53 protein-coding genes and 1 pseudogene (1 of these 54 cut by a window edge) are annotated in these 57671 nt (G+C 54.4%); 45 read left to right on the forward strand and 9 right to left on the reverse strand.

Annotated elements, in window-relative coordinates; translation table 11 throughout:
* The 3 genes from HMPREF1292_RS06810 to HMPREF1292_RS06820 all read left to right on the forward strand — a co-directional run.
* On the forward strand, positions 1 to 1081 hold a 1081-nt coding region (locus HMPREF1292_RS06810), incomplete at its 5' end, for a hypothetical protein (protein WP_023019286.1).
* Positions 1082 to 1364: 283 nt separating this feature from the next.
* Positions 1365 to 2699 carry a GA module-containing protein gene (locus tag HMPREF1292_RS06815; RefSeq protein WP_023019287.1) on the forward strand — a complete coding sequence of 445 codons (1335 nt, stop codon included), beginning with the start codon at positions 1365 to 1367 and terminating at the stop codon, positions 2697 to 2699.
* Positions 2700 to 2926: 227 nt separating this feature from the next.
* The gene (locus HMPREF1292_RS06820; protein WP_021353236.1) at positions 2927 to 3325 is read left to right on the forward strand and encodes a hypothetical protein; all 399 of its coding nucleotides are present in this window, start codon (positions 2927 to 2929) and stop codon (positions 3323 to 3325) included.
* 25 nt (positions 3326 to 3350) lie between these two features.
* Here HMPREF1292_RS06820 and HMPREF1292_RS06825 read toward each other — a convergent pair whose 3' ends face one another.
* On the reverse strand, positions 3351 to 4451 hold the full coding sequence (locus HMPREF1292_RS06825) for a glycerate kinase (protein ID WP_023019288.1): 1101 nt from the start codon (positions 4449 to 4451) through the stop codon (positions 3351 to 3353).
* Between the two features lie 266 nt (positions 4452 to 4717).
* On the opposite strand from HMPREF1292_RS06825, the gene gdhA reads away from it, so the two are divergent.
* From gdhA to ffh, 17 genes are all read left to right on the forward strand, one after another.
* A complete protein-coding gene (gene gdhA, locus HMPREF1292_RS06830; protein WP_034645188.1) occupies positions 4718 to 6061 on the forward strand; it encodes an NADP-specific glutamate dehydrogenase in 1344 nt (447 codons plus the stop codon).
* A gap of 93 nt (positions 6062 to 6154) precedes the next feature.
* Positions 6155 to 6877 carry a DivIVA domain-containing protein gene (locus HMPREF1292_RS06835; RefSeq protein ID WP_023019290.1) on the forward strand — a complete coding sequence of 241 codons (723 nt, stop codon included), beginning with the start codon at positions 6155 to 6157 and terminating at the stop codon, positions 6875 to 6877.
* A 31-nt stretch (positions 6878 to 6908) separates the two neighbouring features.
* The gene (locus HMPREF1292_RS06840; protein ID WP_021353232.1) at positions 6909 to 7451 is read left to right on the forward strand and encodes a DUF177 domain-containing protein; all 543 of its coding nucleotides are present in this window, start codon (positions 6909 to 6911) and stop codon (positions 7449 to 7451) included.
* Entirely contained in the window at positions 7444 to 8205 is a 762-nt protein-coding gene (gene rnc / locus HMPREF1292_RS06845; protein WP_023019291.1) for a ribonuclease III, read from the forward strand. The genes HMPREF1292_RS06840 and rnc overlap by 8 nt, the downstream gene beginning before the upstream one ends.
* Positions 8206 to 8210: 5 nt before the next feature.
* Positions 8211 to 9119, forward strand: a complete 909-nt coding sequence (gene mutM / locus HMPREF1292_RS06850; protein WP_023019292.1) for a bifunctional DNA-formamidopyrimidine glycosylase/DNA-(apurinic or apyrimidinic site) lyase — start codon at positions 8211 to 8213, stop codon at positions 9117 to 9119.
* 19 nt (positions 9120 to 9138) lie between these two features.
* A complete protein-coding gene (locus HMPREF1292_RS06855; RefSeq protein ID WP_021353229.1) occupies positions 9139 to 10620 on the forward strand; it encodes a sodium:alanine symporter family protein in 1482 nt (493 codons plus the stop codon).
* A 39-nt stretch (positions 10621 to 10659) separates the two neighbouring features.
* Positions 10660 to 14127: a chromosome segregation protein SMC gene (gene smc, locus HMPREF1292_RS06860; RefSeq protein ID WP_023019293.1), complete on the forward strand. Its 3468-nt coding sequence runs from the start codon at positions 10660 to 10662 to the stop codon at positions 14125 to 14127.
* Between the two features lie 123 nt (positions 14128 to 14250).
* Positions 14251 to 15129, forward strand: coding sequence for a glycine betaine ABC transporter substrate-binding protein (locus HMPREF1292_RS06865; protein WP_027017842.1), 879 nt, complete (start codon positions 14251 to 14253; stop codon positions 15127 to 15129).
* A gap of 87 nt (positions 15130 to 15216) precedes the next feature.
* Complete coding sequence (ftsY, locus tag HMPREF1292_RS06870) at positions 15217 to 16812, forward strand: signal recognition particle-docking protein FtsY (protein ID WP_023019295.1); 1596 nt, start codon at positions 15217 to 15219, stop codon at positions 16810 to 16812.
* A 24-nt stretch (positions 16813 to 16836) separates the two neighbouring features.
* Positions 16837 to 19653 (forward strand): DUF4040 family protein, encoded by a 2817-nt coding sequence (locus tag HMPREF1292_RS06875; RefSeq protein ID WP_023019296.1) that lies wholly within the window; start codon positions 16837 to 16839, stop codon positions 19651 to 19653.
* 3 nt (positions 19654 to 19656) lie between these two features.
* Positions 19657 to 20004 (forward strand): sodium:proton antiporter, encoded by a 348-nt coding sequence (locus HMPREF1292_RS06880; RefSeq protein ID WP_021352711.1) that lies wholly within the window; start codon positions 19657 to 19659, stop codon positions 20002 to 20004.
* Entirely contained in the window at positions 20004 to 21395 is a 1392-nt protein-coding gene (locus HMPREF1292_RS06885) for a monovalent cation/H+ antiporter subunit D family protein (RefSeq protein WP_023019297.1), read from the forward strand. The genes HMPREF1292_RS06880 and HMPREF1292_RS06885 overlap by 1 nt, the downstream gene beginning before the upstream one ends.
* A gap of 13 nt (positions 21396 to 21408) precedes the next feature.
* Positions 21409 to 21597: a hypothetical protein gene (locus HMPREF1292_RS11595; protein ID WP_034645191.1), complete on the forward strand. Its 189-nt coding sequence runs from the start codon at positions 21409 to 21411 to the stop codon at positions 21595 to 21597.
* Positions 21597 to 21968 carry a Na+/H+ antiporter subunit E gene (locus HMPREF1292_RS06895; protein ID WP_023019299.1) on the forward strand — a complete coding sequence of 124 codons (372 nt, stop codon included), beginning with the start codon at positions 21597 to 21599 and terminating at the stop codon, positions 21966 to 21968. Before HMPREF1292_RS11595 ends, HMPREF1292_RS06895 begins: the two co-directional genes overlap by 1 nt.
* Positions 21968 to 22228, forward strand: a complete 261-nt coding sequence (locus tag HMPREF1292_RS06900) for a monovalent cation/H+ antiporter complex subunit F (RefSeq protein ID WP_021352708.1) — start codon at positions 21968 to 21970, stop codon at positions 22226 to 22228. Before HMPREF1292_RS06895 ends, HMPREF1292_RS06900 begins: the two co-directional genes overlap by 1 nt.
* Positions 22228 to 22620, forward strand: coding sequence for a monovalent cation/H(+) antiporter subunit G (locus HMPREF1292_RS06905; RefSeq protein ID WP_021352707.1), 393 nt, complete (start codon positions 22228 to 22230; stop codon positions 22618 to 22620). The genes HMPREF1292_RS06900 and HMPREF1292_RS06905 overlap by 1 nt, the downstream gene beginning before the upstream one ends.
* Positions 22621 to 22926: 306 nt before the next feature.
* Positions 22927 to 24501: a signal recognition particle protein gene (gene ffh, locus HMPREF1292_RS06910; RefSeq protein ID WP_023019300.1), complete on the forward strand. Its 1575-nt coding sequence runs from the start codon at positions 22927 to 22929 to the stop codon at positions 24499 to 24501.
* Between the two features lies 1 nt (position 24502).
* On the opposite strand, the gene HMPREF1292_RS06915 is transcribed toward ffh, so the two are convergent.
* The gene (locus HMPREF1292_RS06915; protein WP_023019301.1) at positions 24503 to 26593 is read right to left on the reverse strand and encodes an acyltransferase family protein; all 2091 of its coding nucleotides are present in this window, start codon (positions 26591 to 26593) and stop codon (positions 24503 to 24505) included.
* A gap of 411 nt (positions 26594 to 27004) precedes the next feature.
* On the opposite strand from HMPREF1292_RS06915, the gene rpsP reads away from it, so the two are divergent.
* The 5 genes from rpsP to HMPREF1292_RS11125 all read left to right on the forward strand — a co-directional run bounded on the left by rpsP (position 27005) and on the right by HMPREF1292_RS11125 (position 31733).
* Positions 27005 to 27487, forward strand: a complete 483-nt coding sequence (rpsP, locus tag HMPREF1292_RS06920; protein ID WP_021352703.1) for a 30S ribosomal protein S16 — start codon at positions 27005 to 27007, stop codon at positions 27485 to 27487.
* A gap of 109 nt (positions 27488 to 27596) precedes the next feature.
* Positions 27597 to 28097 (forward strand): ribosome maturation factor RimM, encoded by a 501-nt coding sequence (rimM, locus tag HMPREF1292_RS06925; RefSeq protein ID WP_024272731.1) that lies wholly within the window; start codon positions 27597 to 27599, stop codon positions 28095 to 28097.
* Complete coding sequence (trmD, locus tag HMPREF1292_RS06930; protein ID WP_023019303.1) at positions 28094 to 28978, forward strand: tRNA (guanosine(37)-N1)-methyltransferase TrmD; 885 nt, start codon at positions 28094 to 28096, stop codon at positions 28976 to 28978. The genes rimM and trmD overlap by 4 nt, the downstream gene beginning before the upstream one ends.
* Positions 28979 to 29068: 90 nt before the next feature.
* A complete protein-coding gene (locus HMPREF1292_RS06935) occupies positions 29069 to 31414 on the forward strand; it encodes a Tex family protein (protein WP_023019304.1) in 2346 nt (781 codons plus the stop codon).
* 151 nt (positions 31415 to 31565) lie between these two features.
* Complete coding sequence (locus HMPREF1292_RS11125; protein WP_021352699.1) at positions 31566 to 31733, forward strand: hypothetical protein; 168 nt, start codon at positions 31566 to 31568, stop codon at positions 31731 to 31733.
* Between the two features lie 74 nt (positions 31734 to 31807).
* Here the strand turns inward: HMPREF1292_RS11125 and HMPREF1292_RS06940 are convergent, their stop codons facing one another.
* The 5 genes and pseudogenes from HMPREF1292_RS06940 to HMPREF1292_RS11400 form a co-directional block, all read right to left on the reverse strand.
* Entirely contained in the window at positions 31808 to 33040 is a 1233-nt protein-coding gene (locus tag HMPREF1292_RS06940) for a ThiF family adenylyltransferase (RefSeq protein ID WP_023019305.1), read from the reverse strand.
* Positions 33041 to 33049: 9 nt separating this feature from the next.
* Entirely contained in the window at positions 33050 to 33832 is a 783-nt protein-coding gene (locus tag HMPREF1292_RS06945) for a thiazole synthase (protein ID WP_023019306.1), read from the reverse strand.
* Positions 33833 to 33839: 7 nt separating this feature from the next.
* Entirely contained in the window at positions 33840 to 34073 is a 234-nt protein-coding gene (gene thiS, locus HMPREF1292_RS06950) for a sulfur carrier protein ThiS (protein ID WP_023019307.1), read from the reverse strand.
* A gap of 83 nt (positions 34074 to 34156) precedes the next feature.
* The gene (gene thiO, locus HMPREF1292_RS06955; RefSeq protein ID WP_034646004.1) at positions 34157 to 35281 is read right to left on the reverse strand and encodes a glycine oxidase ThiO; all 1125 of its coding nucleotides are present in this window, start codon (positions 35279 to 35281) and stop codon (positions 34157 to 34159) included.
* Between the two features lie 57 nt (positions 35282 to 35338).
* Positions 35339 to 36004: pseudogene (locus HMPREF1292_RS11400) on the reverse strand (thiamine phosphate synthase); the annotation flags it as partial.
* 177 nt (positions 36005 to 36181) lie between these two features.
* Between HMPREF1292_RS11400 and rplS the strand changes: the two are divergent.
* The 9 genes from rplS (at position 36182) to HMPREF1292_RS07000 (ending at position 43782) form a co-directional block, all read left to right on the forward strand.
* Positions 36182 to 36526, forward strand: coding sequence for a 50S ribosomal protein L19 (rplS, locus tag HMPREF1292_RS06960; RefSeq protein WP_021352694.1), 345 nt, complete (start codon positions 36182 to 36184; stop codon positions 36524 to 36526).
* A gap of 318 nt (positions 36527 to 36844) precedes the next feature.
* Positions 36845 to 37537 (forward strand): signal peptidase I, encoded by a 693-nt coding sequence (gene lepB / locus HMPREF1292_RS06965; protein ID WP_051137458.1) that lies wholly within the window; start codon positions 36845 to 36847, stop codon positions 37535 to 37537.
* Complete coding sequence (gene lepB, locus HMPREF1292_RS06970; RefSeq protein WP_034645194.1) at positions 37515 to 38255, forward strand: signal peptidase I; 741 nt, start codon at positions 37515 to 37517, stop codon at positions 38253 to 38255. Before lepB (HMPREF1292_RS06965) ends, lepB (HMPREF1292_RS06970) begins: the two co-directional genes overlap by 23 nt.
* A gap of 79 nt (positions 38256 to 38334) precedes the next feature.
* Entirely contained in the window at positions 38335 to 38952 is a 618-nt protein-coding gene (locus HMPREF1292_RS06975; RefSeq protein ID WP_034646006.1) for a ribonuclease HII, read from the forward strand.
* Positions 38953 to 39075: 123 nt separating this feature from the next.
* Positions 39076 to 39384, forward strand: coding sequence for a DUF2469 domain-containing protein (locus HMPREF1292_RS06980; RefSeq protein ID WP_021352690.1), 309 nt, complete (start codon positions 39076 to 39078; stop codon positions 39382 to 39384).
* Positions 39385 to 39603: 219 nt separating this feature from the next.
* Positions 39604 to 40005 (forward strand): YraN family protein, encoded by a 402-nt coding sequence (locus HMPREF1292_RS06985; RefSeq protein WP_023019312.1) that lies wholly within the window; start codon positions 39604 to 39606, stop codon positions 40003 to 40005.
* On the forward strand, positions 39992 to 41542 hold the full coding sequence (locus HMPREF1292_RS06990) for a YifB family Mg chelatase-like AAA ATPase (protein ID WP_023019313.1): 1551 nt from the start codon (positions 39992 to 39994) through the stop codon (positions 41540 to 41542). The genes HMPREF1292_RS06985 and HMPREF1292_RS06990 overlap by 14 nt, the downstream gene beginning before the upstream one ends.
* Positions 41539 to 42750 carry a DNA-processing protein DprA gene (dprA, locus tag HMPREF1292_RS06995; protein ID WP_023019314.1) on the forward strand — a complete coding sequence of 404 codons (1212 nt, stop codon included), beginning with the start codon at positions 41539 to 41541 and terminating at the stop codon, positions 42748 to 42750. Before HMPREF1292_RS06990 ends, dprA begins: the two co-directional genes overlap by 4 nt.
* A 78-nt stretch (positions 42751 to 42828) precedes the next feature.
* Positions 42829 to 43782, forward strand: a complete 954-nt coding sequence (locus HMPREF1292_RS07000) for a tyrosine recombinase XerC (RefSeq protein WP_023019315.1) — start codon at positions 42829 to 42831, stop codon at positions 43780 to 43782.
* A gap of 29 nt (positions 43783 to 43811) precedes the next feature.
* On the opposite strand, the gene HMPREF1292_RS07005 is transcribed toward HMPREF1292_RS07000, so the two are convergent.
* Positions 43812 to 44321, reverse strand: a complete 510-nt coding sequence (locus HMPREF1292_RS07005) for a M23 family metallopeptidase (protein ID WP_051137459.1) — start codon at positions 44319 to 44321, stop codon at positions 43812 to 43814.
* 522 nt (positions 44322 to 44843) lie between these two features.
* Between HMPREF1292_RS07005 and rpsB the strand changes: the two genes are divergently transcribed.
* The 6 genes from rpsB (at position 44844) to rlmN (ending at position 50371) form a co-directional block, all read left to right on the forward strand.
* Positions 44844 to 45662: a 30S ribosomal protein S2 gene (rpsB, locus tag HMPREF1292_RS07010; protein ID WP_021352684.1), complete on the forward strand. Its 819-nt coding sequence runs from the start codon at positions 44844 to 44846 to the stop codon at positions 45660 to 45662.
* Between the two features lie 75 nt (positions 45663 to 45737).
* Positions 45738 to 46565 (forward strand): translation elongation factor Ts, encoded by an 828-nt coding sequence (gene tsf / locus HMPREF1292_RS07015; RefSeq protein WP_023019317.1) that lies wholly within the window; start codon positions 45738 to 45740, stop codon positions 46563 to 46565.
* A 243-nt stretch (positions 46566 to 46808) separates the two neighbouring features.
* Complete coding sequence (pyrH, locus tag HMPREF1292_RS07020; RefSeq protein WP_051137460.1) at positions 46809 to 47504, forward strand: UMP kinase; 696 nt, start codon at positions 46809 to 46811, stop codon at positions 47502 to 47504.
* 71 nt (positions 47505 to 47575) lie between these two features.
* Positions 47576 to 48133, forward strand: a complete 558-nt coding sequence (gene frr, locus HMPREF1292_RS07025) for a ribosome recycling factor (RefSeq protein ID WP_021352681.1) — start codon at positions 47576 to 47578, stop codon at positions 48131 to 48133.
* 176 nt (positions 48134 to 48309) lie between these two features.
* On the forward strand, positions 48310 to 49203 hold the full coding sequence (locus HMPREF1292_RS07030) for a phosphatidate cytidylyltransferase (RefSeq protein WP_021352680.1): 894 nt from the start codon (positions 48310 to 48312) through the stop codon (positions 49201 to 49203).
* A 40-nt stretch (positions 49204 to 49243) separates the two neighbouring features.
* Positions 49244 to 50371, forward strand: a complete 1128-nt coding sequence (gene rlmN / locus HMPREF1292_RS07035; protein WP_024272727.1) for a 23S rRNA (adenine(2503)-C(2))-methyltransferase RlmN — start codon at positions 49244 to 49246, stop codon at positions 50369 to 50371.
* A 161-nt stretch (positions 50372 to 50532) separates the two neighbouring features.
* On the opposite strand, the gene HMPREF1292_RS07040 is transcribed toward rlmN, so the two are convergent.
* Positions 50533 to 50970: a DUF2631 domain-containing protein gene (locus tag HMPREF1292_RS07040; RefSeq protein ID WP_021352678.1), complete on the reverse strand. Its 438-nt coding sequence runs from the start codon at positions 50968 to 50970 to the stop codon at positions 50533 to 50535.
* A gap of 174 nt (positions 50971 to 51144) precedes the next feature.
* On the opposite strand from HMPREF1292_RS07040, the gene dxr reads away from it, so the two are divergent.
* From dxr to map, 5 genes are all read left to right on the forward strand, one after another.
* Positions 51145 to 52353: a 1-deoxy-D-xylulose-5-phosphate reductoisomerase gene (dxr, locus tag HMPREF1292_RS07045; RefSeq protein WP_051137461.1), complete on the forward strand. Its 1209-nt coding sequence runs from the start codon at positions 51145 to 51147 to the stop codon at positions 52351 to 52353.
* Between the two features lie 68 nt (positions 52354 to 52421).
* Complete coding sequence (locus HMPREF1292_RS07050; protein WP_023019319.1) at positions 52422 to 53642, forward strand: RIP metalloprotease; 1221 nt, start codon at positions 52422 to 52424, stop codon at positions 53640 to 53642.
* 67 nt (positions 53643 to 53709) lie between these two features.
* The gene (ispG, locus tag HMPREF1292_RS07055) at positions 53710 to 54873 is read left to right on the forward strand and encodes a flavodoxin-dependent (E)-4-hydroxy-3-methylbut-2-enyl-diphosphate synthase (protein ID WP_021352674.1); all 1164 of its coding nucleotides are present in this window, start codon (positions 53710 to 53712) and stop codon (positions 54871 to 54873) included.
* Between the two features lie 32 nt (positions 54874 to 54905).
* Positions 54906 to 56759, forward strand: a complete 1854-nt coding sequence (locus HMPREF1292_RS07060) for a penicillin-binding transpeptidase domain-containing protein (RefSeq protein ID WP_023019320.1) — start codon at positions 54906 to 54908, stop codon at positions 56757 to 56759.
* Positions 56760 to 57005: 246 nt separating this feature from the next.
* A protein-coding gene (gene map, locus HMPREF1292_RS07065) for a type I methionyl aminopeptidase (RefSeq protein WP_021352672.1) crosses the window boundary here: on the forward strand, positions 57006 to 57671 show its 5' portion. The gene runs 201 nt beyond the window's last position; the window shows 666 of its 867 coding nt (coding positions 1-666); its start codon is at positions 57006 to 57008; its stop codon lies beyond the right edge, outside the window.

Here is a 57671-nt window from a genome sequence, read left to right on the forward strand (position 1 = left end):
CGAGGATCTGGAGCAGAAGGCTCAGGATCAGGATGCGCGTGACTCCGAGTTGGATGCTAAGGCTGCCGAGCTGAAGAAGCAGCAAGCTGAGTTTGCTGAGGAATTGAAGAAACTTCAGCCCGAGATCGAAAAGCTGGACAAGCTCAACAATGACTTGGAGCAGAAGGCTAAAGATCAGGATGCGCGCCAAGCTGAGCTTGATAAGAAAGAAGCAGACCTCAACGACAAAGCATCTACGTTGGATGAGCGCGAAGCTTCTGTAAAACAACAGCGTGAACAATTGGATGCTGCTGCGAAGGGGCTCCTCCCTCGGATTGAAGAGCTGGACAAGCTCAACAATGACTTGCAGAAGCAGGCTGAAGAACAAGCGGCACGCCAAGCTGAGCTTGAACAAAAAGAGTCTGGACTCGCAGGCCGCGATGCAGAGCTGGATGCTAAGGCTGCCGAGCTGAAGAAGCAGCAAGCTGAGTTTGTTGAGGAAATGAAGCAGCTTCAGCCGGAGATTGAAAAGCTGAACAAGCTGAACAATGAGCTGGAGCAGAAGGCTCAGGATCAGAATGCTAAAGAGTCTGAGCTGAAAGCGCTGGCTGAAAAGCTGCAAAAACAAGAAGAAGCACTGGTTACGAAATCGAAGGAACTGCAGCCACAACTTGACAAGTTGCAGAAGGCGAACAACGAGTTGGAGCAGAAGGCACAGGCCCAGAGTGCTAAAGAGTCTGAACTCAATGCTCAGGAAGCTAAGCTGAAACAACAGCGTGACGAGCTGACTGCCAAGGCCGGAAAATTAGCATCCGATCTGCAGCGACTTGAGCAGCTGAAGAAAGAACTGGATAAGACCAACCAGGACAACGCCGATAACAAGGAACAACCTAAGCCAGGTCTGCTCGATGGATCGTCTAACTGGTGGAATCCAAGCGGTGCATCGGATTCTGCTAAAGGAATTTTCGGTGTTGCTGCCGGCGTAGGTGCATTGGGACTGCTCTTCGGCGGACTATTGCAAATCGTCAACTATTTCACCGGAGCTGGCAACGTCCAAGCTCAGGTTCGCGATGCTCTAGCTAAGATTGGCATTCGTTTCTAAAGAAAACGGATCGCTAGTTTCAGTTTGATCCTCGATCGCTGAAAGCCGCTGCTTCCACTGAAGCAGCGGCTTTTTCGTGCCCATTGTTTCCATGATCACTACACGCAGAGATATGAATTACAGCTGGTCAGATGCCATTTTTCTGCCAGCCTACTTTTATCCTTTCGCTAACGAACTCATAGTTATTTTTGTTCAGCTACACATAAAACAGATTTAAGTTAATGCGTAGAAAAGCATCAGCGACCGCTGATGCCCCTGAGTACGTATTTGAAAGGGGACAATCGTGTCCAACCTTAAGCTTGTTGCCGGAACCGTGAAGCGTCGCGGAATTGCTATTGCGGCGGCTGTGGCTGTCGCCGGAGGCAGCCTCGCTACTGCTAACTATGCAATGGCGGTAGAGGTAAATGAACCAACCTGGGAAGAACTTCACGCCGAATTCTCTGGAACTGAAGCCGCTGAGGTCGCCGTTGAGACCGCTAAGGAGGCCGCGGCAGCGCTCAAAGGTGGAGCTTCGGAAACTGATGTACAGCAAATTTTGAAGACTGGTTTGAAGAATGCGGCTGGCAAGGGTGGCGCAGACTTTACGCAGCAAGAACTTCAAAACTTTGAAGAATCCCAGTTGAACGGTGAGCTGCAAGGCGTCGTAGATTCCGCAAAGCAGACTTTGGCAAAGAAGAGTGCATCGGAGGGCGAGCAGCCAACTGCTCCTGCAGTTCCAGCTCCACAAGCCCCAGCCCAAAACCCGGCCGACTGGGCAACTCCAGCACCAGCGGGTAAGTACTCTCCACAGCGCCTGGAAGCTGAGTTTGGTGGAACCTGGAAAGGCCAAATAGCAGATGTTGCGGCAAAGAATGTTGCGAAAGCAATCCGCGAAGGTAAAAGCGATGCTGAGATAAAAGAAATCCTCAGGAACGGGTTCAAGGCGGCTGGGTTTACGGACGAAGAGATTTCTACGCTTACAGACGACCAGTTGAATGACACCTTTCAACAGGCAAAGAAGAAGCTTCAGCAGCCAAATCTAGAATTGAATGAAGAGCGTCAAGAGTCGCTGGTTAAACTTCAGGAGCTTGAAAAACTGAACCCATTGCAGCGCAGCATCTTCAAAAAGCAGATCGAAGATGCAACCTCAGTAAAAGAGGTAAAAACTGTGTTGCAAGCAGCCGAAGCTGAGGACAAGAACCCAGTCGCTCCTTTTGCTCCGGTACCAGGCCAGGAAACCCCATCTGAGGTCCCAGACACCGACGTCGAAAAGGCTTTGGACTACACCAAAGCCGAAGCTCTGGAGAAACTGCGTGGCCTATCTAACCTGACCCCGCAGCAGAAGGCTTTCTTCGAGAAGATGGTCAACGACGCTGAGCACGTTTACGAGGTTGAAGATGCTTACGAAGCTGGTGTCGCCAAGAACCAAGTTAACGAAGAAGCGAAGAAAGCTTCTGGTTTCCTGGCTAAGGCGATTGCTCGCACCAAGCACCTGGCACTGGAAAAGCTGGACGGCTTCGAGCACTTGACCCACGAGCAGAAGAAGGAAGCCCGCAACAAGATCCTCGCCGCCAAGCAGGTATTCGAAGTCGAAGCTGCTTTCCACACTGCAGAGAAGCTGAACAAGGCTGCGAAGTAAGCACTGCTCCGTAGTAGCGTGCAGCTGTAACTGCGTGTAACGCTAAATCGTTCCCTCCTAGACTGCCGCCATTCCGCTCGGGGTGGCGGTTTTCATCATGTGTACACGGTGCCGGGAACGTCGGGTGGAGAACGTGCATCGGCAGCGTCGCATCGGCAAGAAAACCGTGAATAACGGCACACGAACGCCCCTAGGCAACAGAGAATAATGAGGGTAGGCTTATCGCTATGCCAACTATTCAGTTTGACGTTCTCATCCCCGTAGAACCCGCACAACGCCTGCGCGAAAACTACGAGCTTGCCTGCGATAAACTCGTGAAATCCGAGATGCTGAAATCGGCGAAGCTGTCCTTCGACGACAAGCCTAAAGTAGCCGAAGACGTCGTAGAGCAACTGCACCGTATCTACGAGGACGAACACAACGACGCGGAACTCGAAGACGGTGTCATGCACCGCTACCGCTTCGAAGTCGACGGGGTAAAAGGCTCGGTCAACCAGCTGACCATGGCACTGTCGCGGTTTTTAACACCGGAAGCGCCACTGCCGAATGACCGCGTGCTGCTGGAAAACGAGAAAGCCTATGAGCAACCCGCAACCTACCCATGGACGGTAAACATCTTTCGCTAGATATTGCGAGCAATAGGCCTAGCGACTATAAGTGGGTTTGCTGAAATTTTCGGGCGATTTCCGCCCCTGCCGCGCGTAGTTGATCTGCCACATCTTTACCCGGCGCCAGCTGCACACTTAGCGCATCGTTTACAGGCTCCGTAGTGAATTCGGCAGCAGCAATCGCTAATACAGGGGGAGTGCTTTCGGCTTGCTGCACCAATTCCGCGATCTGGCTGATTACCTTTCCGCGGCTGGATTGCTCGTCAAAACGGCCCTCACCGGTAATCACTAGATCGGCTTGCGCGATAGCCGCGGGAAGCCCTAATTCCCGGGCCACAACGGTGGCACCAGGCAACAGGTGTACGTGATCATCGGTGCCATAGATTAAACGCGACAACCAGATTAGTCCCACTGGAGTGGCACCGGCTGCGCCCATGAATTCTGCGTCTGGATCTACTCCAGCTACCTCACACAAATTGCGCAAGGCAGCATCTAAATGGGCGACTTGCTCATCATCGGCCCCTTTTTGTCGCGAGAAAACCTCTGCGCTGCCATTCAGGCCACAGGCGGGGGCAGTCGTATCGGCCAACAACACGAACTCCATACCCGCAGCGGCGACATTTAAGTTCGCAGTGTCAATGTGTTCTAGGCGATCCAACGGCCCGCCACCTTTCGGCAAAGGATAACCACGTTTATCGTCTGGTGCCGCCCCCAAAGCCACCAGAATTCCCATACCGCCATCAGTGGTGGCCGAGCCACCCAAACCCAGCACGACTCGTTGCGCTCCGCGTGTCTGTGCATCCGCGATGAGCACGCCGGTGCCGTAAGTGTCAGCACTTAACGCGTCGAGGTTGTCGGTCACCGCAGGTAGCCCAGAAGCAGCTGCGATATCGATATAAGCAGTCTTCGTGGCACGGTCGTAGCGGTAGCTCGCCTCGGTTAGGCGCCCGGCGGCGTCAGTCGTTGGCAGGGTGATGGTCTCACCGGAAAACCGCTCCGCTGTGCCTTCGCCTCCATCGGCCATACCGGCGGTGGTGATAGTGGCATTCGGAAAAACCTCGGCGACTCCGTCGGCAAGCCAGGCTGCAGCTTGCTCGGAAGTAGCGAAACCTTTGTAAGAATCCGGAGCGATAACGATATTCATAGCCGTCAGGGTAGTCGAGTCGGCCAATCGGCTGTTGATTAGTTCTTGGATACCTGTCGAATGGCCGTTGAAAAACGACAGGCTAACGCGGTGACGCACTGTCGAATAATGATGCAGTGCACACTTATGGGGGTAGGTTCCGATAGGATGACCGGTATGTTCCTGAAGTTGGAGTGTTTTTGTTTGCGAAATCCACGCGATGCGAGAAAACTTAAAAATTATTGGTGCAAGCCACTTTGGTGCAATCCACTAGAAAGGCCATAGACGTGAACGTCGAAAAGCAAGTCAACAGCTACTACGACCGCCTGCTCGAGCGCAATGCCGGAGAGCCTGAATTCCACCAGGCTTTGGCAGAAGTAATGGACTCCCTCAAGATTGTTCTGGAAAAAGATCCGGAATACGCCAACTACGGTCTCATTGAACGTCTTTGCGAGCCGGAACGCCAGCTCATGTTCCGTGTGCCGTGGACCGACGACAATGGTGAGGTGCAGGTTAACCGTGGCTTCCGTGTGCAGTTCAACTCTGCTCTGGGCCCATACAAGGGCGGTCTGCGTTTCCACCCTTCGGTGAACCTCTCGATCATTAAGTTTCTGGGGTTTGAACAGATCTTCAAAAACTCTCTGACCGGCCTGCCTATCGGTGGTGGCAAGGGTGGTTCCGACTTCGACCCAAAGGGGCGTTCCGACGTTGAAATTATGCGTTTTTGCCAGTCATTCATGACTGAGCTGCACCGCCACATCGGTGAATACCGTGATGTTCCAGCTGGTGATATCGGGGTTGGCGGGCGCGAGATCGGCTACCTGTTCGGCCAATACCGTCGTCTGGCTAATCAGCACGAATCCGGCACCCTGACCGGCAAGGGGCTGACCTGGGGCGGCTCGCTGGTGCGTACTGAAGCCACCGGTTATGGCGTCGCCTACATCACCAAAGAAGCTATGAATCACTTCGGTGACAGCTTCGAAGGTTTCAAGGTTATTATCTCCGGCTCCGGAAACGTCGCCATCTATGCCGCCCAAAAAGCCCAGGAGCTTGGCGGCACTGTCATCGCTATGTCCGATTCTTCCGGCTACATCTCCACCCCAGAAGGTGTGGATGTAGAGAAACTCCGCGACGTTAAGGAAAACCGTCGCGAGCGCATTAACGTTTACGCTGAAGAGGTCGACGGTGTTACCTTCCATGAAGGTGGCAATATTTGGGAAGAATCCGGCGATATTGCACTGCCATGTGCCACCCAGAACGAGCTGGATGAGGACGATGCGAAGCGCCTCGTGGAAAATGGCGTGAGGTATGTTGCCGAAGGCGCGAATATGCCGTGTACCCCGGAGGCTGCGCATTACTTCCAGTCCAAGGATGTTGCTTTCATCCCAGGCAAAGCCGCCAATGCCGGTGGCGTCGCTACCTCCGCACTGGAAATGCAGCAAAACGCCACCCGTGATTCCTGGTCTTTCGACTACACCGATGAACGGCTGCAGCAGATCATGGCGAACATCTTCCAGTCGATTTCGAAGACGGCAAAGACCTACGGCCGCGAGGGTGACTATGTCGCCGGTGCTAACATTGCCGGTTTCAAGAAGGTTGCCGACGCCATGCTGGCACAGGGTGTCATCTAAAACTGCTTAGTAATCTGCCAAGTTGCGGGTCTGTCATGTCTGCACCGACGTGGCAGACCCGTTTTTGTATCCCGCTAGTTTAGGATGTCGGTTATGTATCGTGTCTTTGAAGCGCTTGATGAACTAGTCCAACATGTCGAGCAAGGCTACGGCGTGCCAATGACCTCCAACTGCATGGTCCCGCGTAATGACATGCTGGCCTTGTTGGATGATCTTCGTAACGCCCTGCCTACGGAGATTGATGATGCGCAAGACGTGTTAGATAACCGCAATGAGATTCTTACTGGTGCAGAAGAGCGCGCTCGCCAGATTGTGGATGACGCCCAGGCAGATGCTGAAGACATTCTTGCCGACGCCCAGACTCGTGCTACCGACATGGTTGACCGTGCAGAGGCAGATGCTGAAGCCGTGACTACACGTGCTCGGGAAGAAGCCGAAACCACCGTAACTCGTGCTCGCGATGAAGCAGAGCGCCTGGTCGCAGACGGTAACGCCTCCTATCAGCGCAGCGTTGACGAAGGCATGGCGGAGCAACAGCGTTTAGTCTCCGAGGCGGAAGTTGTGCGCCGTTCAGAGGAAGAAGCCCAGCGCATCGTGTCTACAGCACATGCCGACTCGCAGCAGCTACGCACCGAGTGCGATGACTATATCGATGCCCGTCTCGGTGAATTCGAAGAAAACCTCAATGGCGTCTTGCGCACGGTGACCCGCGATCGCGCTGCCCTGCGTCGTGGGGCTGGCGCAGGTGGGGCAGTCAGTGCGAACGGGCGCGGTGCCCGCCGCTGGGATGAACGCGATGAAGGTTACGACTACTAGTTCGGGCTAGCCCGGTATGCTAGGACGAGTTATGACATCACCATTTGTTTTCGACGTCAAAGCGCTGCTGACACAGCAGCAAGGCCCAGAGCAGATCACGCATACCGGACCAGCGCCACGACGCATCGGCGCAGAAATGCTCGCGATTGAAGAGGGAGCGGAAGTCACCGTCGATGCCGTGCTGCACTCGCTCGGTTCCGGCGTCATGGCAGATGCCGACGTCAGCGCAGTGCTGCGGGGAGAATGTTCTCGCTGTTTAAGCCCGCTCGAGCGTCCGACCGAGTTCCGGATTAGTCAAGTTTTTGCTGCCGACGATGAGTTTATTAGCGGCGACGCGGAAGACGACGAAGACGCTGGCTCCGGCGATGAGATTCCACAAGTCAGCCACGAGGACACGATTGACTTGTTGCAAACCGTCACTGATGAGCTAGTAGTCGCGTTGCCGTTTAACCCGGTCTGTGAAGACGGCTGCCCAGACGATGCGCCCACTCCAGCACCTGACGGGGTATCGGGCGAAGAAACTGAAGAACGCGTAGATCCGCGTTGGGCAGGGCTGGAGAAGTTCCGTGACTAGGTCGAATAAGAAAACCCGGCTGACTGGCGAACAAGCCTTAAAGCAGGCTTTTGAATCGACTGATCACACCCCGCTGCTCGACAGATTGGGGGTGGATTTATCTGATGAGTATCTTTGCCTGGCATTAACGCACCGTTCTTTTGCTAATGAAAACGGCGCGCTGCCGAACAATGAGCGCTTGGAGTTTCTCGGCGATGCGGTTCTTGGTTTGTCCATTGCCGCGAAACTGTACGAGCTCCACCCGGACCGCCCTGAATCAGATATTTCGAAGATGCGTGCATCCATCGTTTCTCGCTACGGCCTGGCCGACGTAGCCCGAGAGATCAACCTTGGTCCGCACATTCTGTTGGGGAAAGGCGAAAAACTCACTGATGGTGGAGATAAAGATTCCATCCTCGCCGATACGACTGAGGCCTTGCTGGGGGCAATCTACCGGCAGTACGGTTTCGAAATTGCTCGAGAGGTAATCCTGCGGCTTTTTGCTACCAAAATCGATGGTGCTTCTGCACGCAATCGCACGCTGGATTGGAAGACCACCCTGCAAGAAGCACTTGCGGTCGCAAAACTACCGATGGCCGTCTATTCGGACGAACGTACCGGCCCTGATCACGACTTGACGTTCTATGTCACGGCGACAGTAGGCAAAACCGAGGTTGGTTATGGGCAAGGCCCGAACAAAAAATCTGCTGAACAGCAAGCCGCACGTCAGGCATGCGAATTGGTGCAATCGAACCCAGGTGCGATTAAGGTATAGCCACCGTGCCGGAATTACCCGAAGTTGAAGTAGTCCGCTCCGGTCTTGCCCAGCACACCACCGGAGCGCGGTTCCGCAATGTCGAGGTGTTACACCCAAGGGCGAACCGCGGGCAGGAGTTTCCGTTGCCCGGTTTGCTACACGGGGCGGTGATCAAGCAGTGGTGTCGGCGTGGCAAATTCCTGTGGGCTGAACTTACCGACGGCCAGGCCCTGTACGTGCATCTGGGGATGAGCGGGCAGATGCTCGTCAGCAAGCCCGGGCGGGTGACTTCCAAACACCTGCGCATTCGGGCAGAGCTGGAAGTCCCGAGCGCCAGCGGTGACGCTGCTGATGCAAAAGACAGCGGTGCTGCTGGTATTACCGGTCATCGTGCGGCCGGCGTCGACAAGCGTGAACTCGCCTTCGTTGATCAACGCACTTTTGGCAGGTGGTTGGTCTGCGAATTTTCGGAAGAGAAGCCGGATCTGCCAGAACCAGCAGCGCATATCGCCCCGGACCCGTTTAGTCCAGATTTTGATTTGTTAGCTGCCGCCCGCGCAGTGCGAAAGCGCCGTTCTGCGGTTAAATCCGTGCTTTTAAACCAAGAAATTGTTTCCGGTATTGGCAATATTTATGCCGACGAAGCACTGTGGGCGGCACAAATCCATCCGGCGACGCCCGCGAACAAACTCTTGCAACGCCAGGCGGTGGCCTTGCTGGAAGCGGCTCACGATGTGATGTCCCGCGCCGTAGATGCCGGAGGTACCAGCTTCGATGCACTTTACGTCAACGTTAATGGTGGGAGCGGGTATTTTGAACGCTCATTAAATGCTTACGGGCAAACCGGAAAACCATGTCTACGCTGCGGAAATGAGATCACCCGAATTGTGATTAACAAACGCTCGAGTCACTTTTGTGCAGTGTGCCAATGACACTATAAAGTGACAAGCTATGAACTTCCTGGAAAGCGTTGAAGCCGTCATCGTTAAGTTTAATGACGGCATTTGGGCAATCATCCCGTGGCTGCTGATTGCATCTGGTGTGTACTTTGCCGTGCGGACAAGTGGTGTACAGGTCACCAAGCTCGGCGACATGTTCCGTTCGTTGGGTGAAGGGCCGAAAGGTAAAGGCAAGAACCTGGACCCCGAATATGGCGGTATCTCCGCATTCAAGGCTTTCACTATCTCTGCAGCCTCCCGCGTGGGCACCGGCAATATCGCTGGTGTCGCGGTAGCCATCACTATCGGTGGCCCTGGTGCAGTGTTTTGGATGTGGATTATCGCGCTGGTCGGTGGCGCGACCGCATTCATTGAGGCGACCTTGGCACAGCTGTGGAAAACCAAAGAAGCTAGCGGAAACTACCGTGGTGGTCCGGCCTACTACATGACCCGTGGCCTGGGCTTCAAACCGCTGGCAGCGGTGTTCTCGGTGGCTTTGGCCTTCACCTTTGGCTTCGTTTATAACGCTTTCCAATCGAACGCCATTGTCGATACCATGTCCACCTCTTTAGGCCTGGAAGGTTGGGTGTTTAACCTCATCATCGGCATTGCCTTGGCGGCTATTTCTTCGGTTGTCATCTTCGGTGGTGTGCAGCGCATTGCGAACTTCACCCAGGTCATTGTCCCATTCATGGCTGGCCTGTATGTGATCATTGGCTTGGTAGTCATCATCATCAACATCAACGAAGTTCCAGGAATGATCGGCCACATCATCGGTCATGCTTTCGGTGTTACCGAGGTTGTCGGTGCCACTGTCGGTGCGGCGTTTTCCCACGGTATGCGCCGCGGTTTGTTCTCTAATGAGGCCGGCCAAGGTTCCGCTCCGAACGCTGCTGCCACTGCTACCGTGTCTCACCCGGTTAAGCAGGGCTTAGTGCAGACCTTGGGCGTTTACTTCGACACCCTCCTGGTTTGCTCTATTACCGCTTTCATCATTTTGCTCGGCGGCGACCACAAGTACGGCCTCGATAACATTGAAGGCGCTGCACTGACCCAAACTGCGCTGGCAAACGAGGTCGGCAACTGGGGCATCCACATCGTCACCTTTATCATCTTCTGCCTGGCTTTCTCTTCCGTACTGGGTAACTACTATCTGGCACAGACTAACCTGCAATACCTGACGGAATCTCCGAAGGTCCTCAATGGTTTCCGAGTAGGCGTGCTGGCCTTCATCGTTATCGGTTCCGTCACCAGCATCCCTGTGGTCTTCGCGCTGGCAGATACCTTCGCTGCGACAATGGTGGTCCTTAACCTGATTGCGATTGTTCCGCTGGGTGGAGTTGCGCTCAAACTGCTGAAGAACTACAACCAGCAAAAGCGCCGCGGCCAGGATCCGGTTTTCCACCGCGATATGCTGCCGGGCCTGAAAAACGTTGAAGCCTGGGATGGGTCCGATCCAGTAACCCGCCGCAGCGAAGAAGACGCGCTGAAATAAACCAGCCTGGGCTGGTTCCAGACATAGTCCACATAGTCTATGCACCTAAAAGCATTAACCCTCAAAGGGTTTAAGTCATTCGCTTCGGCGACGACAATGAAATTTGAACCCGGCATCTGTGCAGTTGTCGGGCCAAATGGCTCTGGAAAATCCAATGTCGTGGATGCGCTGGCCTGGGTCATGGGGGAAGGCAGCGCGAAAACGCTGCGCGGCGGCAAAATGCAAGATGTCATCTTCGCCGGAGCAGGAGGGCGCAAACCGCTCGGACGCGCCGAAGTTACTCTGACGATTGACAATGCCGATGGCCAGCTGCCGATCGAGTACACCGAGGTCAGCCTGACACGGCGCATGTTCCGTGACGGTGCCAGTGAATATGAAATCAACGGTGCTAAGGCCCGACTGGCCGATATTCAGGAACTATTGTCAGATTCCGGCATCGGGCGAGAGATGCACGTTATCGTTGGGCAGGGAAAACTGTCTGAGATCCTGGAGTCGAAGCCGGAAGAACGCCGTGCTTATATCGAAGAAGCTGCAGGCGTGCTTAAACACCGTCGTCGGCGAGAAAAAGCTCAGCGTAAACTCAACGGTATGCAGGCGAACTTGGATCGGCTGCAAGATCTTACTGACGAGTTATCAAAACAGCTCAAACCACTGGCGAGGCAGGCCGAAACCGCGCGTAGGGCTGCAACTGTGCAAGCAGAGGTGCGCGAGGCGCGGCTGGTTCTGGCGGGTGAAAAAATTGTGCGCTTGCGTGGGCATAAAGAACAAGCGGGGGTAAAAGCGGAAGAGCTGCGTGGGCGGCTGGAGACCAACCAGGAACACCTGGAAGAAGCGGAGTTTCGGCAGACGGAAGCTGAAGCCGAGCTTTCCCAGGTCACCCCAGCAGAACAAGAAGCTCAAAACCTATGGTTCCGTCTGTCCGCGTTGAGCGAACGCATCGCTGCCACTGTGCGCATTGCTGCCGACAGAGCACGCAATTCCGGGAACATCGCTGCCTATTCTGGCCAAGACCCCGACGAATTGGAATCCCGGGCGTTACGCGCAGATGAAGAGCATGAAGAACTCGTAGAAGCCGCTGAAGCGGCTGCAGAAGAGCTAGAAGAGATTCGAGAAGAAGTCGCTGAGCTCAATGAAACGGTACAAGAAGCTGAGGCGGAGCACCTGGCACGATTGCGCGCAGAATCCGACCGACGCGAAGGCGTGGTGCGCCTGGTGGCGGAAGAAGAATCCGTCTCGCAGCAGCTGAACAGCGCCCGTGAAAACCTGGAGCGTGCAGAAGAAACAGGGCAGGAAGCTCGCACACGCCTGCAAGAGGTGCGCAAAGAAGCCCGTGAATGGGCGCAAAAGACTAAGGAACTGCGTGGGCAGCGCGAAACCTTGGCCGCGCGTGCACAACAAGCTAGTTCCGAATCGACGGCTGCCGAGCAGCGCCTCGATGACCTACGCGAAACTCAACGAGAACGAGAGCGCGTGGTTTATACCTTGCAATCGCGTATCGACACTTTGCAGGCACAAGCACCGAAACAAGACATCCGAGAACATCTGGATGATTCTTGGCGTGATCTGGTTGATCTTGTGCGAGCAGATGCCGGATGGGAGGCGGCGCTTTCTGCCGCGTTAGGCGACTATGCGAAAGCATTGGCTGGTCCCGTTTCCTCCGAGTTGCTTGCTGAGGCGGTTGATTCCACACGCGCGGTATTGGTGGATACGAGTCGAAGCGCGACTGCCTGGCATGTGGATACTGCGGTCAACGCCGAGTGGCTACTTGACCACGTGACTGTCAATGATTCCGTGGCAGTGGCAGTTGGCCGGATGCTTGCCGATGTCGTCGTCGCGAAAGACTACGCCACCGCACGAGAACTGGTTCGTGAGGATCCACGCCTGCGCGCGGTTACCCGAGACGGACTGCTGATTGGTGAAGGCTGGGTCGAGGTTGGCTCACACGCAGGTTCTGCGGTGGAGCGCAGTTCGGAGATTGCGCAGGCGCAACAGGGACTGCGCGTTGCACAAGCGGAATTGGAACAGTTGGCTGGCACGATCGCAGGTGCGAAGCAGTCGGCGGAAGAAGCCCGTTTAGAATCCGCCCATCACGGATCCGCACTGCGGGAACACGATAAAGACATTCAAGCAGCAGAACGCGAAGAACAGCGCGTGCACCAACAGGTGGAGCGCTACGCCAGAGAGCATGAAACTGCTGCTGAGAGAGCACAGCAGGCGCGCGCACGCAGCGAGGAGCTGGAATCGCAGCACAGGGAAGTTAGCGACCGGCTGGCGCGCGTCGATAAGCACAACGACACCGGAGAAGCCGGTGATGCCAAGGAAGAAGCTGCGGCTTTAGAGCAGCAACGACAGGCAGCGCAGGCAGCATTATCCCAAGCTAAGGCGCGGGAAATGGATGCCGCTGTGGCCGCACGTAGCGCTCAAGATCGGGCCGGGCAAGCGCATGGAAAAGGTGACGCGCTGCGTCGGCAAGCAGAACACGAGAGAGTAGCTAAGCGTAGGCATGAGCAAGCCATGGCTCGCCGCAAACAACAGGCTGAGTTGGCCGAGGCAGTGCTGGGCCATGCCCAAGAAATTGCAGAACGGGCGGAAGCTGCGACCGAGCGGGCCGGACGCCGTCGTGATGAGCTTACTGCTCGACGGAACGAAACAAATACGGGCTTAAACACAGTACGCGCGGAAGTTTCGGCAGCGCGGCGATCGTTGGACGCGGTGACGAAGGAATTTCATCAAGCTGACATGGAGGCTTCACAGTCCGCCGTACGCGTCGAAGAAGCCGAAAATAAAGTCGGTGAGCAGCTGGGTATCGCGATCGAGGATCTGGTGCGCGAATATAGTCCGGGGGAAGATTTCGACCGCGCGGCAGAAACGAAGCGGCTCAAGCGCGCCGAAAAGGACCTGGGGGCGTTGGGAAAAGTCAATCCATTGGCACTGGAAGAATACAAAGCGATGGAGGAGCGTTACAACTACTTATCGCAACAGCTTGACGACGTCATCCAGACCCGGCGCGATCTGCAAACCATGATCACAGAGGTCGACCAGCAAATCTTAGAACTGTTTACGCAAGCCTGGAAAGATGTGGAGGCGGAGTTCCCGCGCGTATTTGCCACGTTGTTTCCTGGTGGCGAAGCCCGGTTGCTTTTGACCGAGCCAGAAGACCTGCTGAGCACCGGCATTGAGGTGGAAGCCCGGCCGCCGGGGAAGAAGGTGAAGCGTTTGTCTCTGCTGTCGGGTGGGGAAAAATCACTGACTGCATTGGCAATGCTGGTGGCGATTTTCCGTGCGCGTCCGTCGCCGTTTTACGTGATGGATGAGGTAGAAGCCGCCTTGGATGATGTGAACCTGCGCAGGTTATTGGCCTTGTTCGAGGAATTGCGCAGGGATTCGCAATTGATTGTGATCACGCACCAGAAACCGACGATGGATATCGCGAATGTACTTTATGGCGTGACGATGCGCTCAGATGGTGTGACGCATGTGCTTTCGCAGCGGTTGGCGCGTGGATAGTAGGTCCGCCAAGTGGGTGCGGCTGAAGCTTAGGCGCAGCCACCGATGCCCGCGATGTGCCGGTAAAAGTGGCATGTTTGCAGGTTGCGGTCAGCGACGTTTAAGGCACGTAGACTAGCGTCTGTGAAAAAGAAAATGACTTTTGTGTCCATGCTGGTGAGTGCCTCGTTGGCCCTGGGTGCGTGCGCGAGTGATCCCAACGACGGCGATGACAAAGAACTGACTTTCGGATATATGACAGCGTGGAGTGACATGCTGCTCATGGCGAACTTAATTGAATACGTCGCCTCTGACCACGGCTATAGCTTCGAGCACACCGACGTTAATGACGTTGCTGCTGTTTATACAGCCGTGTCTAATGGTGATATTGACATTGTGCCGTCCAGCTGGCCGGAGCGTACCAATAAGGATCAGTGGGAGCGATTCAAAAACAATATTGAAGACATTGGGGTTTTCTTCCCGAATGCACGATTGACTCTTGCTGTACCGGAATACAGTGAACTGGATTCTATTGCGGATCTGGTTGGTGCAGAAGCGCGCTTCGACGGCGACATCATCGGAATTGAGGCGGGTTCTGGAGCGGTGAACGTCGTTGAAAACGAGGTGATCCCGGAATATGGTTTGGATGGCTACACGCTGAAAACTTCGTCGACTCCGGCGATGTTGGCGGAGTTGGACGACGCGATTTCCGATAAACGCGATGTTGTGGTGACACTGTGGCGTCCGTATTGGGCAAATAATACGTACCCAGTGAAGGACTTGGCGGATCCGAAAGGTGCTTTGGGAGAGCCAGAAGGCTTGCATACGCTGGCTCGCCCTGATTTTTCCGCTGAGCACCCAGAGCTGGCGCAATGGATTTCTGAAATTTCACTGTCGGATGAGGAATATGGTGCGCTCGAAGACTTATTGCTGAACAAATATGACGAAGGCGAAGAGCAAGAGGCTATCGCAGAGTGGATCGAAAATTACGGCGATTCTTTACCGGCCTGGCCTACTGAGTAGATAACGAAAAGACAACTAAAAACCACGAAACAACAGCGTATGCCAATTTTGGGGATGCGCATGTAAAAAACGAGGAAGGCTGCCAGAATGGAGACCATGGATACTTCAGAATCATGGTGGGATAGTCTCATGGACTTTGCGACGAACAATGCCGTCGCGTTTTGGGTGATTGTTGCCGCTGTTGCGTTGGCACTAATCATCATTATTGCGCTAATCGTTGGCGCGAAGCGCAAAAAGTCGAAGATGGTTAGTTTCGGTGGTGAGGATTCCGAAGAGCCGAAACAGCTGACCCAAGAGCAAAAATCCGGTAATTACCAAGCCACTGGAGGCTTTAATTTTGCCCCGGGTGGGGCAGGGGAAAAACAACCTGCTGCTAAGCCTGAGCCTGAATTTAAGCAGGAACCAATCGCTTCTGAGTCGGCTGATGCGGCAGATGAAGAATCCATTAGGAATGCGGAGGCTGCTGAGTCAGCCGAGCAAGAAGCTTCAGCGCAGCCAGAAGCCGAAGAGTCTGCTGCGGAAGACTCTGTTGACGGAAGGGTAGAGGCAACTTCACCGGCAGCTCCAGAAGTAGAGACAACTCCAGAGGAAGCTCCAGAAACAGAGGCAGAACCGGAGGTAGAGCCGGAACCAGAACCGGCACCGGAATCAGAACCAGAACCGGCACCGGAATCAGAACCAGAACCGGCACCGGAATCAGAACCAGAACCGGAGGCAGTACCTCAACCGGAGCCGAAGCCCCAAGACGATATCGCTCCGGCTACGGGACGTTTGTCTAAATTGCGGGGTCGGTTATCCAAGTCGCAAAATGCCATCGGGCAAGGAGTGTTGGGGCTTCTCACAGCAGGCGATCTGGATGAGGACGCATGGGAAGAAATTGAAGATACCTTGATCATGGCGGATTTGGGAACGAATGCCACCATGAAAGTCACCGATTTGCTGCGTGAGAAAATCTCTGAGCGCGGTGTATCGAGCGAAGCCGAGGCCCGCGCGATGCTGCGTGAGGCGCTTATTGAAGTAGGCAAGCCAGAGATGGATCGTTCCATCAAAGCGATGCCACATGACGGTAAACCGGCCGTTGCCATGATTGTTGGCGTCAACGGCACCGGTAAGACAACCACCACCGGCAAACTTGGTCGCGTGTTAGTAGCAATGGGGCATGATGTGGTTTTCGGCGCTGCCGATACCTTCCGTGCTGCAGCAGCCGACCAGCTGGAAACATGGGGTCGTCGCGTTGGGGCGACCACCGTCCGCGGTGCCGAAGGAGCAGATCCTGCTTCTGTCGCTTTTGATGCCGTGGCTACGGGAGTCAACGAGGGCGTTGATGTGGTGCTGGTTGATACCGCAGGCCGTTTGCATACTTCGAATAACCTGATGGACCAGTTGGGCAAGGTTAAGCGTGTCATCGAGAAGAAGGCGGAAGTCGACGAGGTTCTCCTGGTTATCGACTCCACCGTCGGCCAGAATGGTTTGGCCCAGGCGCGGATCTTCCGTGAGGTCGTCGACATCACTGGTGTCGTTTTGACCAAGCTTGATGGCACGGCAAAGGGCGGCATTGTGTTCCAAGTACAAGAAGAACTGGGAGTGCCGGTCAAGCTCGTGGGCTTGGGCGAAGGCGCGGACGATCTGGCTCCGTTTGAAATCGAATCATTTGTCGATGCGCTTCTGGGTAATGAGCGTTAGCTCTACGTGATAATCTAAACGACGATGATTTTTTCCTTATTAGCGCTACTCGGGGTGACGGTGGCCAGCGCCCCGCTGCTTTCGCGCCTACTAGGCCGAAATGCGGGTTGGGTGTTGGCTCTACCGCTGATCGTTGCAACCATCATGGGGGTTGCCGTCTACGATGGGATACACACGGAATCTGTACCGTGGATTCCTTCGTTGGGCGTGGACTTCAACGTTCGCCTGGACGGTCTATCATTCGTATTCCTGTTGCTGGTCCTAGTGATTGGCGCCGGGGTGCTGATGTATTCCACCCGCTACCTGCACCACAAGGATTCGGCGTTCTACTTCTTTATCACCGGCTTCGCGGCGGCAATGGCTCTGTTGGTGACCACTGATAACCTGTTTGTTTTCTATGTTGCATGGGAAATGACGACGCTGTGTTCGTTCTTCCTCATCGGGAACTCCGGTGAAAAGGGGCAACAGCCAGCTATCCGAACCCTGTTGGTCACTGTCCTTGGTGGTCTGTTGCTGCTGACAGCAACCATCATCATGTCTGTGTCGACGGCTACATTGCAGCTTAGTGAGGTCATTGCGTCAGACTATTGGGCTGACAATCCTGGAACCTTGACTGTGGTAGCGATGTTGATCGCCGGGGCCGCGTTTACAAAGTCTGCGCAGTTCCCATTCCAAGCTTGGTTGCCTGATTCTATGGTAGCTATCGCGCCGGTTTCTGCTTATCTCCACGCGGCAGCAATGGTTAAAGCAGGAATCTACTTGATTCTGCGCTATTCTCCGCTATTTGGAGAAGTAGCCATCTGGAATATTTTGCTTATTGTGTGTGGTTTGTTCACCGCTGCTTTTGGCGCCATGACCGCCGTGACCCGCGACGACTTGAAGGAACTGCTTGCTTATTCCACCATGTCGCAGCTTGGACTTTTGGTGGCCACGGTTGGCATCGGCACGGATGCAGCACTGACGGCGGCCATTGTGCACACCATTGCGCACGCGTGTTTCAAGGCTGCGTTGTTCATGTCTGTAGGCATCGTCGAACATGAATCTGGTACGCGTTTGTACTCTGAGCTGCATTATGTCCGTACCAAAATGCCGGTAACCAAGACCTTGGTGGTCATCGCCGCAACCTCGATGGCAGGCATTCCATTGCTGTTCGGTTTCGTATCCAAGGAAGGTCTGATTGAGGCTGCGTTGGATGCGCCGTTCGGTGACAACATGAACGTTCTAATCACCGCCGGTGTGGTCGTGACGTCGATGTTTACCTTTGTGTATTCCTTCAAATACATCATCGGTGTCTTCGGAGCACGGGGCAGTGTTGCAGAAACCGACGTAAACAAGACCGTCCCAGAAGCTGCATTCACTTTCTGGGTCATCCCAGCGTTGTTGGCTTTGCTGACGCTTGCATTGGGCCTATACCCGGGTGCGGTCGATAACCTGGTTGATGACGCCGCGCTCGCTGTTACCGGTGCAGACCAACATGTGCACCTCGCCATTTGGCACGGTTTCAACATGGCACTCGGAATGTCGGTGCTCATCGTGCTCGTTGGCATCGTGCTAGTTCTGAATCGTGATCAGTTGTTCCGGGCGATGTCTGTTTTTGGTGCTCCGCTCACTGGTCTATATGTGGTGGAATTTTTGCGCCAAGGCATCATCAATACGGGCGGCAAGTACTTCACAGCCGCTACTGGCACGACGTCGATGCGGCGTCACCTCGTGTTACCACTGCTTGGCGTCATCACCTTGGCGGTGATCGGCATCTTTACCCTGAACGATCTTCCTGAGGTAGTTGGGGAACGGGCTTGGGCCATCGACTGGATTTTTGTTCTACTCGTCGCGATGGGTTGTATGGCCACCGTGATGGCTAAGTCACGCTTGACAGTGGTTGTGGTCGTATCGATCGCGGGCTTTGGCATGACTCTGTGGTTCTACGTCCTTGGTGCCGCTGACGTGGCGAATACCCAGTTGACGGTGGAGATCCTGACAGTTTGTGTTCTGGTGCTGATTCTGCACCGTCTACCGGACCATTTCACTCCAGATACACGTCGTTCGCATTTCTGGTCTATTGTTCTCTCGGTTGCCGTAGGTATCTCCACCATGCTGGCAGTGTTGGCTCTAACCGGACGCCGCGAGATTTCGGATGTTTCCGAATACTTCTTGCGTGAAACGGAAGAACTGACGGGCGGCTCCAATATTGTCAACGTCATTCTGGTCGAGTTCCGTGCCTTCGATACCTTGGGTGAGCTAACGGTCCTTGGCGTTGCTGGTATCGCGATTGCCGTGCTCCTGTCCAATAACCGCTTGCTTGCGGTGCACGATACCCACATGGACAAGCACTCTCCGCTGATTGATGCACGCGCAAACTCTGTGTTCTTGCGTTCGACCAGCAAGCTGGTGGGGCCAATCATCGTCGCTTTGTCGATCTTGCTGTTTTTCCGCGGGCACAACGAAGCAGGCGGCGGATTCGTAGCTGCGTTGATTGCTTCGGCTGGATTCGCGTTGGTCTACCTGTCCGCGCCATCGAACGCCGAAGCCAAGATCCGCTTGCCATACATGGCACTGATTGGTGGCGGCATCACAGTGGCTGTAGCTACGGGTCTATTGGGCTTTGTCGAAGGCTCTTTCCTCAGGCCACTGGACACCCACATTTTTGGTTTGCACTTGTCGACGGCCCTGCTGTTCGATCTCGGCGTATATCTGGCCGTGATTGGCATGATTCTGGCTGCTTTCAACCTTCTGGGAATGCCTCGACTGAATTCTGACGAAGCCGATGCCCGCGAACCAGGAGCGGATGCCGACCTTGCGGACCGGTCCCTGGAAGCCGAACCACAGGCAGAAAGGAACTAATTTATGACACTCGCCATTTCTGCCGGCCTGCTCGTAGGCTGTGCGGTGTATTTAATGATGCGCCGCGACATGCTACGCATTGCGCTCGGCTTTACCCTGCTCTCGCACGGAGCAAACCTAATCCTGATTGCAGCCGGCGGCACTGCTTCGCGTAACGAGCCATTCGGAAGCCACGACACCGCGGCCGTCGCGGAAGCAGCCGACCCACTGCCGCAGGCATTAGTTCTCACCGCAATCGTGATTTCCTTCTCAATTTCGGTTTTGATGTTTGTCACGGCAGCCGTCGGTAAGAAAGACGACGCCACCCGCCCAGAAGTTAACCTTGCACGCGAGCAGGATGTGGTTCTGTAATGGATATTGCTGCACTATTACCACTCTTTACTGCGCTGCCCCTAGTGCTTGGTGGCGTCCTGGTCGTCGGACACCGTTTCCAGTTGTTACAAGACATTGTGCTCTTCGCAACGCTGACTGGCTCTATCGCAGCATCTGCCGCGCTGTTCCCACTGGTTTCTGACGGGCAAACCATCGCTCACAACATTGGTATGTGGGGCTTTGGATATTCGATCCCATTCGTGGCCGATATGTTCGCTGTGCTGATGCTCGTGACCACGGCCGTACTGGGCCTAGTCTGCGCCTGGTTTGCTGCTGCTTCGGGTTTAACCAAGCAGCGCTTTGCCGCACCATTGATCCTCATTTTGATGGCCGGCGTCTTTGGTGCGATCTTGACTGGCGATCTCTTTAACTTTTTCGTTTGTCTTGAGATCATGCTCTTGCCGTCCTACGGGTTGTATGCATTAACGATTCACCAGCGCGGTGGATCACTACTAGTAGGTGGCATGCGCCTATTCATTGCGTCGAACCTTCTTGGCTCTACGTTGTACATGGTCGGTGTAGGTCTGGTTTACGGCACAGCCGGAAGCATTAACCTCGCTGAGCTAGCCGGTGCCGCCAAAGAAGACCCAGCCGTCGCCCTGGCAGGTGCTGTGTGCTTGCTGGCTATGTTCATCAAGGCGTCGATCGTGCCGGTTCACTCCTGGTTGGCGCAGACCTACCCGTATACCAGCCCTGCGATTACCGCACTGTTTTCCGGCTTGCACACCAAAGTCGGCGTTTACATGATTTACCGCATCTACGCGGTGCTCTTCGATGGCGATGACCGCTTCCTCTGGATCATGGTCGCGCTGTTCAGCCTAACCATGGTCGTTGGTGTCCTGGGAGCAGTGGGTGAGAAAACTACGCGTTCGATTCTGGCATTCCACATGGTTTCCCAGCTCGGCTACATCATGATGGGCGTCGCGTTGTTTACGGAACTCGGTTTGGCAGCAGGCATTTTCTATCTTGTACACCACATGATTGTGAAAGCCTCTCTGTTTATGTCGACCGGCGCAATCGAGGTGCAATACGGAACCGGCGAATTGGGCAAGGTGACCGCGATGGCGAAACGCGAACCAATCATGGCCGTTGCGTTCTTCGTCGCAGCTTTGTCTCTGGCCGGTATCCCGCCATTCTCCGGCTTCGTAGCCAAATTCTCGCTGATGATAGCTACTTGGGAGGTTAACTGGATCTACCCGTTGGCAGTCATGGTGGTCGTCTCTTTGCTCACGCTATTGTCGATGCTGAAGATCTGGGGAGGCGTTTTCTGGGGTAACCCGAAAACCCCCACTGCCGGATCCCGCGCACGGACAAGACCCAGACGGCCCTCATGCAACCTTGGGAGGCGGCGTTGCCACATATACGCGTAGCGATTCTCAGACGATGACTGAGGACAAAACCACGAAGAAACCGAAATCGCGTATTGGTTTTTGGCTCGCTGCTCCAGCAGTAATAACTGCCGTCATTACCTTGGTGCTTGGTGTCGGTGGCGAATATTTGATGCAGTATTCCGAGGTAGCCGCTAACAACCTGATGGATACCTCCAGCTATGTTGAGGCGGTGAAAAACTAATGTATATTGTGACTTGGCCACTTCGTATGTTGGGCTTTTGGCTCTGGTACCTGAAAGAATTCGTTGTTGCGAATATGTCCGTTATTCGCGACATTATTTCCCGGGGCCATGATTCGACGCCAGGCGTAGCTTGTTATGAATCTCGCAGTTTTAAAGCCGGCCATTACACGCTGTTCGCGGCGTTGGTGACCATCACCCCAGGTACTTTGGTAGTCGGTGCAGGGGAGACGAAGAACGGTGTACGCATCATGTATGTGCACGGTATGTATAACAAATCTGCCGACGAATTACGCGAAGATCTCCGGGACATGGAAGAACGCATGCTGAAGGGCATCATGTTCCGTCCGCGATTGAATGAGGACGCTAAATAATGACAACCGTAATCGCTATCGCAATCGTTATGATCGCACTGTCGGCGCTTCCCGCAGCGTATCGTATGTTGGTGGGGCCGACCCGTTCGGACCGGGTTTCCGCCGCGGACTTCTTATTGTTCGTACTGGTTGCGCTTCTCGGGCTCAGCGGATTCTTGAAAGGATCCGGTTATACCTTTGACCTGATGCTCGTCGCGTCACTGGTCGGCTTTTTGTCGGCAGTCTCGCTATCCCGTGCTCTATTGAGGGGTGCTCGTTAATGGACGTTATGGAAATTGTTTCCTCGGTATTCATCCTTATAGGCGCTGCCAACTTCGTAATCTGCGGTGCAGGCATGCTTACTTTCCGAGATGTTTACGCGCGTATGTCAGTTCTGTCGACAGCATCAGGCTTTGGTGTGTCGATGATTATTATCGGTGTCTTTTTGTTGGAGCCCCGTTGGTCTACCGCAATCGTTGGCATCGGGGCGATCATCTTACTGCTGGGCACTTCGGCAATCGGCTCGATACTGATTTCACGTTCGTCCATTCTGCGTCACGTCGCGATCGTCGATGTGCAATTTAACGAAGCAAACGTTTGGGAAGGTGAATTCGTCTCTCCCGACGATTTCCAGTACAAACAAGAGACCGGACAAGCGCGCAAACGCGACTAATTCGATTTGATTATATGCCCTAGGCCTTGTGGCCTGGGGCTTTTTGCTACTTAACCCCTAACTATCTTGCGATTGGTTTAGCAAGGCCGGACTGAGTAAGCACTACCGCTGCTACTGTGGCTGTCATTTTGAGTTACCCCGGCCGAAGACGTTATCCGAGTCCGTACTCGGGAAAGCGGCGGAAAAGCAATCTAAATCCTGTGTTTTCGTGGCCCCGGCATTTGGGGGAGTCTGATATGACCTGCGCGGGCAAGACCGGCTAGGCTAGTGGGGCTAGTATATGCCAACGGTAGGGAGTTACACGACGTGTTTGAGTCATTGTCCGACAGGCTACAGTCTGCCCTGAAAGGCCTTCGCGGCAAGGGCAAACTGACGGAGGCGGATATCAATGCCACCGCCCGGGAAATCCGGTTGGCGTTGTTGGAAGCCGACGTTTCGCTCACCGTCGTGCGCGGTTTCATTAAACGCATCAAAGATCGCGCCATTGGCGCGGAAGTTTCCGAAGCCCTGAACCCGGCTCAACAGGTTGTAAAAATCGTCAATGAGGAACTCCAAGATATCCTCGGCGGCGAGACACGGCGTTTGAACTTGGCGAAAACCCCGCCGACAGTCATCATGTTGGCTGGTTTGCAAGGTGCTGGTAAAACCACTCTGGCGGGTAAGCTCGCCAAACACCTGGAAAGCCGTGGTCACACCCCAATGCTGGTAGCTTGTGACTTGCAGCGCCCAGGCGCTGTTGATCAGCTGCGCATTGTTGGTGAGCGCGCGGGAGTCAAAACCTTCGCTCCGGACCCTGGCACCTCCATGGATTCCCAACATGAAATGGGAACCTCGCACGGAGACCCAGTCGAGGTCGCACGTAACGGCATTGAAGAAGCCCGCAAGGCCCAACATGACGTCGTTATTATCGATACTGCTGGTCGCCTTGGTATTGACGAGACTTTGATGAACCAGGCCCGGGATATTCGGAACGCGGTTAACCCCGACGAAGTCTTGTTTGTCATAGACTCGATGATCGGTCAGGATGCCGTTCATACCGCCGAGGCTTTCCGGGATGGCGTCGATTTTACTGGCGTTGTTCTGACGAAGTTGGACGGTGATGCTCGTGGTGGTGCAGCGCTGTCTATTCGTGAGGTAACCGGCAAGCCGATCCTGTACGCTTCGACCGGCGAGAAACTCACCGATTTTGATGTATTCCATCCTGAGCGCATGGCCAGCCGTATCTTGGGCATGGGCGACATGCTCACTTTGATTGAGCAGGCTGAGGCTAACCTCGACCAGAAAAAGGCCGAAGAGGCTGCGCATAAGCTCGGCTCGGGCGAGATGACGCTGAATGACTTCCTCGACCAGCTCATGATGGTGCGTAAGATGGGCCCCATCGGCAATCTATTGAAGATGATGCCAGGCGGTAGCCAAATGTCGAAGATGGCCGACATGGTCGACGAAAAACAACTGGATCGCATCCAGGCCATTATTCGCGGCATGACCCCTGCTGAGCGCGACGATCCGAAGATCTTGAACGCTTCTCGCCGCAAGCGTATTGCGGCCGGTTCCGGTGTGGAAGTCTCCGAAGTTAATCAACTGGTGGAGCGCTTCTTCGAAGCGAAAAAGATGATGAGCAAGATGGCTGGGCAGTTCGGTATGCCTGGAATGGGCGGATCGAAACGTTCGGCGACGAAGAAGAAACCAAAGGGCCGGAAGAACAAGAAGGGCAAACGGAAGAAAAGCGGGGGCGGTGGCGGAGGCATGCCAAACATGCCAGGTATGCCTGGAATGGGAGGCGGAATGCCATCGATGAAAGATCTACAGCAAATGCAGCAGCAGATGCCTCCGGGAATGGAAAATATCGATTTGAGCAAGCTCAACTTCGGTAACAAGTAAGCTATTTGACGTAAGGTTTGATAATCGGCTCCAGCAAAGGCTGGGCCGATTTTGCATATGCATTCGAAATATGGTGCATATCGCGATAGACAGCGATATTACCGATAACAACTTCACAGCGTCGCTGGTCGCAGAACCAATCTGCTGTGTCTACGGCCTTCATTCCCAGCTCATTCAACACGGATTCGGCGGGGTCGACTTCTTGATACACCTGCTTCCGTGCGACTGAACACAGCCCGCCACCGTCCACTAGGCAGTTACTGAAGTTGAAAGGCTCGCCGTTGGGCCGAAAGCCCCAAGGGTTATCGCGTATCCCGACAAAATCGATGTCAGCGTCGGCAAGCTCTTGCCAAAAAGCTGCGTAGCCATACGGGACATAATCTGGGCCATGACCAAATTCGCCTACCGGTCGGGTCGAATTTGAAATCACGAGGTCAGGTTTTTCTTCGAGCAATTTCTCAATTACGCGCTGACTCCAGTTATAGCAGCGCTGATCAATTTGATGAGTGCCGACGATCAAATCATTTGGTCCCGTGACAATCGGGCAGCCCGCGCGCAGCATCACCTCTAAGCGGAAACCGTATCTTTTTCCCAGCGCATCTAACGGTCCAGCCCACTGTTCGGCGTGTGAGCCTCCTACTAAGTAAACGGTCTTGTTTGCATCACGGTCACCGAAAACGCAGGGTTCCCCATAGCGGGATTCCTCGAATTGCACGGTCGAAGAAGGATGATCGGCCGGGATAAAGCAGTGGACCTCGGACACGACAGGGGCGAGGCTAGAAACGAGATGTGGATCTGGTGCGACGTCTACATTCTTTGGGACGTCGTGCCCAGATTGGGCCAGCACGCCAGGATACATTTCCTGCGGTAACGGCAGGCTGCGTTCATTGTGTAGACGCTGCGTCCACCATGGTTGGATGCAGAACAACGCGAGCAAGGCGGCAACCGTAACAGTGGCTCCGGTGGCGCGTGCACGGTGCGAGCTAATGTTCTGGCGCAGTTCCTTCCAGGTGATCTGTGGAGACTTGCTCATCCGGCGGGAAGATTTTTCCCGCAGCGGTTTTTCTATGAACCTATTTGTGATCCACGCCAACAGCACGGAAATAGCGATGATACTGATGCCCAGTATCGCGCTGGGTTCGGATTGCTTCCAGTAATTCGTAGCAATAATGAGTAGGGGCCAGTGCCAAAGGTACAGCGAGTAGGCGATTTCACCGAGCCAACGCATCGAGCGAGTGGCTAAAAACTGTGCGATGTAGCCGTTGCCACCTATGATCAACAGTACGGCGCCACCAATTGGAAGCAGCGACAATGGCCCGGGATAGGCCGTGGAATCTTCGACGATGATGCCTGTGATAAACAGCAACACCAACCCGGTGACGCCAGCAATGTCGGAAAGCCAACGGTTCAGGGCTAGTTTGCTGCCGTAAATCACCAAAACTGCCCCGAGGCTTAATTCCCACATCCGTGACCAGGTGGAATAATAATTATCTGACATGCCGTAAAGGCCGAAGCGGGAAGCATAAGCAAATGAAATGGCCGTGACGATGGCAAGTATCGGCCCCGCAACCCGCTGTACCAGGTGCCTACGGTTCTGTAGCGCCCACGCCAGCAACAATGCGAATCCGATGCCCAGCACATAAAACTGCCCTTGCACTGCCATCGACCACAGATGTTGCAGTGGGGAGATTTCCGCTGCCGCCGCAGCATAAGCCGCGTCTTGCCTGGTCAACTCCCAGTTTTGGTAATAGGCTAGGCTGGCGGTTATCTGCTGTGCCAGTTCGATATTCATCAGCCACGGGGTGGTGGTCAGCACTAAAATCACGGTGATGCCCACAACTAATGCGAGTGCGGGGACTATCCGTCGAATTGTGCGCCAGATGGGCCACCATGGATTCAGCGAGGCGTTATCACCAGAGGCATAGCGGAGCTGTGAACCAAGAAAGAAATAACCGGACAACAGTAAGAACACATCCACGCCACCGGATACCCTGCCAACAAAGACATGGAAAACTACCACTAGGGCGATGGCAAGGCCGCGTAGGCCGTCCAAGTCATAGCGGTAGGAGGGTTTATTTGGTGTAGGAGTCAAAGCGGGGTCAAATAATCAATCGGTGATAAGACTGTTGCGAAACGGGAGCGAATAGCGATATCGATTATGGATACTTGGGTAGTTTAACGTCTTTTTCTTGTTCGCCCTATTTGACTCACCCTGCAGGTGCTTTGCTTAAGCCGCTGCTGGTCAACTTGGCTTAAGCCCTTGCTGATTAACTTGCTGTTGACTAAACCGCTGCTGTGCGAATGTGCGGCAAGAAAACCGTGGTTGGCCAACAACAAGTTTCCGGGCTATACTCGAGGGCTGTCTGTGTATCTGCGTAACATCGCGGTCGTCTACGGTCGTCGCGGTTGGGATCACGCGCAGACTAATCCAAGGGTTGAACCGGCCTGTATTCGCAGGTGTCAGAACTACCCAGTGAATCTCTACAAAGAAAAGGAGCCAATAATGGCTGTCAAAATTAAGCTGCAACGCCTCGGCAAGATCCGCACTCCACAGTACCGTGTGGTCATCGCCGATTCTCGCACCCGCCGTGATGGTAAAGAGATCGAGGTTATCGGTCGATACCAGCCTAAGCAGGAGCCTTCCCTGATCGATATTGATTCCGAGCGCGCTCAGTACTGGTTGTCTGTTGGTGCACAGCCTACCGAGCCGGTTCTCGCTTTGCTGAAGGTCACCGGTGACTGGCAGAAGTTCAAGGGCTTGCCTGGTGCAGAGGGTACTCTGAAGACCGCTGAGCCGAAGCCTTCCAAGCTGGAGCTGTTCAACAAGGCCCTGGAAGAAGCCAACAACGGCCCATCTATCGAAGCCATCACCGAAAAGAAGAAGAAGGCTAAGGAAGAAGCCGACGCTAAAGCTGCTAAGGAAAAGGCAGAAGCTGAGAAGGCTGCTGCTGCTGAAGGCGAAGCCGAAGCTGAATCCAACGACTAAAAGTCTGCAGTCGGTCTGAAAGATTCCGCAGGCTTTGCAACACCGCGTGGCGTTCCCGAACCGGGAACCCGCGCGGTTTTTGTATGACGGACACGCTAAATTAGGGGATATGGACGTACGAATTGGTCGGGTCGTTAAGACCCATGGCATCCGTGGCGAAGTCGTGGTGGAAACTACTACCGATGACCCGGAAGGCCGCTTTGCCCCGGATACTGTTATCGAGGGCCGTCAGTCAGGTCGCACGCAATCATTACAGGTCCGCAGTGCGCGTCCGCATAAAGGGCGTTTATTACTTGCATTGAAGGAAATCACGGACCGCACTACGGCGGAATCGTTGCGGGGCATGGAGTTTTATGCGCCGGCTGATGATTCGGACGAGGATGGTTATTATGACCATGACTTGGAAGGTTTGCGCGTGTGGCACGATGGCACGGAGATTGGCGCAATTAGCGGTGTCGTCGAAACCATCAACCGTAGTTTGCTGGAAATCACGCTGACCGACGACGGTCGCACCGTTTTAGTCCCATTCGTCGACGAGTTCATTGCCGAAGTAGATTTGGAAGCTGGAACGATGACGATCACTCCGCCGGAAGGGTTGTTGGACCTGTGAGACTTGATGTTGTCTCAATATTCCCAGAATATTTGCAGCCATTACGTCACGCGTTGCTTGGGCGCGCAATCGAGCGTGGTCTGATCAGTGTCGGTGTGTATGACCTCCGCGACTGGGCCACGGGGGTGCACAAGTCCGTCGACGATTCGCCTTATGGAGGCGGGCCAGGAATGGTAATGAAACCCGAGGTATGGGGCCCTGCGCTCGACGAGATTGCCGCGGGAAAACGTGCAGGAGGGGCTGAACAGTTAGATTCCGCAGTGCAGCACATCCACGGTGCTACTCACGATGAACTGTCCGGTACTGTTCCGCAACGCTACGATGATCGGGATGTCTTGGCAGGCGAGGACCCGAATGCACCGTTGCTGCTTGTGCCTAGCCCTGCTGGCGCAGTGTTTAGTCAAAATAAGGCACAAGCCTGGTCCAATGAAGACCACATTGTTTTCGCGTGTGGGCGCTACGAAGGTATTGATCAACGCGTTATTGATGACGCGGCCCACCGCTACCGTGTGCGTGAGGTTTCGATCGGTGATTACGTCTTGATTGGCGGCGAGGTTGCGGCTTTGGTGATTGCCGAAGCTATCGTTCGGTTAATCCCCGGGGTTTTGGGCAACCAACGTTCGCACCAGGAAGACTCGTTTTCCGACGGCTTGTTGGAAGCGCCGTCATACACCAAGCCACGCGTGTGGCGCGGTTTAGAAATTCCGGAAGTACTAACTTCCGGGCATCATGGCAAAGTGGCGCAGTGGCGGCGGCAACAAGCGTTGCTGCGCACGCAGTCACGGCGCCCAGATCTATTGGAAAATGTGGAGCTGAGCACAGCGGACCGAAAAATTCTCGCCACTATCCGGGAAGAAGCAGCAGGTATCGGCGAAAATTAGCGGGGATATCAGGCGGTCCGCGGACTAGCCTTCTGCTAGAAGCTCGCCTAAAGGTGGTGGAGACAGTGGCGAATAACTAGGCTTGGCCCAATGATCGCCAGTGTTATTGCCGAAGAATTAGGTGTTTTCAGCAACCGCGTGCAGGCAGCATTGTCCCTGCTTGCCGAAGGAAACACCGTTCCGTTTATCGCCCGTTACCGCAAGGAAGCTACCGGCGCGCTGGATGATACCCAGTTGCGGCACATCCAACAGCGTGCGGACTACCTGGAAGAACTCGCAGCGCGCAAGGAGACGATACTCGCTGCAATCGACGAGCAAGGCAAGCTCACCGATAACCTGCGCGCGGAGATTAACGAATGCGATTCCAAGGCTCGTTTAGAAGATCTCTACCTTCCGTATAAAAAACGCAGGAAGACCAAGGCGGACAAAGCTCGGGAAGCTGGCCTGGAGCCGTTGACGGACACGTTGATTGAGAATCCGTCGGTGGATCCGGAGACCGCTGCGCAGGATTATCTTGTCGACGGCTATGCTGATGCCAAAGCGGCCCTGGATGGCGCCCGAGCGATTTTGGTCGATAGGCTCGCTTTGGACGCGGACCTGGTCGGGGAGGTTCGTGAGCAATTTTTCCGTGATGGCACTCTGGGCGCTCAGGTCGTGGCTGGGAAAGAAACTGAAGGTGCGAAATTCCGTGATTATTTCGATTTTTTGGAGCCGTTGACCGCATTGCCTTCACATCGCATTTTGGCGTTGTTACGCGCGGAATCGGAAGGCATTATCCAGCTGGAATTCGATGGTGGTGATGACGCAGGCTACGAGCATTTGATTGCTCAGCGTTTCGAACTAGATACCGCGGCCTCGAGTTGGTTGGCACAGGCTGTGCGTTGGGGGTGGCGAACCAAGTTGATGGTCTCTGCTGGGTTGGATGCGCGCAACCGTCTGCGTAGCTATGCAGAAGATGAAGCCCTACAGGTTTTTTCGACGAACTTGCGTGATGTTTTACTGGCTGCACCCGCTGGGCAAAAAGCCATGTTGGGTATGGATCCGGGCTACCGCAACGGTGTGAAGTGCGCGGTGGTCGATGCCACCGGAAAAGTCGTGGATACCACAGTGGTATATCCGCACCAGCCACAAAAGCAGTGGGCGCAGGCGGTGGAGGTGTTGCGCGGTTTGTGCGCTAAGCACGCCGTAGAGCTCGTCGCCGTGGGTAATGGAACGGCCTCCCGGGAGTCGGAAGAGTTAGCAGCGGAAGTTGTCGGCACGTTGGAAACACGCCCGCAAGTTGTTGTGGTGTCGGAATCTGGTGCATCGGTGTATTCCGCCTCGGCACAAGCGGCGGCCGAATTGCCGGATATGGACGTTTCTCTACGTGGAGCAGTTTCGATTGCCCGGCGTTTGCAAGACCCGTTGGCTGAGCTAGTGAAAATCGATCCGAAGTCCATCGGTGTGGGGCAATACCAGCACGATGTGAATCAGACCAACCTAGCCCGGGCGCTGGACGACGTCGTCGAGGATGCAGTAAACAGCGTGGGAGTGGATGTCAACACGGCTTCGGTTCCGCTATTAGAACGAGTGGCCGGGTTAAACGCGACCGTTGCGGAGAATTTGGTGACTTACCGGCATCAGAATGGCCGGTTTGCTACGCGCAAAGAGTTGGTAGAAGTACCACGTTTAGGGCCCAAAGCGTTCGAACAAGCGGCAGGGTTTTTGCGTATCAATGGCGGGGATAATCCTTTGGATTCCTCTGCGGTACACCCCGAGGCTTATCCGGTAGTGCAAAAAATTGCGGCTGCGGTTGGAGCAGGCGTGGAAGAGTTAATCGGTGATTCTGCTCGTCTGGCGAAGTTGCAGCCTGCTGAGTTTGCAGACGAGGAGTTTGGTGAGCTGACCATCGCCGATATTATTGCTGAACTGGAGAAGCCCGGCCGCGATCCGCGTCCGGAATTCCGAACAGCGAGTTTTAAAGAAGGCGTGACGAAGGTAGCGGATTTGCAACCGGGCATGATCTTAGAAGGCACGGTTACCAATGTTGCTGCTTTCGGAGCGTTTATAGACGTTGGGGTACACCAAGATGGCTTGGTGCATATTTCTGCGATGAGCAACAAATTCGTGTCTGATCCGCACACAGTGGTGCGTTCGGGTGAGATTGTGAAGGTGAAGGTCATTGATGTTGATGTTGACCGTCAGCGCATTGGATTGAGTTTACGTTTAGACGATGAGCCTGGCGCTGGCAGCAATAAATCGGGTGGCAACAAGCCAGGCGGTGGGTCTTCCCGGAAGTCCTCGAATCAGGGTGGTCGATCCGGGCGGTCGGGTGGTGACCGTGCTGAGACTCGTGCTGGAAAGGGGCGTGGGACCAAAAATTCTGCTGCCACGGCGAAGAATAAACCAGCTGGTTCTATGGCTGATGCCTTGCGCAACGCCGGTTTCGGTGCCTAACTCTTGGTTAGTTTCGTGCGTCTTTAACGCACGGCTGTTGGATTCTGTTGGAAGCAGGCAGTATACTGTAGGAGACGATGCCCGGGTGTAGCGCACGTGCTACAAGTTATGCCCGGGTGCGAGTTTAGAAAGCTATTCAAAGGGGCAAAGCATGAGTACCAAGCAGGACCGGCAAGAAGAGGCCCGGGACATTAAAACCGGTGATGATCAGCCGTCGAATATGTCTGAGGTTTATCTGCCGTTCATTGGTTTCTTCGTTGTGATGGCAGTTGGCCTTGGTCTGGTCATCGGCGGTTTCAACGCTTTGGAATACCTCTAAAGCTTTCCCGTTCTTATTTGCCCGCTCCCTTCTCGGGAGTCGGGCTTTTTGCGTGCGAGCAACGGGCTTGGATTCTAGGGTTTCCGGTGGTCGGTACCGAGCGCATTGAGCCCGCCGGGTAGGCTGCATAACTGCACTTGCGGTAGCGCAGGGCCATATTCGTCGATGACGCGTTGGCTGCGCAGCCCGGAAGCACAAAAAACCACGACTTCTGTAGCGGATCCAATTGTGGTCTCGATGTCTGCGCTGCTGGTGATCGTACTAAGCGGTAGTCGCAGTGGCTGGTAATGCTCTGGAAGGTCTGCCAGGTATTTCTCGTGCGCTTCTCGTACATCAAGCGCTACTGCTGTGCCCCCAGCCACTCGTTGCAAAAGCTTGCGTGCTTGTGTGGCGTGGTCTTTTTGTCCATTTTGATCTGAAAGGCGTTTCGGTTCAGTGGCAGTCGCCGCGCAACTGGCGCCATAAAACTCTGCTAATTGTGTGGTTAATGGGCGTTGCGGATCAGTACGGACACGGAAGCTGGTCAGTGCAGCTGGCATAGCCTGATAACGCAAAACCCGGCCCGGTTCGTAGCGCATTTCGGTGAGATAGGCGATGGCTTCGGTAGACATCAGTCCAGCAATCACGGACGTCGTCACGCCCAACACTCCGGCGGTTGCGCAATCTGGTGCGCTTGTGGCATCGGGTTGTTCGGGAAATAGGTCCCGCAATCCAACACCACGTTGCTTCGCTTGCTGGGAGCCGTCGCGTTGTTTCTCTTGTACGTCTGGGCCTGAGTGCCATAGTGCAACCTCACCGGAATACTGCAAGACCGTGCCCCACACCAGTGGGATTCCCAGAATCTCGCAGGCATCAGCGACTAAATATTTTGTAGCAAAAGTATCTGAGCCATCCAGCACCAGGTCGACGCCGTCGAAAAGTTGCAAGACATTATCGACCCGTATGCGTTCCGCCAGGGCAATAACTTGAATATCAGGTTGCAATTCCCGAGCGCGCGCGGCAGCAACCTCGACTTTGGGTTTGCCAACATCACCGGCGCCAAACAAAATTTGCCGGTGAATATTGCTTAAATCCACTGTGTCGTCGTCCAGCAGCGTAATCTTGCCGACGCCAGCGGCCGCCAGCTGCTGTAACGCTGGGCACCCCAAGCCACCGGCACCAACGATAAGCACATGGCTGGCATGTAAACGTGCCTGTTGGCGCGGTCCAAAACCCGGCAAATTCATTTGCCGCGCAGTGCGCTGGATCTCGCGGTCGGGTAGTTGGGTGAGGAAATCGTGTGCTTGCGCGACAGAATTAGTGGTCATGCTCCACATCTATAGCACTTGATCGGGCCACGAGGCGAGACCAGAAAAAGTACTGGAGGCTTGGGCATGTTCCCGGCGCGGGATGCGTCCTGCGCTACGTGAAAGATGTCCGCTGGTGACGGCGTGACGCATCGCCTCAGCCATCGCTACCGGGTTTTGGCACCGATTGATGGCACTGGCAAGCAAGACACCGGAGCATCCCAATTCCATGGCAAAGGCGGCATCCGAGGCAGTTCCGATACCGGCATCGATCAGCACTGGTACTTGCGCGCGAGAACAGATCAGCTCAATATTATGCGGATTCAAAATTCCTAAGCCCGTGCCGATCGGTGAGCCCAATGGCATTACTGCAGCAGCGCCGGCATCTTCGAGTTTGCGAGCTACCACCGGATCATCAGAGGTATAGGCTAAGACGGTAAAGCCTTCGTCGATCAGCAGCTCGCAGGCGTCCAAGGTTTCGGTGACGTCGGGTAACAATGTGTGTTCATCGGCGATTACTTCGAGTTTCACCCAGTTGGTGTCGAGTGCTTCGCGGGCCAATTTCGCGGTAATTACAGCATCGCGGGCGGTGCGACAGCCGGCGGTGTTGGGTAACGGGTCGATACCCAAGCGCTGCATTAACTCAAAGACAGATTCGCCTCCGCCGGTAGCTGCCGAGTAGCGCCGCATCGCGACCGTTGTGAGCTGTGTGCCGGAAGCAATTAGTGCTTTTTCCAGCATTTCCTGTGAGGAAGAGCCACCTGTGCCCATGATCAAGCGGGATTCATAAGAACGATCTGCAATAGTGAGCATGTGGTCACTAGCCTCCTTGCCGTGCGTTGAGGATATCGACGGTTTCACCGTCGTTTAGTGCGCGACACCATTGCGAAGCCGGCACTACTTCACCGTCGATAGCAACGGCAATGCCCGCTGTGAGATCTTTACCGGTGATTTCTTTAACCAGCGCGGTGACATCAATAGCCGAAGTCGTGTGCGGTTGGTCGTTAACCGTGATTTCAACGGTCTTAGCAGTATCGGTAGAGCGATCTGTCATGTGGATCCTTTCAACAGCTATAGGCTGGGTGCTGGGGTCAGATAATCGGTTCTGGAGTAGTTTTAGCGCAGAATAACGGATTGTTAGCGGGCGTCGCGAAACGGGGCGCAAGCGCTGATATCCACGCTGAGCTGATCAGGTGTTGCGCCTTCAATGAGTTCACGGCTAACGCGCGCAGCCAGTGCGGAAAGCAAAATCCCGTGTCGAAAATAGCCGGTAGATATCACCAGATTAGCACTGACTCGCCCCAGATAAGGTAGATCATTGGGGGTGCCAGGGCGTGCGCCGGTGGTAGCTTCGAGAAATTCACATTCTTCAATTCCGGGCACGAGGCGGATGGCATCGCGCAGAAGATCGTAGACTGACGACGCTGGGGGGCCAGAGCGGTGATCTTCGCGACTGGTTGCACCGATTGTGATGCGGCCGTCGGAACGCGGGATGATGTAGATCGGGCGGTCTTCCACAAAACCGCGGATTACTCGATCGCACAATGGCTGCAAGTGCTCGGGGCACTGGAGTTGTAACACCTCGCCATAGACCGGGCGAAGCTGGAACGCCTCCTTTGGGCTTGCTGGGTTGGTGCCGGTTTCCGGCAAGACTCCCGCGATATCGCGGGCGCCCAAACCATTGGACAGTACAGTTTGTTTCGCAGGATATCGTCCCTGGGCAGTAAGCACCGCACCATCTTCGAGCTTCGTGGCTTGTTCTCGGATTATCTCCACGCCCATGTTCTTGAGTGCATCGAGCAGCGCAAGGGCAGTCTGGCGAGGAAAAATTTGGTGGTCCCCCGGAATCTCGACGGCTCCCGCCACCGCCGGAGAAAGTGCCGGTTCGAGTTTGCGAGCTTGGCGCACCGAAAGTTTCGCCACATCCATACCATGCGCATTCTGATAATCCATCAACTCCGTCAGATGTTGAGAATCTGCGCGGTCGGCAGCGACCACTAACGTGCCCTCGGTGCGATAGCCAGTTGGAAGATCCGTGTGTTCGGCAACGATCTCCATAAGCTTGGGATACCACTGGCCGGAATACTGCATCAGCGGGAAGAGTGGGTCTTGTTGATAGACGACCTCCGCGGCAGGTGCGAGCATGCCACCGGCATGATGTGTGGCACCCGATGCAGGGCTCGGATCTAACACCCGGACGCTATGACCGTGGTGTGCTAACTCCACTGCGGTAGCCAAACCCACCATTCCAGCACCGATAATATTGACCTCGACCTGCTCGGCTCCGTGGGAGACCGCCTTCCCAGCGGTAACATTCTTGACGACGCCAGCTACATATTCTTCTGGGTTCGCAGCATGCATAATCCCGCGTACGATCGCGACGCCGGCAACTCCGGTGGCGGCTAAGTCCTGGGCATCGTCGATAGTGACATCGCCAATGGCAACGACCGGCACTGCGCTGGCTGCGACGATTCGTGGATAACCAGAAATGCCCAGCGGGCTACGTCCGGAATCTTTCGTCGGAGTTGCCCGAAACGGACCGCAACCGATGTAATCCAGCTCTTCGGCGTAGGCATTCGCAGCTCGCGCTAGTTCAACTGTGCCCGTGGTCAAGCCGATGACCGCGCCGGGGCCAAGGATTTCGCGAACCTTAGCGACGTTCATGTCATCTTGACCGACATGGACTCCGGCAATGGGGTAGCCATCGGTTTTGAGCTTGGCGACGAGTTCCACGACATCGTCGACCAGAACCGCACAATTCGGGTTGACCTGTGTAACAGCCACCGAGACATCGGCGGCGAGCCGATAGAGATCTGCCTCCGTGATTGGTTTGGAGCGCACTTGGATGATGCCGGCGCCACCGCGAGCAGCAGCAACCGCACGAGCAACAATCTCGTCGTGGCTTCCTGATCCGGTGACAAAGTAGCAACGGAAATCCAGGTGCTCCCGGGCGCTATGGGCACGAGTAGGGAAAGGTGCAGACATGAAACCACCGTTTGTATTGCTGGGATAGATTTGAAATCTGTTTAACTATTGTGCCAGACTAGAGCGGTTGATTGTTAAGGATACGAACCGGTCACATCACGCAGAATCGTAACTGTCATGCTGATGATTCTTTGTGATTGCTAGGCTCCTCTTTCCCGACGTATTAAGGACACTGCTATGAACCACATTCTCGACAAAGTCGATGCTGCGCAGCTGCGCGACGACATCCCAGAATTTCGTGCCGGCGATACCCTGGACGTAGAAGTCAAGGTTATCGAGGGAACCACCCAGCGTACCCAGCTTTTCTCGGGCGTCTGCATCCGTCGTCAAGGTTCCGGTATTCGTGAGACCTTCACTGTACGTAAGATCTCCTTCGGTATCGGAATTGAGCGTACTTTCCCGGTACACTCTCCAAACATCGACTCGATCAAGGTTACTCGCCGCGGTAAAGTCCGTCGCGCGAAGCTGTACTACCTGCGCAACCTGCGCGGCAAGAAGGCTCGCATCAAGGAAAAGCGCTAAGTTTTTCATAGATGCTGCAATCACCCAGGCTGAATTATTCTGCCTGGGTTTTTTGTTGCTCTGAATACCTCTAGTGCTGCTTAGCAAGTTGCTGATCTGCCGCCTGTACATTTATCCACTGCTAAGGTGTAATCCGTGACTAGCGAAGAAAAGCGCACTGGAGATGATCTAGCCAAAAGTCGGCGCCTTCGAGATGAGGCTGTGCCTGAGTCTGTGGCTAAGACCGAGGCTGCAACAGCGGCTGCGGCCGGCGAGGAAACTCAAGCGACTAGGGGCAGTGAAGCTGCCGATAGTGATGCCGCCGAAGAAAAACCGCGGATGCCAGCTTGGGCCGAGACCATACTGACGGTTTTGGTGGTTTTGGTGGTCGTCGGGCTGTTTCAGAATTTCGTCGGCCGCCAATACGTGATCCCTTCGGCGTCCATGGAACCGACTTTGCATGGTTGCCCGGAGTGCACGGATGACCGGATTTTTGTGGAAAAGGTCAGCTACTACTTTTCTGAACCGCAGCCTGGCGACGTCGTGGTGTTCGAAGGCACCCCATCCTGGGACGGCATGTATCAGTCACCGCGTTCCGATAATGCTGTCTTTGCTCGTATCCAGGATGGCTTATCGTTGGTTGGTTTGGCCGCGCCAGATGAAAATACTTTGGTGAAGCGCATCATTGCTACTGGCGGGCAAACAGTGTCCTGCCAGGAAGACGACACGGCTGTGATGGTAGACGGTCAGCCGATTGATCAGTCCTATGTGCAAAGCCCATCACAGTATGCGGTCGATGAGTCTATAGGTTCGGAGGCTTGCGGCGGCCCGTATTTTGGCCCGGTTGAGGTTCCGGAAAATTCCTATTTCATGATGGGGGACAACCGGACTAATTCCGCAGATTCTCGGGCGCACATGTTTGATGATCGTCAGGGCACTATCCCGGCGGAAAATATTCGCGGCAAAGCAAAATTTGTCTTTTACCCGTTTAACCGCTTTGGCGGTATCGATGACCCGGACATCCAGCAGTAGTTCTGCCCCGACCACTGTGCGCCGAAATGCTCCGCAGGCGTGGCGTTGGCGGATCATGCTCGTCACCGCTGTCGTGAGTTTTGGTGTTCTTGCTGGGGTGCAGGCTTTCGTCGGCAGGTTTTATGTGGTGCCTTCGTCGTCGATGGAGCCAACCTTGCAGGGGTGTACAGACTGTCCGGAGAGTAATGATCGCATCGTCGTCGACAAGTTAGCCTATCGTTTTGGTGATCCACAGCCGGGCGATGTAGCAGTATTTGATGGTACTGAGTCGTGGCGCTCGGGTTTTTCTTCCCCGCGCAGCAACAATCGTTTTCTGCGTGGTGTACAGAACGTAGGCTCTGCGATTGGTGTGGTCGCCCCGGATGCGAATAGCTTCGTTAAACGGGTCATCGCTATTGAGGGCCAGACCGTGCAGTGTATGCCCGGTGACCCTGGGGTGCTTGTCGACGGACGAGTTATCGCAGAACCATATCTTGCTGACCCGCCTGCGCATCGTGTCGACGGACCCGGTGGTGCACAAGAGTGTGGTGGGGACTATTTCGGCCCCGTGACTGTGCCCCAGGGCCATGTTTGGGTGATGGGGGATAACCGTACAAATTCCCTCGATTCGCGGGCTTACCTGGGCGATCTGCAGCAGGGCACGGTTCCGGTGGATAATTTCATTGGGAAGGTCCGCGGAATTTTTCTGCCTCTGGATCGCTTTGGCGGACTGGAGTAAATCCATGGCGGTAACACGAAACGCGCAGAAAGCGCACAAAGATACGGCTGGCACGAAGCTATATGGAAGCCCAAGCTGGATGGAACTGCAGCTGGAAAGTAGTGGGTTTGGGCCAATCGCGGGAGTAGATGAGGCTGGCCGAGGTGCCTGCTGTGGGCCAGTGACCATAGCCGCGTGTGTGTTGCCTGCTGCATCATTGCCGAAATTGGCAGCGTTGACCGATTCGAAAAAATTAACTCCTGCTAAGAGAGAGAAGCTCTATAATGTCATCGTCGATCAGGCGGTGGATTTTAACGTTGTGCATATCCCGGCGGCACAAATTGATGCTCGGGGAATTCAGCATGCAAACCTTTCCGGGATGCGTCGCGCTGTGGTTGGTTTGGCGTACCCCGTTGGCTACGTGCTTAGCGATGCGATGAAAATTCCCGGTTTGACTGTGCCACAGCTTCCGATCATTGGTGGTGATGCTGCAGCCCGGTGCATTTCTGCGGCAAGTGTGCTGGCAAAGGTAAGCCGTGATCGTCTGATGGTGGAGTTAGATCAGCGTTATCCCGGCTATGGGCTTGCCGGGCATAAAGGATATGGCACCAAAGCGCATAGTCAAGCGATAGAACAGCGGGGAGCTTGCCCGGAGCACCGTCGCAGTTACGCAAATGTGGCGGCTGCTCATGCGTACTGGGAAGCCACGCAGCCATAATTCTGGCTAGGCGTTTGTGCCCCGGTGCGCCGCAGCCGTGCAGGGGCGATTGCCAGTTAGACTGGTTTTCACATTGTTCGCAGACACCGGATCCTTAGCCGGCCGCGTAAGGAGTAATCGCAGATGAGCGCAGAAGAACTGGACAACTACGAAGCTGAAGTCGAGCTGTCTCTGTATCGTGAATATCGCGACGTCGTCAGCCAGTTTTCCTACGTGATCGAAACTGAACGTCGTTTTTATTTAGCCAATGCGGTAGAACTCATTCCGCATACCTCTGGTGGTGGTGACGTATATTACGAGGTGCGCATGTCTGATGCTTGGGTTTGGGACATGTATCGCGCGGCGCGTTTCGTTCGCTATGTTCGAGTGATTACCTACAAAGATGTCAACATCGAAGAACTCGATAAACCAGATATGATTATGCCGGAATAGTGCCTGCACTACCGACAAATCTGGCGTCCGACAAACCTGACTTTCGGAATAGTTGGATTCTGTCAAATCTGTTTACGCCAGGCTGTGAATAACCCCCATTGTCCACAGATTAAGCGGTAGCTCGGTGGTTGCTTCTTGTAGCAGACGACGTACCGACGAAAACTAGTGATATCTGAAAAAGCTTCAGATGATTAACAGTTTTTGTTGGGGGAATCTGTGATGCCAACTCATGCACGGCAACTAGGCCAACGCGGTGAGTCTATTGCCCAAGACTTTTACCGAAACCGCGGTTACGAAGTTATCGCTCGTAACGTTTATTATCGCGGTGGAGAGATAGACCTGATTGTCCGGCCCGGTGATGGGCCGCCGGGGTCAATCGTGTTCGTGGAAGTTAAAACCCGCACCAGTAGGGCCTTCGGAGGGGCTGAGGCGGTGACCACGAAGAAACTTCACCGTATGCGGCATGCTGCCTCCCGGTGGCTCAGCGAACAGCAGCACTGTGACGGTGCTGCTTTTCTGGGGCAGATTCGTTTTGATGTAATCGTCGTCAGCGCGGACACGGACCCAAGCAAAGGCGTTGCCGTAGAGGTCTTTGAAGGGGTTGAGCGTGGTGCTTGCTAAAACCCATACTGTCGCACTGTCTGGTGTCCACGCCGATATTGTCACCGTCGAAGCAAATATTGGGCCAGGGCTGCCAGGGATTCATGTCGTGGGGCTGGGCGATACAGCCGTCAATGAATCACGTGATCGTATCCGTACAGCAGTCGCAAATGCACAACTAGGCTGGCCGAAAACCAAGATTGTGGTTTCTATGTCGCCTGCGGGCTTGCCCAAATCAGGATCACATTTCGATCTCCCTACTGCTTTGGCAATTTTGGAAGCCGCGGGGCACACTGGACGACGTCAACAACGTGATTTGAGTTCAGTCCTGGTGCTCGGCGAACTAGGTCTAGATGGGCGGGTACATGCTGTCGCTGGAATTGTGCCTGCCTTGTTAGCGGCTCGCCGCTACGGCTTTGAAACTGTGATCATTCCACCAGCCAATGCGCCCGAGGCAGCGCTGCTGGAGGACATGCACGTGTTGGTAGCGCCCACGTTGACGGCAGCTTATCGCTGGATATGTGGTGAGACAGAACTTGCCGACGCCCACAGCTATGCCCGCCATTCAGATACCTCCGGGCCTCCGAGTCTGGATTTTGCAGACATTGCGGGCCAGGAAGATGCCGTTAGAGCTGCAGAAATCGCCGCTACTGGTGGACACCATATGTTGCTAATAGGCCCGCCGGGTTCAGGTAAATCCATGCTGGCCGCACGGCTGCCCGGAATTATGCCTGAACTATCAACATCGCAATCCTTGGAAGTTAGCGCAGTACATTCCGTCTTAGGAACTGGTAGTGCCCCGCGATCTGTAATCACGAAAGCCCCCTATATAGCCCCGCACCACTCCATTACTCGCGCCGGGTTATTGGGAGGAGGATCCGGTAATCCCCGTCCTGGTGCAGTCAGTCTGGCCCACCATGGGGTGTTGTTTCTCGACGAAATTTCAGAAATGCCGGCCGCAGTGGTTGATAGTTTGCGCACCCCGTTGGAGCAAGGCGAAGTACGGTTAGTGCGCAACCGCCGCGAGATTATTTTCCCGGCGCGCTGTCAGCTGGTTTTAGCAGCTAATCCCTGTCGTTGTGCTGCTGAAGATGCCACGAAATGTCGGTGTCGGCCGCATGAGCGCATGCGCTATTTGAATAATCTGTCTGGGCCGATGCGCGATAGGCTTGATATGACCGTGCGGACGCATTCGCAGGCAGCGACGTTAGTCAGTGATCGGGCACGGACGTCGGCAGACATTGCTGAATCTGTCGCAGAAGCACGGCAGCGCGGTAATTTCCGCTGGGCACAAGCTGGTATTGCGGCACGGACAAATGCAACGGTGCCCACTACCTTGCTGCGCCGGGAATTTGCGGCTGATTCGGCGGGCATGGCTTTGGTGCAGGCGCACTTAGCAAATGGGGATATTAGCCAGCGGGCAGTGGATAAGATTTTAAAACTTGCTTGGACGCTGTGTGATCTTGTTGGCAGCGCGCAACCTGGCTTGGAAGAAGTCGCGCAAGCCATAGAAATCCGTGGTGACATGACTCAGGTACACCAGGAGGTCGTGCTATGACCTCAGGTAGCAACAAAATTGATGCAGAGCGCTATGCGTGGGCTTATCTCAATCGGGTGATCGAAGGACCTTCTCAGGCATTGTGGCAATTACTGCGCTCCGGCAGAGACTGCACAGAAATTGCCCGTGGTATTCGCGCACGAGCGAGCTGGTTGAAGGGGGTATTGGGACAGACTGAAGCCCGACATGATTGGTGCCGCTGGGAAAAAGATCTAGAAATAGCTGCGGACTATGGGGCGCGCCTGGTGACTCCAGATGATGAGGAGTATCCGGCAGAGACCTTCAATGCGGCTTTTGGTTTTGCTCAACTGGGTGCTGAACGTGGAAGCGGCTTAGCTAGCAAGCACACTGGGGCCAGCTCCCCACCGCATAGCCTGTGGGTGCGTGGCAACGATCTGCGGGAGCTCGTCGCCCAAGCCGTTGCTGTCGTGGGGACGCGGTCCATAAGTTCTTATGGCAAAGCAGCCACCGAACACCTTGTGCGAGGCCTATGTCCAGCGCAATGGACTATTGTCGCTGGCGGCGCGATCGGTATTGATACTGTGGCACATTCTGCGGCTCTCGCAGCAGGAGGTACAACCATGGCTATATCTGCCTGCGGGGTGGATAGAACTTACCCCCGCGTCAACACAAAACTCTTCAACACTATTGCCTCAGGTAGCCACGGAGCCCTGGTCACTGAATACCCACCAGAAACACCACCACAACGACACCGATTCCTCACTCGCAATCGCCTAGTAGCGGCCTTGACTGAAGGCACAGTCGTAGTGGAAGCAGCATGGCGTTCTGGCGCATTGAACACTGTGCACTGGGCAGAAGGCTTCGGTAAAACCACCATGGCAGTACCAGGGCCTATCACTACCGTGGGTTCGCTCGGCTGTCACCAGCTAGTCAAAGACGGTCGCGCACAGCTGGTTACGAGTGCCGATGACGTGCGTGAACTACTCGGTGGTATCGGTGAAATTGATGCTACCGGCCAATACGAGATGCAGTTCGGCCCGGATCCTATACAAAAACTCTCACGCAATGAACTTCAAATTTACGACTGCACACCGGCTCATGGTTTTCCCGGTAAGCAAGCAGAGCAAATAGCTACCGAGGCCGGAATGCCACTAGGGCTGACTGTTCATTTGCTACTCGATTTACACAAAAACGGATTCATTGCACGAAAGAACGGACGGTTCACACGAACACAGCAAAATGATTAGCAAATACCGTGAGCAGAAAATGCTGTGCCATGACAACGCAGGACCATGACATAGCGAGCCGGCCTATAATCAAACGATATGGAGACCGGCACCCATACATCCAGTTCACAAGGGGCTCGGCGAAGCCAATTACACGAAGCCATAGACGACTTCGCCGATTACCAGCATTACGTGCAAGGACGCTCACCGGCCACCGTACGCAGCTATCGCAGCGATTTATATGACCTGGCCACCCTTGTACCGACCTTCGCCGAATTCACCCTGCCCAACTTACGGGCATGGCTTGCACAGGCGGTACGTGAGAGAAAATCCCGAGCAACAATAGCGCGCAGGGCCTCTGCGACTCGCGCTTTTTCTACATGGGCACAACGCCAAGGACATCTTGAAGCCGACATAGCAGCACGACTACATAATCCAAGTGCTACCTCAACGTTACCCACGGTACTTGCGGTCAACGAAGCTGCCGACGTCGTAGCACAACACAATCAAGACCAAACCAAACCCAATAAACGTGACCCCATAAGCCAACGTGATACTGCAATCCTCGAATTGCTCTATGCCTCAGGAATGCGCGTTGCCGAACTCGTTTCCCTCAACCGGAATGATCTAGACACCCAACAACAAACCATCAAAGTTACTGGCAAAGGAAATAAACAACGCATCGTGCCATTCGGGAGAGCAGCTGCGAATGCCCTGGCAACCTGGATCGCCGACGGCCGTGTCGTAATACAAACCAAAACCAGGAATGATTCCACGGAACCCGCACTATTTATCGGCGCCCGCGGGAAGAGAATCGACCAACGCCAGGTACGGCGAATAGTAGAACGCGCCGGGCTACAGCAAGGAATTACGGGCTTGAGTCCACATGGATTGCGGCATTCCGCAGCAACACATTTGTTAGAAGGGGGAGCAGATCTTCGTGTGGTGCAAGAAATTTTGGGGCATGCTTCGCTGCAAACAACTCAGCGTTATACACACGTCACTGCTGAGCGTTTAAAACAGGTGCATTCGCAGGCTCACCCAAGGGCCTAATAAATTGCCAGGTAAGCTGACGGTTTATCTCAATCCCATGGTTTTAAACGGATAATCGCTTCGCCCAATAGATCTAGCGGGTTGATGTATGTCTTAGGGCCGGTGCGAGCACCCCAGTGCAGGCCCGGGGTTCCGTCGGTGGGGGAGGCTAAGGTCCCAATGATTTCCCCGACAGTTACGTGGTCGCCAGCTTTGACTCGTGGAAAGACCGGCTGATATGTCGTACGTAGCCCTCCAGCGTGATTGATGGATACGGTCGGTGTTCCGGCTACGTTTCCGGCAAAATGCACAGTACCTGCTCCTGCAGAAGCAACCGGAGCACCAATCGCTACATCCAGATCCACTCCTCGATGCCCTGGCAACCAATCTTTTTCTGGTGGATCAAAACCACGCAAGACTGGCGATGGGGTAGCGGTACGGGTGCCGGGATCAACATAAACGCCTGAAAACGCCTCGGAATTGGCAGACCTATCGTCCAGGCTTAGCTGGTCGACAGCAAGTGCGTGTGGAATTGCGGTAAAGACCGCTAGTGCGAGCACGCACGCGATGCTGGATAACTTGCGTGGGAGAGCTATCCACCCGGTTGTTTCATCGTGCTGGCGAACAGTCGGTAGAGCCAGATAATGCACACTTTTCATAAACCAAGTCTCTAGGAAGAGCGTGTAAATAGTGTGGTGGGAATGAAAAGAGTGTGAATAGTGTGGCGCTTGAACATCTTAGTGACATAACGCAATTGAGCTGTGGATAACTCAGCAAATAAATTGGTGTTATCTGAAGAATTAACCTAGAATACGGCCCAGCAGTGTGTGTTATGCGCACTGACTACGCGCGATGAAGTTTTTCACCATTCCATAACAATATAGAGGGTGGTGAAAAACCGGCGCTGACGTGGTCTCCGCGTGGTATTCGATTCTATGTGAATCACGAAAGTTTACCGTGGAGTGTTAGCGGCGGACTTCATTGCTAGGGCAAGGGATAAAAACCCTTGCAGCACAAAAGTAGGGTGTAAGCCCTGCGATGTCCTTGAAAACCAAAACTATCTACCGAGAAGGAAGCTAACCATGGCAGTTGTAACCATGCGCGAGCTCCTCGACGCGGGTGTCCACTTCGGTCACCAGACGCGTCGCTGGAACCCAAAGATGCGTCGCCACATCTTCACCGATCGCAACGGCATCTATATCATCGATCTGCAGCAGACTCTGACTTTCATCGATGAAGCATACGAATTCGTGAAAGAAACCGTTGCTCACGGCGGCACCATCCTCTTCGTTGGTACCAAGAAGCAGGCTCAGGAAGCTGTTGAAGAAGAAGCAAAGCGCGTTGGCATGCCATACGTGAACCACCGTTGGCTCGGCGGTATGCTCACCAACTTCCAGACTGTCACTAAGCGTCTTGGCCGCATGAAAGAACTGCAGGCTATGGACGCTGCTGAGGATGGCTACAAGGGTCGTACCAAGAAAGAAGTTCTAACTCTGACCCGCGAGCGCGAAAAACTGGAGCGCGTTCTGGGTGGTATTTCCGAGATGACCAAGGCGCCATCGGCCTTGTGGATCGTTGACACCAACAAAGAGCACATCGCAGTTTCCGAGGCTCACAAGCTCAACATTCCGATCGTCGCTATCCTGGATACCAACTGTGATCCGGACGATGTTGACTTCCCAATTCCAGGCAACGATGACGCCATCGGCGCCACTAAGCTGCTGTCCCGCATCGTCGGCCACGCAGTTGAAGAAGGCAAGAAGGCACGTGAAGAGCGTAAGCTCGCTGCTGCTAAGGAATCCGCCGGCGATTCCGCAGATAAGGAACAGCGCGATGCTGCAGAAGCAGCGGCTGCTGCTGACCCAGCATCGGCAGAAGGCGCTTCTTCCGAGAACGCTTAATCGCGATAACGAGACGTACTAAGAAAACGTTTCCCGTTCCCACATCGTTCCTACATAAGGAGGATCGTCCACACTATGGCGAATTACACCGCTGCAGACGTTAAAAAGCTCCGTGACATGACCGGTTCCGGCATGATGGACTGCAAGAAGGCTCTGGCAGAAAACGACGGCGACTTCGACAAAGCTGTCGAAACCCTGCGTATCCAGGGCGCCAAGGACGTCGGCAAGCGTGCAGACCGCGACGCTTCCGAAGGCCTAATTGCAGTTTCCGGAAACACCATGGTCGAAGTTAACTGTGAGACTGACTTCGTTGCGAAGAACCAGGACTTCATCAACTTTGCCCAGAAGATCGCTGAAGCTGCTGCTTCCGCTAAGGCTAACTCCCAGGAACAGTTGCAAGCAGTTGAAGTTGATGGCTCCACCGCCGGTGAGCTGATCCAAGAGCAGTCAGCCAAGATCGGTGAGAAGTTGGAACTGAAGCGTGCCGCAACCGTAGACAGCGACAAGGTTGCTCTCTACCTGCACAAGCGCTCTGGTGACTTGCCACCATCTGTTGGTGTCATGGTTTCCTACGAGTCTGATGCTGACAACGCTGAAAACGTAGCACGTGCTGCTGCAATGCAGGTTGCTGCGTTGAAGGCAAAGTATCTGACCCGCGAGGACGTCCCTTCCGACGTTGTTGAGAAGGAAAAGGCTATTGCTGAGCAGATCACTCGCGAAGAGGGCAAGCCAGAGAAGGCAATTCCAAAGATCGTAGAAGGCCGTCTGAATGGTTTCTACAAGGATGTCGTTCTATTGGAGCAGCCATCGTTAGAGGACAGCAAGAAGACCGTCGCTCAGGTAACTGAGGAAGCAGGCGTGAAGCTGACTGGATTCCGTCGCTTCGAGGTTGGTCAGGCGTAATAACCTGAATTAACAATCGCGCACAATGCGTGTCTCACAAAGCCCTTGCCATTTTCTGGCGAGGGCTTTGTTGTAATTTAAGGGTGGTTAACGAAGCTAGGAAAGAAAAACTGCCGACCTTAGTGTCCAATTGCTAGGCTAGTGAACCGAGAAGGTAGCATAGAATCCAATGTCTGCACAGCCAAGGAGAGAACAACGGTGACTGACACCGAAAGTGCCCAAAGAGCCCGTTATAAACGCGTCATGCTGAAACTCGGCGGTGAAATGTTCGGCGGTGGAACCGTTGGCATTGATCCGGATGTGGTGGAAAATGTCGCCCGCCAAATTGCAGAGGTAGCCAAAACCGGCGCAGAAATCGCGGTAGTTATCGGCGGGGGAAATTTCTTCCGTGGTGCCGAGTTGTCCCAGAGAGGGATGGACCGAGCACGGTCGGATTACATGGGCATGCTCGGTACAGTGATGAACTCGTTGGCGCTGCAAGATTTTCTAAAACAACTGGGAGTCGATTGCCGTGTACAGACTTCCATCAATATGGCCCAGATCGCCGAACCATACCTACCATTGCGTGCTGATAGGCACTTAGAAAAGGGTCGGGTTGTCATTTTCGGCGCAGGTATGGGCATGCCGTATTTCTCCACAGATACCACTGCCGCACAACGGGCTTTGGAAATTGGGGCAGAGGTACTGTTTTTGGCTAAAGGGGTTGACGGCGTCTATTCCGACGATCCACGGCATAACCCGGATGCTGAGCTGTACAGTGAAATCAGCCCACGGGAAGTCATCGAAAAAGGTCTGAAGGTCGCAGATGCCACTGCTTTCAGCCTTTGTATGGACAACGATATGCCGATTTTGGTGTTTAACCTGCTGACTGAAGGCAACATCGCACGTGCTGTCGCAGGGGAGCGAATTGGCACCCTGGTATCCTCACAGGAAAGCTAGAAACAGTGGCTAGCTGGCTGGGCTAGACACTTTTCAAATCTGTAATACACGATTAAGTACAGGATCTATTCATGATTGACGATATTTTGCTGGAAGCAGAAGAGCGTATGGCGGCTTCTGTTGAGCACACACGCGAAGACCTCACCACTATTCGTACTGGTCGGGCGAACCCATCCATGTTTAACGGTCTGGTTGCGGAGTACTACGGTGCTCCCACCCCAATTACGCAGATGGCGACGGTTTCGGTTCCGGAGCCTCGTATGCTGCTGATTAAGCCTTATGAGCAGTCCATGATCGGTGAGATTGAAAATGCCATCCGGAATTCTGATCTGGGGGTTAACCCCACCAATGATGGTCATGTCTTGCGGGTCACTATCCCACAGCTCACTGAAGAACGTCGTAAAGACATGGTGAAGCTTGCTCGCTCCAAGGGCGAGGATGGCAAGATCGCTATCCGTAATGTGCGCCGTAAAGCGATGGAGCAGCTTAAGAAACTACAAAAAGACGGAGACAGCGGCGAAGACGAAGTTAAGGCTGCTGAAGCAGAGATGGAAAAAGTTACTGCGAAATACGTCGAGTCAATCGACGACGTCGTAAACAACAAGGAATCCGAATTGATGGAAGTTTAAACTACCTCCTCAATTCTGCTTACGTCGCACTGTGAGCGCGGTTTACTCGCAGTGCGACGTCTTTCTACAACGAGCAAGTAATTCCCAGGTACCTAGGCGGGAAGCGAGAAGATACCTACAACGGTGTTTCCGCCTGCTGTGCCATGCATTCCGCAACAATAGCCTTGAGGAGGGGTATGAAAGAATCTAGATCTACTTGGTCACTACGTGGCCATCTTCCATACCCTAAAAACGATGCTGGCCGTGATCTTAGGGTCGCGATCCTGGTTGGTGTGCTGCTGGGAGCGCTAGTAATCGGTGCGCTATTGATCGGTCCGGTTGCTTGGTACCCAGTGGTCTCGGTCGGAGTGGCCGTCGCAATGTGGGAAGTATTGTCCCGACTGCGTGAGAATTCCTATAGCCTGCCGTTTTATCAAATGATATTCATGGGCCAGGCGATGGTATGGCTTTCCTGGCCATTTGAGCTCACAGGATTGGTAACGGCTTTTGTCGCGTCCGTTCTCATTTTGATGTTCGGGCGGTTGTTCCATAACGGTCGGCATTCTGCTCCGCAGAATTACTTGCGGGATATGTCCGTCGGCGTTTTCGTGCTGATGTGGATCCCATTGTTTGCCTCGTTCGCGGCTATGCTCTCGCATTTGTCTACCCCTTGGGCGTCGGGGAGTGCTTCGATCGCAACTTTCATGTTGTGTGTCGTTGCTTCTGACGTCGGTGGTTATGCTGCTGGCGTAATGTTTGGCGCACACCCGATGGCTCCTGCAGTGAGTCCAAAGAAGTCTTGGGAGGGCTTCGCAGGCTCAGTTCTATTTGGCATTACCACGGGCGCATTAACTGTACATTTCTTATTACATGATGACTGGCGAATCGGCATCGTCTTAGGGCTGGGGCTGGTCATCTGTGCCACTCTCGGTGATCTTGTGGAGTCGCAATTCAAACGCGAATTTGGCATCAAAGACATGTCTGCGATACTTCCTGCCCATGGTGGGGTCATGGATCGAATTGACGGCATGTTGCCCGCTGCTATGGCAACGTGGCTATTGATCAACGCACTGGTGCAATATAGTTCATAGTGATTTGTTCCTGCCCGCCGAACAAGGCAGTATGGTCGTCATGCCACAACCTGTAAAACTCGATTTTTCCTCCCCGAAGCGGGGCCTTCCGCCGAAGCATTTTGCGGATTTGAGTGACGAACAGCGCATTGCTGCGTTGGCCGAGTTGGGGCTACCAAAATTCCGGGCTAACCAGATTGCTCGTCATTATTACGAGCGTTATGAAGCAGATCCATCGACGATGACAGATCTCCCGGCCGATGCCCGTGACAAAGTTGCCGAAGCGTTGTTCCCACAACTGATGACGCACCTGTATTCCAAGGAAACAGATGACGGCCACACATCAAAGTCGTTGTGGCGCTTGCACGACGGGACACTGCTGGAATCGGTGGTGATGCGTTATCCGAATCGCGCTACGCTTTGCATATCTTCGCAAGCGGGCTGCGGTATGAACTGTCCGTTTTGTGCAACTGGCCAAGGCGGATTGGATCGAAACCTTTCAGTTGCAGAAATGACAGAGCAGGTCCGCCATGCGGCTAAAACCTTGGCCGCCGAAGGTTCTCGTTTGTCGAATATCGTATTCATGGGGATGGGGGAGCCTCTGGCGAACTATAAACGTGTTAAGGAAACTGTTGCCCAAATTATTGCTCCCGGCCCCAAGGGGTTTGGGATTTCTGCACGCAACGTGACGGTTTCCACTGTGGGGTTGGCTCCGGCTATTCGCAAGCTTGCCGACGAACAAATGAACGTTACGCTCGCAGTATCTTTGCATACCCCAGACGATGAATTCCGTGACACCTTAGTACCAGTAAATAATCGTTGGTCCGTGGAAGAAGTGCTTGCTGCGGCGAAGTATTATGTGGAGAAAACTTCGCGTCGCGTATCAATTGAATATGCCTTAATCCGCGATAAGAATGACCAGGACTGGCGGGCGGATTTACTTGGCGAGAAATTGTGGAATGCTTTGGGCACCAAGGTGCACGTGAACGTTATTCCACTGAATCCAACTCCGGGATCGGAATGGGATGCCTCGCCAAAAGATAGGCAAGACGAGTTTGTTCGCAGAGTTTCTCAGTGGGTGCCGTGTACTGTTCGTGATACTAAGGGGCAAGAAATCGCGGCGGCTTGTGGTCAGTTGGCTGCTGAAGAAGAAGCTGGTAGGAAAATGGAGGCCGAGGCCCGCGCTTAGAAAGCCTTCGCTTAGCTTTTTGTGTGAGTTTTGATTCCCCTCGATTTATGACCCCAGACAGACTAATAGCCACCCCAGTTTCGGGGTGGCTATTAGTCTGATACGGCAATTTGCTGGCCGGCATACTGTAGCTGGCCGTGGAAATCAGGCCGGGAAGGTGCTTAGCCTTCGATCGCTTCGTTGCGCTGGCCGGCACGCAGCTGAGCAACACGAGCAGGGTCGATGTTCATAGAGCGCAACTGGGAATCAGTCAGGTCAGCATAGACACCGGTCAAAGTTGCCTGTTGATAGGCCCATTCTGGTTCTTTGTGGTTTTCACCCTTGTTTCGGCCAGTAATGGTGCGTACTTGCGATAGCTTTGGCTCAAACAGGTGAATGAGCAGGCCGACTGCGATCAAGATCGCGAAGAGGAATAAGTAAATGGTCTCGACATGGCCTTCGTGGTTGCCGAAGTTCAAGCCCAAGAGCCACAGAACGGAAAGCCAGCCAGTTACCTGGATGGTGGTGCGCTTAACGGCGCTGTAACCCCAGGCAGCCGAGGGAACATCGAGGGTAGATACACCATTATGTACCTGCGGTGCGGGTTCATGGGAAGCCACAGCGGATACTCCTTCACATCAACGTCAGTTAAAACCTGTGTACGGCACACCGCCGAGGAGAACCCGGAGAACTCACTGTGGCGGTAGTTACCGAACCTAAAATATAGCTGCCATTATTCTCGCATATCGGCGGGCATAAAGCGATTAATGTCGCTAGACGATAAAGTAACGGCTGTGAATCTCGCACAACTAGACCACCAGTCTTCGTCCCGGAAATCTGCATCCCCCCGCACTGTTCTAGTAGTGGGCTCGACAGGTTCGATTGGCACGCAAGCTCTGGAATTGATCGCTGACAACCCAGACAAGTTCCAGTTAGTTGGCCTTGCGGCAGGAGGCTCGCGCATAGAGCTTTTTTGTCAGCAGGCACGAGATTTTTCGATTCCCGCAGATTGCCTCGCCATCGCTGATAACGATGTTGCGAGAAAAGTTTCCCAGGAGCTCGGCGCAAACATCATGGGAGGTCCAGATGCTGCTGCTGCATTGTGTGCAGCCACGCAGGCTGATGTCGTACTCAATGCCATGGATGGCTCGCGAGGGTTGCCGGTTACTCTTGCGGCTCTCGAAGCGGGCTCGACGTTGGCGTTGGCGAATAAAGAATCATTGGTAGCTGGCGGTCGATGGGTGCTCGAAAAAGCTAAGGAGGGTCAGATTGTCCCCGTTGATTCCGAGCATTCTGCCATGGCACAAGCTCTGCGCTCTGGTCGTCGTGAAGAGGTCTCGCGTTTGGTACTAACAGCTTCTGGAGGGCCCTTTCGCGGTTGGAACCGTAGCCGTATGTGGGAGGTGACTCCGCAACAAGCGGCAGCACACCCAACCTGGTCGATGGGGCAGATGAATACGCTTAATTCGGCCACTTTGGTAAATAAAGGCCTGGAACTGATTGAGGCTAGTTATTTATTCGATTTCCCTGCTAGCAGTATCGATGTGGTTGTGCATCCGCAGTCGATTGTGCATTCTGCAGCGACCTTTTATGATGGCTCGACGCTCGCACAGGCCTCACCGCCTTCAATGAAGCTGCCCATAGCACTCGCTTTAGCTTGGCCCGACCGGGTGCCACATGCGCAACCGTCTTTGAACTGGCAGGATGCACAGTCTTGGGATTTTCTGCCCGTGGATAATGAGGCGTTTCCCGCTTTAAATTTGGCGCGTACTGCTCTAGCCACCGACGGAATGCCGGCCGTATTCAACGCGGCTAATGAAGAAGCCGCCGGGGCATTTTTGCGCGAGCAAATCCATTTTCCGCAGATTGTTGGCCTCGTTGGAGCGGTGATGGATATTTTTGCAGGAAGACCAGGGCCACTTGCTAGCAGTTTGGATGATGTTTATGAACTCGAAACTGCAGCCCGGCGTATCGCCCGTGAGCATATTGCAGCGCTGCACTAGTGGCTCGGCAGTAGAGATCTAGAACATATCCGTCTGAATTAGCGTGCAGTTGAGGTAGAGTTTTCGCGATGGCTTTTATTCTTGGCATTTTCTTGTTTGCGCTGGGCATTGCGGTCACTATTGCCTTGCATGAAGCAGGACATATGGTTTCTGCCCGGGCATTTGGGATGCGCGTGCGTCGTTTCTACGTTGGGTTTGGCCCTTCGGTGTTCTCTTTTACTAAGGGACATACGCGGTACGGCCTGGCAGCACTGCCTCTTGGCGGTTTTTGCGATATCGCGGGCATGACCGCGATGGATGAGATGACCGAGGACGAAAAACCCCACGCCATGTATTCCAAGCCAGCTTGGCAACGAATCGTGGTCTTGGCAGCCGGTCCGTTCGTCAATATTGTGCTCGGTTTGCTGATCTTATTCTTAGTTGCTGCTAGTGCTGGGCTGCCAGATCCGCACGCTGATGTTCGCGCCACCGTTGGTGAGGTTACGTGCTCTGCAGACCAAAAAGCGCCCACCCAGTCTGATGCGCCTGCTGAGCTAGAAAATTGCACAGGGCAGGGAGCTGGCGGTCAGGCCGGGGTGCAGTCCGGAGATATTATCACCGGTTTTAACGGCGAAAAGCTTGATAATTTCATGCAGTTCCGCGATGAGGTGCAATCCCGGCCAGGGGAAACCATCACGCTGGATATCGAGCGTAACGGCCGTGAACTACAGTTGGATGTAAAACTAGATTCGGTGGTGCGTTATGACGCCGAGGGGCAACCACGAACCGTGGGATCGGTAGGTTTAGCAAGTGCTCCTTTGGACGTGCATCGGGATTACAGCGTTGCCGGGGCAATTCCAGCTAGTTTTGAATATTCCTGGTTTATGTTGCAAGCGACGGTTGAGGGCATCATTGCGTTCCCAAGCAAGATCCCCGCAGTCGCCGCTTCTATATTCGGGGCCGAACGGGAGCAGGATAGCCCAATAAGTGTGGTAGGTGCCTCGCGTGCGGGTGGTGAGCTCGTCGAGCGTGAATTATGGCCAATGTTTTGGATGATGCTGGCAACACTTAATTTTTTTCTCGCACTGTTTAACATGATTCCATTACCGCCTTTCGATGGCGGTCACATTGCGGTAGTGCTGTGGGAAAAGATCCGCAACCTGCTTCGCCGACTACGGGGACAAGAACCTGGCGGCCCAGCAAACTACGAGAAATTGCTGCCGTTGACGTACGGCATGGCTGCGATGCTGTTGACGGTGGGCGTCATCGTAATTATCGCGGATATCGTGAATCCAATCGCACTGTTTTAGCAATGGGTAGCACCAGCAGGCAGTGCTAGAATATTGCCAGCACATTCGCAATTTGCAAGGAGAGTACATGCCAACTCCGATTGGACTCGGAATGCCGGAAGGTCCGCCGCCAACTCTGGCTCCGCGGCGGAAAACACGTCAGATTATGGTCGGTGATGTGGGAGTCGGATCGGATTATCCGGTTTCTGTGCAGTCGATGACGACAACGAAAACCCACGATATTAACGCTACGCTGCAGCAGATTGCCCAGCTTACGGCGACGGGCTGCGATATCGTCCGGGTTGCGTGCCCGAAGCCTGTCGATGCTGAAGCTTTGCCGGCGATTGCTAAGAAGTCTCCGATTCCGGTCATTGCGGATATTCACTTCCAGCCGAAATACATTTTCCAGGCCATTGATGCTGGTTGCGCTGCGGTGCGCGTTAATCCCGGCAATATTAAAGAATTCGATGGCCGCGTGAAAGAAGTCGCCAAGGCGGCAGGCGATGCGGGCATTCCCATCCGTATCGGCGTCAATGGTGGCTCACTGGATAAGCGGTTGTTGGAGAAATACGGCAAAGCCACCCCAGAGGCCCTGGTCGAATCCGCCATTTGGGAGGCTTCTCTGTTTGAAGAGCACGGTTTCGGGGACATTGCCATTTCGGTGAAGCACTCCGATCCGGTGCTCATGGTGGAGGCTTACCGTCAATTAGCTGCAAAAACGGATTACCCCTTGCATTTAGGTGTGACCGAAGCTGGTCCGTTGATGATGGGAACCATTAAATCCTCGGTTGCCTTTGGTGCTCTGCTATCACAGGGAATTGGCGATACAATTCGCGTTTCTTTGTCTGCGGACCCGGTGGAAGAGATCAAGGTCGGTGAACAGATCCTGCAGGCAATGAACCTGAAGGAACGCAAATTGGAGATCGTCTCGTGCCCGTCCTGTGGTCGTGCCCAAGTGAATGTCTACAAATTGGCGGAAGAAGTTACTGAAGGCCTCGATGGTTTGGAATTCCCGTTGCGGGTGGCCGTGATGGGATGCGTCGTTAATGGCCCTGGCGAGGCCCGCGATGCAGACCTTGGTGTGGCATCCGGCAACGGAAAAGGCCAGATTTTTGTGAAGGGGCAAGTCGTCAAAACCGTCCCAGAATCGCAGATCGTAGAAACGCTGATTGAGCAGGCAAACATCATCGCTGAGGAGCAAGGTTTGGAAGCGCAAGAAGGCGCAAAGGCTGATGTGCGCGTCACTTCCTAAAACCATGCCTTTGGCGTGTTAGTCTTCTCGCTATGAAAAAGACGGTTGCGCTGCTGGTTTCTGCCGTTATTAGCGGCTCTACGCTGGTGGCGTGTACCCCGAAGCCTGCCTCTGCAGATCCAGTCGCCCAAGATTTTTTGGATGCGATGGCTGAGCGTGATGCGGAGGCTTTATCTGAGGTAATCGATAATCCTCAGAGTGCTGTGCAAGCAATCGATGAAACTTTCACCGGCTTGCAAGCAGAAGGCTTAACCACAACGCTTGCCGACGTTGACGTCAACGACTCCATCGCAACTGCACGTTATTCCATGCATTGGAATCTTCCGCGTGATCGCGAATTGGTTTATGAAACAGAGATGACGCTGACTAAGGCCTCCGATGAGTGGACGGTCCGTTATAAGCCCACTATTATTCACCCGGATCTTGGAGCTAACCAGCACTTGGAACTCCGCGCAGTAGAGGCAGCTCGTGCCAGCGTGGTTTCGTCAGACGGGGTGGAGCTCCTATCGCCGGGAGTATCGCACCGGTTGTTGGTTGATGCTGCGCAGCTGGAAGATCCGCGTGCGGCTGCAGCGCGCATCGCTAGCGCAGTCAATGCTGCTAGTGGGCGTGATACGACGATATCGCCCTTAGATGCCGGAGAACTAGCGTCATCATTAGAAAGCATCGACGGGATCTATTCGGTGGGGGTGTATTCTGCTGATGCAGGCCCAACGATTGTCGACGATCTTTCTGATATTCCCGGAGTTCGATTGAACGAAGAACCCGCGATGGTTCCTCTGGAAAAAGACTTTGCTCCGGACATTATGTCGCGCGTGACTCGCATCGTCGGCGATGACCTGGAAGGTGCGAACGGTTGGAAAGTTAGTGTGGTTAATCCCCACGGTGCTGCGCTTTCCGACGTGAGCGTGCATGAAGCAGATCCGGCCCCGGCACTAAAAATCGCGATCGATTACAACGTCCAGCGGGCTGCACAAGATGCCGTTGCTCTGCGGCAGGACAAACAGACAATGTTGGTTGCCATGAGGCCATCGACTGGTGAAATTCTTGCAGTCGCTCAAACGCCAGCAGCGGATAAAGACGGCGATATTGCGCTTAATGGGCATTACCCGCCTGGTTCTGTGTTCAAGATTATTACCGCGGCAGCCGGGATCGAGCATCAAGGGCTTAACCCACAAAACTCCGTGGGCTGTCCTGGAGTAATGAATATTCAGGGCCGTACCGTGGTCAACTACAACCAATTTTCGCTAGGCACAGTCCCGTTGCAGCGCGCATTCGCGGCATCGTGTAACACGACCTTTGCTGAGATGTCGACGAACCTTGCGCCGGGTGAATTGGAACAGACTGGCAAGAAATTTGGCCTGGGAATTGATTACGATATTCCGGGATTGCTGACCATCACTGGGGAAATCCCGGAAGGAGAAACTGCGTTTGAACGTACGGAAGCCGGTTATGGCCAGGGCCTGGATCTAGCTAGCCCATTCGGCTTTGCTTTGGTGTCGTCGACGGTGGCTGCGGGGTATCGTCCTGTGCCGACGCTGATCGAAGGGCACGAAACTAAACCGAGTGAAGAACTTCCTGGTCCTTCCCCGGCAGCCATTGATGGTTTGCGCTCGATGATGCGGGAAGTCGTTGTTTCGGGAACTGCTGCGGGTATGCAAGCCGGTGGCACGATTCACGGAAAGACTGGTGAAGCGGAATATTCCGGGGGTTCGCATGCTTGGTTTACCGGGTTCCGGGACGACGACATTGCCTTCGCGACGCTGATCGTTGACGGGGGAGGTTCGACAACGGCGGTCAATGTCTCTGACCGTTTCTTCCAACGTCTTGATGAACTCCGGGCAGGGACGGGTGCTTACGCGGAACCTGGTCCGCTTGAAGAATAATGAAACGAGGTAAAGCACAGCGGTCTGTGATCTGCGTTTTGCTTAATTCATGTCAGGCAGTGAATCTATAGACATCCCGGCAGCAACAACCGACCCTAGGCCGTCTGAGACAGCAAATAACGCCCCGGCCTTGGATAGAAGGATGTGCAGCGTTGGACTGGGTTGTGTCTTGTCACTCGGAATCGTGGCGTTGCTGCTGGTGCCTGGTTCACCAAGAAAGCTACCTAGCTACTACCATGGGGAGTCATGACTCAACGTGGAAAGCTCTCCCCAGGCAAGCCAACTCCTCTCCGTATTGTTCCGGATAACATCGAGCGCCCAGAATACGTATGGAAGGACACCGTCCAAGAAAATATCGGTGAGCCGTTCATTCAAAAACCAGAAACCATTGAGGCTATGCGCGAATCTTGCGAGATTGCGGCGAACGCACTCGAAGAAGCAGGCCGTGCCGTAGCCCCGGGTGTGACCACCGATGAACTTGACCGCATTGCTCATGAATACATGTGTGACCATGGCGCTTATCCGTCGACCCTTGGCTATATGAGTTACCCGAAATCCTGCTGTACTTCACTCAATGAGATCGTCTGCCACGGGATCCCGGATACCACCGTGATTCAGGAAGGTGACATCGTCAATATCGACGTCACCGCATACAAAAACGGCGTCCATGGCGATACCAATCGTACGTTTTTGGCTGGTGAGGTATCAGAAGAACACCGGTTGCTCGTAGAACGCACGGAAGAAGCCATGATGCGCGCGATTAAGGTGGCGAAGCCAGGCAGGGAAGTCAATGTCATTGGACGTGTGATTGAATCCTATGCTAACCGTTTCGGCTACAACGTGGTGCGTGATTTCACGGGTCACGGCGTTGGGCCGACTTTCCACAATGGTCTGGTCGTCTTACACTACGAT

Origin of the sequence: Corynebacterium sp. KPL1995, from assembly GCF_000477935.1 — a bacterium.
In the GTDB taxonomy this organism is placed as follows: Bacteria; Actinomycetota; Actinomycetes; order Mycobacteriales; family Mycobacteriaceae; genus Corynebacterium; species Corynebacterium pseudodiphtheriticum.

What these genes read in the sequence shown, in the direction of transcription:
- HMPREF1292_RS06900 (WP_021352708.1), top strand. Translation starts at nt 21,968, where the DNA reads ATGACAACCGTAATCGCTATCGCAATCGTTATGATCGCACTGTCGGCG.
- HMPREF1292_RS11595 (WP_034645191.1), top strand. Translation starts at nt 21,409, where the DNA reads ATGACTGAGGACAAAACCACGAAGAAACCGAAATCGCGTATTGGTTTT.
- dprA (WP_023019314.1), top strand. Translation starts at nt 41,539, where the DNA reads ATGACCTCAGGTAGCAACAAAATTGATGCAGAGCGCTATGCGTGGGCT.
- lepB (WP_034645194.1), top strand. Translation starts at nt 37,515, where the DNA reads ATGACCCGGACATCCAGCAGTAGTTCTGCCCCGACCACTGTGCGCCGA.
- HMPREF1292_RS07060 (WP_023019320.1), top strand. Translation starts at nt 54,906, where the DNA reads ATGAAAAAGACGGTTGCGCTGCTGGTTTCTGCCGTTATTAGCGGCTCT.
- HMPREF1292_RS07000 (WP_023019315.1), top strand. Translation starts at nt 42,829, where the DNA reads ATGGAGACCGGCACCCATACATCCAGTTCACAAGGGGCTCGGCGAAGC.
- rlmN (WP_024272727.1), top strand. Translation starts at nt 49,244, where the DNA reads ATGCCACAACCTGTAAAACTCGATTTTTCCTCCCCGAAGCGGGGCCTT.
- HMPREF1292_RS06885 (WP_023019297.1), top strand. Translation starts at nt 20,004, where the DNA reads ATGGATATTGCTGCACTATTACCACTCTTTACTGCGCTGCCCCTAGTG.
- smc (WP_023019293.1), top strand. Translation starts at nt 10,660, where the DNA reads ATGCACCTAAAAGCATTAACCCTCAAAGGGTTTAAGTCATTCGCTTCG.
- rimM (WP_024272731.1), top strand. Translation starts at nt 27,597, where the DNA reads ATGGACGTACGAATTGGTCGGGTCGTTAAGACCCATGGCATCCGTGGC.
- HMPREF1292_RS07050 (WP_023019319.1), top strand. Translation starts at nt 52,422, where the DNA reads ATGGCTTTTATTCTTGGCATTTTCTTGTTTGCGCTGGGCATTGCGGTC.
- HMPREF1292_RS06905 (WP_021352707.1), top strand. Translation starts at nt 22,228, where the DNA reads ATGGACGTTATGGAAATTGTTTCCTCGGTATTCATCCTTATAGGCGCT.
- HMPREF1292_RS06835 (WP_023019290.1), top strand. Translation starts at nt 6,155, where the DNA reads ATGTATCGTGTCTTTGAAGCGCTTGATGAACTAGTCCAACATGTCGAG.
- lepB (WP_051137458.1), top strand. Translation starts at nt 36,845, where the DNA reads ATGCCAGCTTGGGCCGAGACCATACTGACGGTTTTGGTGGTTTTGGTG.
- pyrH (WP_051137460.1), top strand. Translation starts at nt 46,809, where the DNA reads ATGCTGAAACTCGGCGGTGAAATGTTCGGCGGTGGAACCGTTGGCATT.
- HMPREF1292_RS06940 (WP_023019305.1), bottom strand. Translation starts at nt 33,040, where the DNA reads ATGACCACTAATTCTGTCGCGCAAGCACACGATTTCCTCACCCAACTA.
- tsf (WP_023019317.1), top strand. Translation starts at nt 45,738, where the DNA reads ATGGCGAATTACACCGCTGCAGACGTTAAAAAGCTCCGTGACATGACC.
- HMPREF1292_RS06880 (WP_021352711.1), top strand. Translation starts at nt 19,657, where the DNA reads ATGACACTCGCCATTTCTGCCGGCCTGCTCGTAGGCTGTGCGGTGTAT.
- HMPREF1292_RS06840 (WP_021353232.1), top strand. Translation starts at nt 6,909, where the DNA reads ATGACATCACCATTTGTTTTCGACGTCAAAGCGCTGCTGACACAGCAG.
- ispG (WP_021352674.1), top strand. Translation starts at nt 53,710, where the DNA reads ATGCCAACTCCGATTGGACTCGGAATGCCGGAAGGTCCGCCGCCAACT.
- HMPREF1292_RS06825 (WP_023019288.1), bottom strand. Translation starts at nt 4,451, where the DNA reads ATGAATATCGTTATCGCTCCGGATTCTTACAAAGGTTTCGCTACTTCC.
- HMPREF1292_RS06985 (WP_023019312.1), top strand. Translation starts at nt 39,604, where the DNA reads ATGCCAACTCATGCACGGCAACTAGGCCAACGCGGTGAGTCTATTGCC.
- HMPREF1292_RS07030 (WP_021352680.1), top strand. Translation starts at nt 48,310, where the DNA reads ATGAAAGAATCTAGATCTACTTGGTCACTACGTGGCCATCTTCCATAC.
- HMPREF1292_RS06875 (WP_023019296.1), top strand. Translation starts at nt 16,837, where the DNA reads ATGATTTTTTCCTTATTAGCGCTACTCGGGGTGACGGTGGCCAGCGCC.
- HMPREF1292_RS06945 (WP_023019306.1), bottom strand. Translation starts at nt 33,832, where the DNA reads ATGCTCACTATTGCAGATCGTTCTTATGAATCCCGCTTGATCATGGGC.
- frr (WP_021352681.1), top strand. Translation starts at nt 47,576, where the DNA reads ATGATTGACGATATTTTGCTGGAAGCAGAAGAGCGTATGGCGGCTTCT.
- rplS (WP_021352694.1), top strand. Translation starts at nt 36,182, where the DNA reads ATGAACCACATTCTCGACAAAGTCGATGCTGCGCAGCTGCGCGACGAC.
- HMPREF1292_RS06820 (WP_021353236.1), top strand. Translation starts at nt 2,927, where the DNA reads ATGCCAACTATTCAGTTTGACGTTCTCATCCCCGTAGAACCCGCACAA.
- rpsP (WP_021352703.1), top strand. Translation starts at nt 27,005, where the DNA reads ATGGCTGTCAAAATTAAGCTGCAACGCCTCGGCAAGATCCGCACTCCA.
- HMPREF1292_RS06980 (WP_021352690.1), top strand. Translation starts at nt 39,076, where the DNA reads ATGAGCGCAGAAGAACTGGACAACTACGAAGCTGAAGTCGAGCTGTCT.
- HMPREF1292_RS06855 (WP_021353229.1), top strand. Translation starts at nt 9,139, where the DNA reads ATGAACTTCCTGGAAAGCGTTGAAGCCGTCATCGTTAAGTTTAATGAC.
- HMPREF1292_RS06975 (WP_034646006.1), top strand. Translation starts at nt 38,335, where the DNA reads ATGGAACTGCAGCTGGAAAGTAGTGGGTTTGGGCCAATCGCGGGAGTA.
- HMPREF1292_RS06895 (WP_023019299.1), top strand. Translation starts at nt 21,597, where the DNA reads ATGTATATTGTGACTTGGCCACTTCGTATGTTGGGCTTTTGGCTCTGG.
- HMPREF1292_RS06935 (WP_023019304.1), top strand. Translation starts at nt 29,069, where the DNA reads ATGATCGCCAGTGTTATTGCCGAAGAATTAGGTGTTTTCAGCAACCGC.
- ftsY (WP_023019295.1), top strand. Translation starts at nt 15,217, where the DNA reads ATGGAGACCATGGATACTTCAGAATCATGGTGGGATAGTCTCATGGAC.
- HMPREF1292_RS11125 (WP_021352699.1), top strand. Translation starts at nt 31,566, where the DNA reads ATGAGTACCAAGCAGGACCGGCAAGAAGAGGCCCGGGACATTAAAACC.
- thiS (WP_023019307.1), bottom strand. Translation starts at nt 34,073, where the DNA reads ATGACAGATCGCTCTACCGATACTGCTAAGACCGTTGAAATCACGGTT.
- rpsB (WP_021352684.1), top strand. Translation starts at nt 44,844, where the DNA reads ATGGCAGTTGTAACCATGCGCGAGCTCCTCGACGCGGGTGTCCACTTC.